We start from the raw sequence: 57,671 nt of genomic DNA, 5'->3' as shown, positions 1-57,671 counted from the left end.
ATACCAATGAAAAAGGTTTCTTCTCTCTCGATATACCTGCACAGGGTGGCGTATTGGTTATTTCCCATCTGGGATTCCGGACGAAAAAGGTCATCATCGGGGAAAAAACAACATTCGACATAAGCCTGACCAGGATAGAGGTTAACCTTGATGCTGTTGTAGTGGTCGGTTATGGCACCAGGGCCAAAGGTGCTATCACGGGCGCCATCTCAACTGTCAAGTCCGAAGTCTTTGAAAGCAGGCCTTTAAACAATAGTTATGACGCGTTGCAGGGTGCCATTCCAGGCTTAACGATCACCAAAGCAAGCGGGCAGCCGGGAAGCACTACCTATGGTTTCCAGGTCAGGGGGTTTTCTTCCGTGAATGGTAATGAGCCATTGGTCCTGCTTGATGGGATACCTGGCGACATCAATACGATCAATACCAACGACATTGCCGAAGTGACCGTTCTTAAAGATGCAGCAGCAGCTATTTATGGAGCAAGGGCAGCCAATGGCGTGATCCTTGTTACAACCAAACGCGGTCGGAAAGGCCCTCCTTCTGTGACCTATACTGCCAACGTGGGCTATAAGACACCCACCTACTTAAGAAAGATGCAAAACACCCTTGAGTTTGCTGAATTCATGGACGAAGGCTTGCGCAATGCCGGCATCAATGGCTTCCCGCAGGAAGTCTTCGACAAAATAAAGAACAATGCCGCACCAGATCCCACCGGATGGAACTATGGAGTTACTAACTATCCCGGTTTTTATGGTTATACCAACTGGAATAAAGTGGTGTACAAAAACGCCACGCAGCACATCCACAATATCAGCGTTTCCGGTGGCGGGGACAATAATAACTATCTTTTGTCTGTTGGCTATGTCCGTGATAATGGTGTTGTACGTTATGGGGTCAACAAATCCGATGGGTATAATCTCCGCCTGAACTATGATTTCAAATTGAGCAGCCGTTTGTCGGTTGAAACGAGATCGTACTTTGACAACCGGGCAGTAGTTACCCCAACCCTGTTAGGTAGTGCCCTCACCAATGTAACCAGGCAGTTTCCCTATCAACCTGTCTATAACCCGCTGGGGCAATTCTATGGCTATCAGGGCTACGAAGGTCCTGCCCAGTATTTGGAAGAAGGAGGGACCAGCTTGAGCAACCTGTCGAGATTTGGTTCAAATATCAAAATAGATTACACCATTATACCGGGTCTTAAACTAACGGGTCAGGCAGCAGTGAGACTGGATTACCAGAACCGCAGCACCACCAACCGGACGATCACCCGCTACAATTGGGCGGGCGGGATCCAGGACGTGCGTAATACGCCCAATTCCGCTAATTACGCCAATGATAAATCTTTGAACAAGCTATACCAGCTATACCTGGATTATACCAAAGATCTGGGAGGCGACCATCGTATAAACTTCATGGGAGGCGCTTCGTTGGAACAGACTAAACGGGAAGGCCAGTCCACCAACGGCTATAACTTTACAAGCAATGATATTTTTACCCTTAATCTGGCAGACAGGACCAAGGCGGCTTATGCTAACTTTTCCGGCTACCTGAACAACCAGGCGCTTGCCTCCTATTTCGGCAGGCTAAGCTATACTTTCAAAGAAAAGCTGGTAGTGGACTTTACCGCCCGTGCGGACGGAAGCTCCAAGTTCGCGCCGGAAAAACGCTGGAGCGCCGTATTCCCTTCCGGAGCTTTAGCCTATAACCTTTCAGAAGAAAATTTCATCAGGAACCTCAAGGTCTTCGACTTGCTGAAAGTGAGATTGTCTTACGGTAAAATGGGCAACCAGGAAATAGGTCAACTGGGTCTGTATGATTATATCCCGTTGGTGACCATTGGTGGCAACTATCCACTGGGCGCTCCCAATGCAGGATTAACCGGGGCTAATGCAAACCCGGCATCTTCAGACAGGACCTGGGAAACAATCGAAACCCGCAATATTGGTCTTGACCTCTCCGTCCTCAAATCGAGGCTGAGCTTCTCTTTTGATTACTACAACAAAATTAATAATGACATGCTGGTGAATGTCGCTGTTCCTGCGGTTTACGGCGCCACACCTCCCTCTACCAACCAGGGCAAGCTGGATACAAAAGGTTTTGAAATGATCGTTACCTGGAAAGACCAGGTTAAAGATTTCAGGTACAGTGTTACGCTGCAGTTGAGTGACAATAAGAACAAGCTTGTTGAATTGAAGAATACCGACAATTACGGAGAAGGCCTGAACCAGTTCAGGCAAGGTTTTCCTATCTACTCTTATTTCGGTTATGTATATGACGGCATTATCAAAACACAGAAACAACTGGATGATTACAAAAAACTGCAGGGCATTCCTTCCCGGATAAGCTTCGGGGATGTGATGTATAAAGATGTGGACGGCGACGGCAAGCTGACTGCATTTGGAGACAAAACCAAGGGGCTGGCAGGAGACATGGTTTACCTGGGTAACCTGATGCCGCGGTTCACTTATTCTGCGAACTTTAACGTAGGCTATAAGGCCTTTGATCTGCAACTGTTCCTGCAGGGCGTTGGTAAGCGTAATGTTATTTACGAAGGGGCTATCAGTCAGCCTAATACTTTTTTCTGGCCTTCGCTGCAATACTATTACGGCAAGACCTGGTCTCCTGACAGGCCCGATGCACCTTATCCCCGGTACCTCCCCGGCAACGTGGGATATGACGACGTAAAGAACTATAACTATCGCCCCTCCGCAATGACACTGCAAAATGTATCGTACCTGCGTGTAAAACTAATTACCCTCGGTTATACACTGCCCGCTTCAGTTACCAATGCCGTCAAAATAAAATCAGCGCGCATCTATTTCAGCGGACAGGACCTGTTTACCTTTTCAAAAGGCACGCTGGGCGGAAATTTTGATCCTGAGGACGGGTATCGGAATGAAGGGACCTATCCATTCAACAAAGTGTATTCATTGGGTTTAAACGTAAAATTCTAATCTACGCAACATGAAAAATAATTCTTTTTGCTGGAAAACGGTTTGGCCGGCGCCTGTTAACAGGTATAGGATGTACTGGCTGTTGCTCGCCGCCATTGCCTGGAGCGGTTGTAACAAAGACCTTAATCTGGTATCACAGGACAGTGTGACCGACGCTACATTCTGGAAAACAGGCAATGACTTCAAACTCGCCGCCAATAATTTGTACAATGGTTTAGACAGGTTTGGTACGGAAGATACCGAATCCGATATCGCTTTTAATGTTCCCAATACGGTCAGTAACGGATCTTACCAGCCTGCAGAAAATTCAGGTCAATGGAACGGCAGCTATGGTAATATCCGGTCTGCTAACAAGATCATTGAAAAAGGTGCCGGCTCCACTGACGCGGAAATAAAAAGATATGTCGCAGAAGCAAAATTCTTCCGGGCCTGGTATTATTGGAAACTGTTAAGAATTTATGGAGGTGTTCCCCTGATCGCCAAAGTACTTTCCACCGGCGACCCTGAACTGTTTACTCCCAGATCAAGTCGCAAGGAAACCGCCGACTTTATTCTCAAAGACCTGGAAGAGGCCAAAAACGATTTGCCGGCTCAGTCTGCCCTGCCGGCTGGTGATGTCGGCAGGATCACCCAGGGCGCCGCACTGGCATTGGCTTCCCGGGTGGCCCTTTTTGAAGGTACCTGGGAAAAGTTCAGGGGCGATGCCAGCGCGGACGCCTACCTGGACAGGGCCATTGCTGACTCTCGCGAATTAATCAACAGCAATGTTTATGAGCTCTACCAGGGGCGTGGCGCAGAAAGCTACCGTTACCTTTTTCTCGAAGCCGGAGACGATTCAAAAGAATCCATTTTAGACCGGCGGTATGCACGCAATATCCTGGGACACGACGCGCCTTACATGTATGATCAGGATGGTTATAATCCTACACGCAAGATGGTGGATATGTACCTGGATAAAAACGGGCTTCCTATTACTGTCCCCGGCACTGTATTTCAGGGGTACCAAACTTTTATCAGCGAATTCCAGGATAGGGACCCGCGCATGACAATGACCATGATCATTCCTGGCACTTTAACCAACCGCGTATTCAATCCGGTTAATAAAGTGGCCAATTGGCCCGACAAACCGCAACGAAATTTTAATACGGGCTATATACTTTATAAGTACATGTCGGAAGACCCCGTTGCCAATAACTCCGGACGTATGGGTGATGGAAGCCTGTTTGATTTCGATCGTCACCTCATTCGTTATGCGGAAGTTCTGCTGATCTATGCAGAAGCCTTGTACGAGAAAAATGGTATCATAACCGATAATGATCTTGATCTTTCTATCAATAAGCTCAGGGACCGGGTAAATATGCCCCATCTTACCAACAGTTTCATCACCGCGAACAGCCTCGATATGCGCACCGAGCTGCGCCGTGAACGCACGGTTGAACTAGCGCTGGAAGGTTTCAGGTACGATGATATCCGCCGGTGGAAAACTGCCGAAACCGAATTGCCGCAGGATGTAAAAGGCATAAAGATCACAGGTACCGACTGGGCCACAAAGGCGCCTTATAACGATCCCTCCTTTCTGTCGAGAGTGGATGCCAACGGTTTTTTGATTGCAGAAAAGGGGCGCAAGTTCGATCCGGCAAAGGATTATCTTCAACCCTTACCAACCAAAGAAGTTGCATTCTATGCTGCGAACGGCAAAAAGCTGGAACAAAACCCTAATTGGTAATCATCCCAAAAACAGGCAGGCAATCGTATGTTGCCTGTCTGTTTTATGTCAGCATTTCTTCATTACGATACAACCTATATGATCCTGATAAAAAGAGTATTCATCTGTTCCCTGACCATTACTTGTTTTTGTTTTCATGCTGCCGGGCAAAAAGAAATTAATAACAAAAAGACCCCGGAGCCCAAGATCGTTAATGTCGTTAATTTCATCAGGTTGCTGGAACCCCGGGACCCCAGGATAACCCAGGATGTTTTATACCAGACTGTAGTAAAACAGGTAGAGATCATGAAGAAATACCGGGTTCCCGGCACTTTCCTTTTGCAATACGATGCCCTTATAGACACCCGGTATCAAACGTTGTTGAAAAGCCTGCCTGCAGATTCTTTTGAAATAGGCGCCTGGTGGGAATTGCCCCAGCCCCTGGTTGAAAAGGCCGGACTTAGATGGCGCGGCCGCTATCCCTGGGACTGGCATGCAGACGTTGGTTTTTCTACCGGCTATACCCCGGCAGAACGCGAAAGGATTGCAGATGTTTACATGGAAGAATTCAAACGCATTTTCGGTTACTACCCCCGCTCGGTAGCCTCCTGGTTTATTGACGCGCACACCCTGAATTACCTATGGGAAAAGTATCATATCACTGCTTCAGCCAACTGTAAAGACCAATATGGAACAGATGGCTATACCCTATGGGGCGGTTATTGGAACCAGGCCTATTACCCCAGTAAGATCAATTCCTATATGCCCGCACAGCATGCAGAGAAACAAATACCTGTTCCGGTATTCCGCCTATTGGGAAGCGACCCTGTACGCCAGTATGACCAGGGCATCAATTCCCGGAGGCAGGGCGTTATAACGCTTGAACCCGTTTATGACCAGGCAGGTGGTAACGAAACCTGGGTTAACTGGTTCCTTACAACATTTGCCAACGACCCGGCCCTGGGCTTTAATTATACACAAGCCGGACAGGAAAATTCCTTTACCTGGAGTGGGATGGAGAAAGGTTTTGAGATCCAGATGCCCTTGCTGGCAAGTTTGCGGGAAGCAGGGAAGATAAGACTGGAGACAATGGAACAATCAGGTAAATGGTTCAAATCAAATTACCCCATAACGCCTCCCACTTCGTTTGCTGTTACCAAAGATATAAAAGGTAGCAACCGGAAGACCTTATGGTACAACAGCCGTTTTTACAGGATCAATATACTTTGGGAAGATAGCACTCTGCGCATCCGGGATATACACCTGTTCAATGAAGATTTTGAAGATATATATACGACAAAAACTGCCACCTCCAACGAATGCAGCTTTTTTACACTGCCTGTTGTGGACGGATATCTCTGGAGCAAGCCCGATCAGTTAGCAGGTATGCGTCTTATGGGTGTTACCAAGGGAAAGGAAGTGCTGCTCAAAGGCGACGACCCCTTTATTACCAACGTTGGTAAAGAAACCGTGTTTGTTTCCTGGCCACTCAAAGCAGGAGGAAAGCTTCAGATAGAGCTTAAAGAGAAAAACATCTACATCAGGTTGACAGGCAATGCTGCTGTCAATTGGTATTTTGACTTGAATGTGGCCCCTGGTGCCAAAATACCCTTTAACAGTATATCGCAGGAAAAACTGGCATGCAGCTTTGAAAATTTTGATTACCAGGTTACTGCCCTGTCAGGAAGATTTTCAAAGCCCGGAAACGGGGTTGTATTCAGGCTTAGCCCGAAAAGAAATACAGTAAGTTTATCAATGCAGGCCAGGCCTCAAAAATAGATTGAATACCAGGAGCCGTACCCAAAACTGGACAGTCAACTACGAAAAAGCGTTCGATCGAACGCTTTTTCAGTTTGTGGCCGGTATCCTTGTAATTGGGAACCCCAATACGCAAGAAAAAAGGCTGCCTGTTTAAGGCAACCTCATCATAACTTAAGGCCTATCGAAGTGGCTTCGCCAGGAATCGAACCTGGATCTGGAGCTTCGGAAACTCTTATACTATCCATTGTACTACGAAGCCAAATACACTATTTGATCAATCCGCCGACATTGCTTGCAAAGATTTTTACGGCAATGGCGAGCAAAATTACGCCAAAAAACTTTCTCACCGCCAACAATCCTCCCGGTCCCAAAAGTTTCGCAATATAGGTCAGGGATTTCAAAACAACGTAAACAATCACCAGGTTAATCAAAATACCGAAGAAAACCACCCATTTGCTGTAATTGGCCGGCAGGGAAATAATGGTGGTTAGCGTACCGGAACCCGCAATCAGCGGAAAAGCAATGGGTACAATGGTGCCGGATTTGGCATCCGCTTCACTTTTAAAAAATTCAATGCCCAGCACCATTTCCAGTCCCAGGATGAAGATCACGATAGCGCCGCCCACGGCAAAAGACCCCACATCCAATCCCAGCACTTGCAGGAACTTCTCGCCGACCAGCAGGAACAGGATCATCAGACCACCGGATACGAGCGTGGCCTTCCCTTCATCAATGCCGCCCATTTTCTGTTTCAGCGTAATGAGCAGGGGTATAGACCCCAAAATATCAATGATCGCAAATAAGGTGAAGGTAACAGTTATCAGGTCTTCCAGGCGAAAGTTCATAAGTGTCCGGTTTATGCTGGCAAATGATCGTACAAGGTACTATTTATAACTCGGCTTATGCTGCTCCTTACCGGTACTGATATTGGACAGCATTTCATAAACAAGGCCATTTTCCTGCCGGTCAATCTTTACCACACAGCCATAATGCAGTGAAAAAGCGGCGAAGGAATTGAGCAGGGAGGTACCAGTAATATGGGCCAGTATACTCCTGATCACGCCGCCATGGGTAACGATCGCCGCTTCCTGGCCGGTGGCTGCTACCGTATCAAAACAACGGGTCACCCGCTCATACAGGTGCACATAACTTTCGCCGCCCGGTATACACACATTCACATAATCACTCATCCAGGGGTCAATCACTTCCCGCGGAATATCATCCCAGTGCAGCAATTCCCATTCCCCGCAATTGATCTCTTTCAGGTCATGGTCCAGTTGAATACGATGTTCCGGGAATAAATGCGCTGCCAGCTTCCTGCACCGCTGCAGCGGACTGGAATAGACCTGTTGCAGATCGGGCGGAAGGTATTGACGGATAATGCCAGCCTCTTCTTCGAATTGCTCTGTAACGTCAATATCAGCCTGACCATAACAAATGCCCTTTTCAATCAGTGGTGTGGTATGGCGGATCACATAAATGCTCATGACGCAATAATACGGAAGAATCCAGAATCCAGAATTCAGAATAGGGACCCCCAATCAAATAATGTATCGCCAAACAATCAATACTCCAAGATAGAAGGTTAATTCGCTTACCTGTTGAATGGCGCCCAGGCAATCGCCGGTATAGCCGCCGATCCATTTTTTAAAGTAGCCGGCCAGGCGATAAGCGATCAGCACTACAGGAATGATTGCCAATGCAAAATGCCAGCTTAAGAAAGCAAAAGGCAGCAGGGCAAAAAGCGCGGCGATCAATAAAGTAACTATTGAAGGTTTGCTGCTGGTAACCGGTTTGGATTTGCTGCCATCCAGGTCGGTCACGTACTCAAAAAAATAAATGGTGAGCACGCCCATCAACCGGCTGATGGCGTGCGCTGCTACCAGCACCAGTAAAAAGTTCTTATAGTTGAGGAAGATATTGAGGGAGGGATCAATAAGATCGGGTGTAAACTTGGGCAGCTCTTTCAGCAGCAGGAATTTAGCTGCCAATATGCCAATAAGACCCGTAACACCATAGGTGCCCAGGCGACTGTCTTTCATGATGGCCAGTATTTTCTCTTTTGTCCAGCCGCCGCCAAAAGCATCACATACATCAGCAAAACCATCTTCGTGAAAAGCGCCGGTGGTGAAAATACCGGCAATAATGGAAGCCAGTATGGCGATATCCTCACTCACATATTTGTTGAATACCAGGAAGGTGAGGCCGCTGATGGCGGCAACGATCCAACCTATGAGTGGGAAGTACCTGGCCGACTTCTCCAGGTATTCGGGCGAGTGATCGGTAAACTTTGGCACCGGCAGGCGCGTCAGGAACATCAATGCCGTAAAGAATATGCGTATCTCTTTTTTCATATTACTCCTTATTCGACACGCCGGCCGATTCGAATGATGCCATTTCCTGCAGGAATTTAACGGCAGATTGTATTAAAGGAATGGCCAATGCCGCACCGGTACCTTCTCCCAGCCGCATACCAAGGTGCAGCATTGTTTTTGCCTGCAGGTGCTGCAACATCTTTTCATGCCCGCGCTCACCACTGGTGTGGGCAAAGAGACAATATGTCAACAGGGAGGGGTTGATCAGTTGCGCTATCAATAAAGCGGCCGAAGCAATGAACCCATCCACCACGATGACCATCTTCTGCTCTGCTGCTTCGAGGTAAGCGCCCGCCATCATAGCGATCTCAAAGCCGCCTGCTCTCGACAATAAAGCAACCGGCTGATCATGGAGCAGGTGCAACTGGTGTAAGGCATGCACCTGTTCCAGCGTGCTTATCTTGATTTCTAATTGTGCATCATTAACACCCGTGCCCCGGCCCACACAATCGGCTACCGGTATGCCGGTAACAGCGCTCATGAGCAGGGATGCCGAAGAGGTATTGCCAATACCCATTTCTCCAAAGCCAATGCAATTACAGCCTTTACCGGCAATGGTCTTTACAACAGCCTTTCCCTTTTCAATAGCTGCCAGGGCAGCCTGCTCACTCATGGCAGGCCCCTCGAGGTAATTGCCCGTACCGTATCCCATCTTAGCATCGAGAAAAACTTCGCCGCCCTTTACTTTAAGCTGCGAGGAAGGAGGAATGAGCTCATGGTTCACCCCGGCATCCACTACCTGTAAGGTAATATGGTGCTGGCGGCAAAACACATTGATAGCAGCGCCCCCATTCAGGAAGTTCAATACCATCTGGGCGGTGACTTCCTGCGGATAAGGATTCACCAGGCCGGTTTTGGCAATGCCGTGATCGCCTGCAAAAACAACAATATGCGGAAGGCTGATCACCGGCGAGATGGTTTCCTGTATCAATCCCACCCGCAGGGCAATCTCTTCCAGTATGCCCAGTGAGCCTGGTGGTTTTGTCTTGTTATTGATCTTATGTTGTAGCTGCTCCTGTAAGGAGGTGGTAATAGTATTTGTTGTCATGGCATTAATAAATCACAAAAGTAAAATCCATAGGTGGACGGTTGGTCCATGGGATTACAGGAATTATCAGTCGTTTGCGGCGCTTCGTAGCGCCTGTACACGATTTCTCCTTTGGTATAGGGAATGGGATGGTTGAATATAGGCCCGTCAAAGACAAACGAATGGTATTCCCCATTCTCGCCGCATACATCCACGTTGGCCGGCAGGTCGCGCACAAAGGATTCATCAATCAATCGCCCACAGAAGCTCTTGTCGAGGAACTTCTCATTCACACATACAATAATAGCCTTGAATCCCCCATCAAGAAACTCCCGCATCAGGTCCTGCGTAGGTATCTTCCATAAGGGGAACACACATTGCATATCCACGGTGGCCAGCTTTTGCTCCCGGTACACCTTCAGGTCTTCCAGGAAAATATCACCAAATACGGCTTTTGTATAGCCTGTTGCTTTCAGGGTGGTTACCTGTTGCAGCATGGCCTGCTCATATTCCTGCATGCCGGGTTGCTCCGGCAGTTCTATCGTATGCAGCGGCAGTCCAATAGAGGCTGCCTGTGCATTCAATAATTCCCTGCGCACACCGTGCATAGAAATGCGGTTATGCGCAGCATTTACACTGGTAAGCAGGCTGTCAATGCTGTAAAGGTCATCCTGCAGTATCTTATGCAGGCACAGGGAAGAGTCCTTGCCTCCGCTCCAGTTCATATATGCCTTGATCTTATCCATGTACATTCTTTATCTCCATCGGTATGCCACTCACCATGAACACTACTTTGTCGGCTACTGAAGCAATATATTGATTCACCCAACCCTGCAGGTCGGTAAACTTGCGGCCAATCTCCGTTTCGGCATGTACGCCCATACCGATCTCATTACTGATGATGATGAAAGTGCCTGCCTGTTGCTGCAACTGGTTAATCTCCTGCTTGCAGGCTGCCAGGCATTGGTCAATATCATACTTGTTATCAATAAAGAAATTAGTGAGCCAGAGGGTAACGCAATCTATAACGGCTACCTTATTGGTGAGGTCGAGCCGGCTGATGTGTTTTTCTTCTTCCACAGCCGTCCAGCGCTCATCACGGTCATCCTGGTGGCGTTTAATGCGTTGCTGGAAATCCTCATCCCACTTACGGGCAGTAGCCACGTATACCGGCGCCGGGCTCAGTTGTAGGGCCAGGTCCTGTGCATAACGGCTTTTACCGCTACGCGCCCCGCCGGTAATAAATACAATACGGGGGGAGGCATTACTTATTGGCATCCAGTGAATATTTCTCTGTAAACAAAACGGAACGTTGTTTCAGTTCCAGTAAGCAATTCCTGCACAGGCAATCGCTGTAGCGGCCTTCTATAAAAGTTTTCTCTTCCTCGGTAAATTGAATGCCGAAGCACTGGCATTGGAGCACATCGCCTACTTTGCATTCAAAGGCCTGCCGGCAGCGGGGACAGCTTTTTTGTTCATGCTTGCACATAGGCGTTTGTTTTAAAGAGGGAGGAACATTTGTGTTGCAGGTGGGCAGGTACGGTAAAGAGATCGGGGTGGAACATGGCCGCCAGTATTTCAATACCATCTGTGAGCGTGCCGGCACTGGGCTGGGTAAACAGGTCATAATCGGCGGTGTACACCGCCTCTTGCTGTACTGCTGCCAGTTGATTCCATTCTGCCTTGTTCGTGAGCAGGTGCAGTTCTTCGGCCGTACGTTCAATGGTAAAGCCGCAGGGTGCTATCACCAGCACTTCCGGGTTGTACCGCACGATCTTTTCCCAAGGCGTTACAATACTGTCGCCACCGGGATTGGACAACATATCAATGCCGCCCGCATAAGCTATCTGGTAGGGAATCCAGTGACCACAATTGTAAATGGGTTCTACCCATTCCATCACCATGACTCTTTTTGGGGGCGCTTTGTGGGCGCGTAAGGCATCTATAATGGCATCAATTCTTTTCTGTAAGGCAGCGAGATAGGAATAAGCTGCTTCTTCATGGCCCAGTGCTGCAGCAATGGTAATGGCCGTGCCAAACACATCCTGCAGGTTATTGGGGGTGAGCGGCAGCAGTTGGGGCTGCTTTTCCAGTTTGGACACGGCTGCTGCTGTGCAGGCCGTATCTATCTGGCATACTTCACATACATCCTGGGTGAAGATCACATCCGGTTGAATGGATTGCAGCAGTACCTCATCCACGTAATACAGGCTTTTGCCCTGCGCTTTGGAAGCCGAAAAGATGCGGTCTATTTCAATACTGCTGTAATGTTTCCCTTCCAGCACACAACGTACCACTTTGCTTTTTTCGGCCAGTGCCACGGAAGGGCATTCAAAGGTAATACCGTGCAACAGGTGTTGCAGGTTCATATCATAGATCATTTGTGTAGCGGCGGGGAGGAAGGAGCAGGCGACCATATCAGTATGATTATAGGATGAACAGAAATAGTCTTTTTAAACAGAAGAGGCAGGTTAAAAAAACGAGTGGCGAGCAGGGCTGTACAAAAGCCTCCACTTGCCACCCGTCCCGCCTCCCGGCGGGGCCATTAGTTATTAGCCTTGACAGGCTTCAAAAAGGTATACTTCTTCTGTGCCAGTTCAAATATGCCAAACATAACAGCACTGAAAAAAGCAGTGCCGCCCAGGAACCTCAGCTCATACGGAATGGCAGTAACGAGGCGGTTGAGGTAGAAAGGCAGCGTGAGCTTGTTCTCTACCACACAGGCGCCAATATCACTTACCAGCCAGTGAATGAGGGTCGCAGTGATAGTTGCCAGGATGATCCTTGTAATGGTTACCTTTTTCAGGATCAGCTTGCCGGCCACTGTCATCAGGGCGAAAGCCAGATAAGTCCAATACCAACCACTGTACAGCAAACCGGTCCGGAATTCTGCAAACAGGGTGAAAGACAATATCAGGTCACTGATAAACAGGGTGAGCAGGGGAAACAGGTAAGGTTTTACGTGGCCGCTGAAATAAGCAGCGCCAAATAAAGCCATCGCACCCAGCGGTGTAAAATAGGTCAATGGGCCCATATCAATAAAAGATAACAGGCGCAAAGTGGCTATCACTACAATAATGAGCAGTAATACTGCATTCCTCGGGCTAAATGTTGACAATGACATAAGTATAATTTATAAAAGGAACTTAAAATTATAAATTAATCCTGAATCCTCCCTGTATGTTAATACCTGGTGTATTATAACCATACACTTCTGTATAACTGGCATCGGTGAGGTTTTTGGCATCCACAAACAGCCTTACCTTATTATCCAGTAATTTATATTCTGCATAAGCATTCAGCAAAGTATAAGCTTTCAGGTTAACAGGGATAGTACCGTAAGGGGGCACTGATTCAAAGAACAGGTCGGTCCTTTTACCCAGACTTTGGGCGGCAATACTGATGTACAGTTGTTTGGTTGCCTGGTAACCAACGCTGGCCACTATAGTGCTCTTTGGCCTGCGCAGCAGGTTATAGTAGCTGGTATCTTTACCGCTGCGGGTTTGATAAATATTACCGGTTACATAAGTATAAGATGCCTTGATGCTCCACTTTTCATCCGGTGTTACGGTTACCTCCAGTTCAGCGCCTTTATCTTTCTGTTCGTCAATATTAATAGACTGGTTGCCTACATACGCGATCAGGTCCTTAATATCCCTGTAAAAACCGGTAGCTGTCAGTTGCAGTTTATGTTGCCATGTTTGTAACTGTACGCCTGCTTCAATATTGGTTGATTGTTCAGGCTTCAGTTTAGGATTGCTGCCATAAAAAGTGGGGCCGAATAACTCAAATACAGTGGGCGCTTTGAAGCCGCTTGATATATTGGCAAAGACTTTCACCTCCTGGTTGATCAGGTAGGAAGTATTGAAACTATAAGTAAAATGGCTGCCAAATTCTGAATGACGGTTATACCTTCCGCCCACTTCTACGTGAAGGCCATTATCGCTTTGTATAAAGAAAGAGAGATAAGGGCTGATGATGGATGTTTCGGGGTTCTTCTTTTCCAGGGTAGTATCCAGCAACTGGTAGCTTTGGTAGTTAACGCCTGCCAGCATTTTTACCTGGCCGTTCAATGCCTGGGTAAGGTATACATCGCCGCTATGGAATTTTCCACGGAAGAAAGAAGAGCCGAAACCTGTAACATAATTCCTTTTGGAATAGGAATAACCATAATTGGCCGTGATGGTGCCTTTGGGCAGGGCTATCGTAGCAATGGCGCCTGTATTATTCAGCAAAGAACGGAACGTATTGGTACCATCTGTAAAAGCATCTGCATCAAAATCGCCTTTGTAGTGGCTATACCTGTAGTAAGGCGCTATTTTTATCTTATCGTTTACCCGGAAGGCGAGATTAGCCTGTACACTTTGCCTGGTAAAACCATCTTTATCAAAAGCTGCTTTACCGGTAGTGTCTACAGCTTCTGAAATACCATCTGTATTGGTATAGCTATAGTTGATGTTGTAATCCACCACCTTGGTGTGGCCGCTCACACCTGCATCACCGGTAAAGGTGTTAAAGCTGCCATACGTAGCGCCGCCATTGAAGCCGATCGCTTTAGTGCCTTTTTTCTTTGTAATGATATTGATCACACCGGCTACCGCATCTGAACCATATAGGGTAGACTGGCTGCCTTTCAGTATTTCAATGTGGTCAATTTGTTCTACGGGAAACAGCCGGAGGTCAAATGCACCGCCCGATCCGGAGGGATCATTGACAGGAATACCATCCAGTAAGATCAATGTATAATCATTGGAAGCGCCCCGTAAGAAAATGGATTTGTCCTTACCGGGGTTGCTGTTGGCGCCATTGACAATGATGCCGGTTTGTTCTGTTAAAACCTGTGCGAGGCTTTTGCCGCTGCTGCGTTCAATTTGCTCACGGCCAATAACCGTCACTACTTTACCCGTTTCACTGAGTTTAACCGGGTATTTGGTAGCCGTGATGACTACCTGGTCCAGCGATTTAGCGTTTGTTGAGTCCTGTGCCTGCGTATACATGGCTGCCAGCAGGGCCGATAATGTGAGTAACCTTCTTGTCATGCTCATAGTTTGTTTGTGTGATGAACTATGAGCCTTCGGAAAAAATGAATACAAACAGAAATGAAATGTCTTCTGCAGTAAGACTGTTTCATCCCGGCTTTTCACCCGAAAGCTCGTCGATGTTATTGCTGATAACTGGCAGGTCTTCTGACTTGTTTCCCTGTTCAACACCTTCCCGTCCTCCTTATGGGACAGTGGTACGAAGAATGAACAGTTTTGCGAAACTTACAGCTACGGGGATAGCACCGGATTTACACCGGTTTCCCTTTTCATCCAGTCCCGTCTTGAACGGGAGCGGAAACCAATTACGCGGCAAATGTAAGGGTTTACCCTGGTTTTATGGGAGTTTCCTGGGAGATGCCTGGCAGGATTGTCCTGGTAAGATGCCTGGCTTTAAGTACCTACCATGTACCTATCAAGTACCTCCCATCCTAGGGTCATCTTAGGGTCATCCTAGGGTTTTCTTAGGGTTTTCCTGGGCTTTTTACCTGAAGATTACCCCAGGATAACCTCAGGAAAACCTAAAGAATACCCTATAATCGCAGGACCTTGATCGAAGGATGTTACTACCTTAACAGGAGAAATGAGCTAAAAAAGAGAGAGGTGGCATCTTTCGTCCCGCAAAGCAGGAGGAAAGATGTCACCTCTGAGTTTCTAAAGAATTACCTCTTAAATGGTTGATATCCAGGTTATCTGGCAGTAATAAATTGCAGGTTGATGCCGCCAAAATAGTTGGCGCCTGCTGCGGTATTGTAATACCGGTTGGCGGCGGCATTAATATCATTGCCCAGGCTATAGCGTACGTCGAACAGGTTGTCGGCGCCGGCAAAGATATCGGCAGCGATACCCTTGCACAGACGGGTGCGCCAGCCGATGCGTCCGCCACTAAGCTGGTAGGAAGAAGCGATTACTGTATTGGCATCATTCAGGGCAATGGGATCGCTGTAATACCAGGTGAGGTTGGCATACAATCCCGGCCGGGTACTTACATCCAGTCCGGCAGTGAGGGTATGGGGCGCCACACTGGGCAATTGCTTACGGGAGAAATCGGTAGCGCCCTGTTTAAAGTCCTTGTAGCGGAAATGGCTGTAAGTATGGCTTACCCATAAACGTGCATTGGATATAAAACCTTTCCTGCCCGGGATTAACTGGTAATAAGCCTGCGATTCAATACCCCTTTGTTTGGTAGAGCCTGCATTCACAAAATAATCGGCATTGCTACTATCGCGCCGTAGTACAATGGCATTTTGCAGGCGGTAAATAAAAGCATTCACCTCTACATACAGCCTTTGCTGCAGCCAACTGCTTTTGATACCGGCTTCATAATTCACGCCCTGTTCTGCATTCAGTCCGGTACTGATAACCGATGTGGAAGGCAATACTTCCTGTGTGGTGGGCGGGGAGAAACCTTTGGCTACACTGGCATATAATAATAACTCCGGGATGATCTTCTTGGAAACAGCCAGCCGTGGCGCCCATTCATTGCTATAGGTCCTTTTTACGGGAACGAAAGAGGGCACAGAAAGACGGGTAATGGTAATGGATGATTTGTTGAAGCTGATGCCTGCATCTACATTCCAGTCGCCGGGAAAGCGCAGGCTGGCTTGTGTGAACAGGGAGTAGATCCAGCTATCAATATCATCATCGGTCAGTAGGGTATCGGGACGGCCCTGTTTATTCTGAAAGGTTTTGGTATTAAAGAAACCACGTTGCGCTTCGGCTCCCCACGATACTTTAAGTTGCGTGCCATTCAGGTCATGCAACCAGTTAAAGAGCGTGCGGCCACCAAAATGGGGCTCTGATCTTTTTTCATAGTTGCGGAAGGTAGGGTTCCTGATCAGCGAAAAAGCGCCATATACCACAGAACTGTTATCGAGCCGGTCAGTTAGCTGGTACGTGTGCGTCAATCCTGCCAGGAATGTTTTCTGATAAATGGCTGTCTGTAAGGCATCGGCATTGGGGCGGGCGCCGCGGGGATTATTGTTGTATTCAGTGAGGGTGAGGCCGCCGGGCGTTTCATAGTACAGGTCGCCATACAGCACACTGGCCTGCAGGGTCTGGCGGTTATTTATTTTCAGCCTCGTTTCCCAGGTTGCTACATCACGCCGCATATTGGTATGATCGCGGTAGCCATCACTGGTTTGATGGGTATAGCCGAAAGTATTGCGGTTCTCTTCACTACCTACCCGCACCTGTGCATGCAGGTTGTGGAGGTTGTAACTGCCGTACAGGTAACCAACGTCCACGCCTTTTGTCCATTGATCGGGCTGGCTGTTGATCAATACCGCACCGCCGGTGCCTGCTCCATACAGGCTGCCGGCAGGGCCTTTGATCACTTCGATAGAATTTACATTGTAATAGCTGAGCTGGTTGAGGTAAGTGCTGCCGCCCGGATCGGTGAAGGGGATGCCATTCCAGTACACCTTCACGTTGCGCACCCCAAAGGGAGAGCGGATGGTGCTACCCCTTACATTGAGGCGGAAACTGCCAGGCGAACGTTCTTCCATGTGCACGCCGGGTGTGGTATTCAGGGCCGGGAGCAGGCTGGTATTGTTGAAGCGTTCAAGCTGTGATTTGCCGATGAAGTTGATGGCGCCTGAAACTTCTTTCAACTGGCGGTTTTGTTCATAGGCTTTGACAATGACAGGTTGTAATGCTTTGGCTGTATCATCAGAGGCTGTTTGTTGGGCATGCAGGCCATTGACCAAAAGGCTGGTCAACAGGATAAGCAGGATATGTTTCATTGGTGTAAAAATAAGAAAATAGCTACTTTTCTTTATCTTCCACGAATGAAGTCCAAACTAAGCTTGTTCGACCTCACCATGATCGTTATTGGACTGGTGATCGGAATGGGCATTTTCAGAACTGCTTCGAACTCGGCAAAGGATGCTTTAACCCCCGGTGTTTTCTTTACGGCCTGGATAGTAGGTGGCCTGGTGGCGCTTTGCGGCGCCCTCACCTATGCAGAGATTGGTTCAAGACACCCTGCTACCGGCGGCTATTACCGTATCTTCTCTTATGCTTATCACCCCTCCCTGGCTTTTTCCATCAACTGTATTATTCTTGTTTCCAATGCAGGCTCACTGTCGGGCGTGGCGCTCATCGGCGCCGGCTACATCAGTAAAGTAATGTTTGCCGGCCCGGTGTCGGACCTGACCAAAGTATTGATCGCCACAGTGGGCATTGTCATTTTTTATGGGGTGAACCTGCTGGGGCTTCGCATGAGTGCGAAGACCCAGAATATATTAATGGTAATTAAGATCAGTATGGTGGTGATGCTGATCGCGGCTTTGTTCTTCCCGGTCCTGTACCATGATAATACGGCAGCCATGGCTGCGCACCCCGAAGCTACCTGGGACCAGTATATAAAATCCTTCGGCATGAGCCTGGTGGCGGTGTCCTTCACGTATGGCGGGTACCAGCAAACCATCAATTTTGGCCATGAGGTGAATAATGCCTCGCGTAATATTCCCCGGGGTATTTTTATTGGCATTACGGCCATCATTATCCTGTACCTGGCAGTGAACTATAGTTATTATAAAATAGTTGGATTTGAAAACCTCAAGAATACCAATGAAATCGCCTCTGTAATAGCCTTCAAGTTACTGGGCCAGGAAGGCGCCAATGTATTTTCGGGCCTGTTATTCCTCTCTGTACTGGCCTATGTGAATGTGCAGTTGATGAGCAACCCCCGTGTCATGTTTGCCATGAGTGAAGATGGCGTATTGCCCGCTGTGTTTAAAAAGAAGTCGGCCAAAAAAGAAGTGGTGATCACTTCCCTGACCGTCTTTTCCATTGTTTGTATCATCGTATTGTTCTTTGCCAAGACCTTTGATGAGATATTAAGCTTTACCATTTTCCTGGATTGCTTTGGCATGGCGCTGTCGGCCGGTTCCATTTTTATGTTGCGCAAACGCACCAAGCACCTGAACGGAACGGGCATTTATTCCATGAAGTTGTACCCGCTGCAGCCCATCATTTTTATTGCTGCCTATATCTTTGTATGTATTAGCGTTGCTATTAATAAGCCTATGACCGCTTTGATTGGTATATCGGTACTGGCGGGCTTTATGTTGTTGTATTTTTTAACGCGGAAAAATAACCTATCGAAAACTGATACTTAGATGATGTCTGATTATGATCTGTCATATATCCTCAACGAGTTGGGGGAGGAAAGGGAGCAGTACTTCCGGGCCATAGCGCCGCCTATTATGCAAACCAGCAATTTCGCCTTCAAGAAGGTGGATGAGCTGCGTAAGGTTTTTGAAGATGAGTACAGTAATTACCTGTACAGCCGGGGACTGAACCCTACGATTGATATCCTGCGCAAGAAGCTGGCTGCACTGGACGGGGCAGAAGATTGCCTGGTATTCAACAGCGGCTCTTCGGCTATTTTCGCCTCCGTGTTTGCCAATATACAATCGGGCGACCATATCGTGTCTGTTAATAAGCCCTATACCTGGGCGCAAAAGATGTTTGACAATGTGCTGCCCCGCTTTGGTGTGGCCACGACGTATGTGGACGGCACACAGATTGAGAATTTTGAAAGGGCCATCCTGCCCAATACAAAGGTTATCTACCTGGAATCGCCCAATAGCTGGGATTTTGCCCTGCAGGACCTGCGGGCGGTGGCCGAGCTGGCCCGGGCGGAAGGTATTGTGACGATCTGCGACAATAGTTATTGCACCCCGCTTTACCAGCGGCCCATTGAAATGGGCATTGATATGGTGTTGCAGTCGGCTACCAAGTATATCGGCGGGCATAGTGATGTGGTGGCCGGGGTACTGACCGGCACCCGTACGATGATGAAAAAGATCTTCGACAATGAGCTGCTGAATATGGGCAATGGGGTATCTCCTTTCAATGCCTGGCTGCTGATCAGGGGCCTGCGCACCCTACCCCTGCGCCTGGAACATATTTCCCGCACCACCCGGAAGGTGATTGACTATTTTAAGCAACACCCTGCTGTAGAGGAAGTTATTTTCCCCCTGGATCCCAATTTCTCCCAATATGACCTGGCCAAAGCACAGATGGCAGGCGCCTGTGGCCTGCTGACAATTGTCATGAAAGCAGAAAAAATGGAGCAAATTGTAACCTTCTGTGAATCATTGCGACATATACTCATGGCAGTAAGCTGGGGTGGCCATGAAAGCCTGGCCATTCCGCGTTGCGCCTCCCTGCAGCCGGAAGACTTTAATGCTGCCGACAGGGAACACCGGATGATACGCTTTTATATCGGGCTGGAAGAGGCGGAATACCTGGTGGCCGATATAGAACAGGCTTTTGCTGCAATATAAAGGAAAGAGCTTTTGATTAGTTACACCTTTCCCTGGCGATGCCAACGAAAGGTGTCACCTCTCAACACTGATATTGCCGGTTTTAACTATTATTTTTTTATGCTTTGGGGGGCATGCTGTATTTTGTGTGGTTACAGTTGAGCGTTTGCAGTTTTTACTATTAGCCACCTCCTTCATTACAATCAGATTTGTTCTATGAAAAGGAAAATTCTATTACCTGTTTTACTGCAATTGGGATTTATTGGTACTGTATTTAGCCAGGACAAGTGGGACCTTCAGCGTTGCGTGGAATACGCCTGGGCCAATAATATTACTATTAAGCAAAGTAAGATACAGGCGGAGCTGGCCGAAGTGGACCTAAAGCAGAGTCAATGGAGTCAGTATCCGAGTCTGGATTTCAGTACCAGTACAGGTATGCAATGGGGCCGTTCTATTGACCGTACTACCAACACATACACCACTGTTTCCTCCCTATACCAGAGTTTTAGTGCAAGTGCCGGCATTACTGTTTTTAACTGGAACCGTATCAAAAATAATATACTGGCCAGCCGCTATGCCAATGATGCTGCCGGTATGGACGTGGAAAAAGCCAAGAATGATGTAGCCCTGAATGTGGCCACTTACTACCTGCAGGTATTACTGGCCCGCCAGCAAATGGATATTGCCAAAGTGCAGATGGCGCAGACGATGAGCCAGATACAATTTACCCGCAAGAAGGTGGAAGCAGGCGCTGTACCTGAATTGGATGCCCTTACCCTGGAAGGACAATATGCTACCGACAGTTCCAATTATATTACCGCGGTATCTAATGTGGACCAGGCAGTACTTACTTTAAAGATAGCCCTGAACCTGGATGCCGGTGCTGTTTTTGATATTACCAGCCCTCCTGTAGAGCAAATACCGGTAGAGCCTATTCTTCAGTTGCAGCCCCAAGCTGTTTTCGATATTGCTATGAAGAGTCAGCCGGCACAAAAGGCCAATGAATTAAGGATACAATCACTAGCTACTTCAGTAAAGTCCTCCAAGTCTTTACTGTATCCCACTATTTCGGTTGGCGGCAGCCTGGGGACAAACTTTAACAACCCTACCAAAAGCTATAGGCAATTTATAAATGGCGTCGATACTATTGCGCGTGCAGACGCGGGTTCTGTGCAATACCCTGTATATATACCCACGACTGGTACTGTATCGAGCAAAAAGTCTTTTAGCGAGATATGGGATGGCTGGGGAACGCAGATCAATGGTAACTTTGGCCAGGGTCTTGGCGTTACTTTATCAGTTCCCATCCTTAGCGGAGGGCAAGCCCGCTTCAATTACCAGCGGTCAAAGCTGAACCTGAAGAATGCGCAGGTTACCAAGGAACTGACCGATCAAACACTGAAGAACGATATTTATAAGGCCTATTACAGTGCCTCTGCTGCCATGCAAAAGTTCAATGCTTCCAAAACCTCTGTTGAGATCACACAAAAAACATATGATTTTGCGGTGAAAAGGTATGAACTGGGATTGCTCAATACTTTTGACCTGCTGACCAGCCAGAATAACCTGACGCGTGCCAAACTGGACAGGGCATCAGCACAATTTGATTATGTTTTCAAAATGAAAGTCCTGGAATTTTATAAAGGACAAGGGATCAAACTGTCAAACTAACTAAGTAGAAACAACCAATTTTCGCATTATGAAGAAGAGAAAAATATGGTGGCTTATTTTAGGCCTTGTTGTAGTGGTAATACTGCTGGTGGCCCTCAAATCGAAGGGCGTTATCGGCAAGGAGGAAGGCTTGAAGGTGTCAACAGAAAAAGTAACGAAACGAACGATTATTGAAACCGTTAATGCCAGCGGTAAGGTATATCCTGAAATTGAAGTGAAGATCAGTCCTGACATCTCCGGTGAGATCGTGGAATTAAAGTATGATGAGGGAGATAGTGTAAAGAAGGGCGCCGTGCTGGCGAGGATCTATGCCGATATTTATTCTACCCAGCGCAACCAGGCCGCTGCGGTGGTAGATCAGCAACAGGCAACGGTTGAGAACAGTAAAGCGCAACTGGAAAGTCTGCTATCGGCCCAGGAACTGGCGCAACGTACGTATGACCGCCAGAAGCAGTTATTGGCCGAAAAAGTGATCTCTGATGCTGAGTTTGAGCAGGCTCAAAATAACCTGCGTACTGCCAAAGCCAATTATAATGCCGCCCTGCAAAATATACGCAGCGGCCAGGCTTCCATTGCCAGCGCCCAGGCCAGCCTGGAAAGAGCCGATAAAGACCTTGGCCGTACGGCTGTAGTGGCTACTATGGATGGCGTGGTATCGCTGATGAATGTAAAGAAAGGCGAGCGCGTAGTAGGTAACTCTATGATGGCGGGTACCGAAATGATGCGCATTGCCGATATGAGTGTGATGGAAGTTCAGGTAGATGTGGGCGAAAATGATATTCCGAAGGTGAGCCTTGGCGATTCGGCGCTGATTGAAATTGATGCTTATAATAACCGGAAATTCAAAGGGCTGGTTACCAAGATTGCCGCCAGCAATACCACAGCCGGCAGTGCGGCGGCTACTTCTAGTTCAAATGATGTGACGAATTATAAGGTGCACATCCGCATTTTACCGGAATCGTATAAAGACCTGATAGATCCTTCCAAACCCAGGAAGTTCATCTTCAGGCCCGGTATGAATGCCAGCGCAGATATTCAAACCACCACCCGGCCGAATGTAATAGCGGCTGCTATGAATGCCGTGACTACGCGTGAAAAAGGGACCGATAAGGTAGCCAATAGCCAGAAGGATAAAAAAGAACCAGAGGAAGGCATGCAGGAACAGGCAAAAGCCGGTTTGTCAAGTGATCTTGATGAAGTGGTGTTTGTGCTGCAGGCCAATGGCACCGTAAAGAGGGTGAAGGTAAGGACCGGTATACAGGATATTGGTTATATTGAAGTGCTGGGCGGATTGAAAGAGGGTGATGAGATCGTGACGGCTCCTTATAATGTGATCAGCAAAACCCTTAAAGACGGGATGAAGGTGAAGGTGGTGCCGGCTGATAAGTTGTTTGAAGAGAAGAAATAACTATAGCGGTTAAGGTGAGTCGCCCTGCCGCGCTGCAAAGTGCCGTACTGCAGGGCGGCCCACCTTTAACCTAAAGGATACCCAAGGCTCAGGCGTTTTCGTCTGAGCCTTGTGCGTTTCGCCCGTTTTCTTACTTTTGAGCCAAATAATGATTCATGAGAGTTGGTGTTATCGGCAGCGGAAGCTGGGCAACAGCATTGGCAAAGATCCTTACCGACAATAAGAAGCCCATTCATTGGTATATACGTAAGGAGGCAATTATTAAGCACCTGCAACAGCGCCATCACAATCCCCATTACCTGCATTCTGTTTATTTCGATACTTCTTTATTAACCCTCAGCACAGATGTGGCAGCCGTAGTAGCCGCCAGTGATTGTATCCTGATAGCAGTACCCTCTGCTTATATCCTGGATACATTACAGCCCTTGGATAAGGCCGCCTTCAAAGGCAAAAAGATCATTTCTGCTGTAAAAGGCATTATACCACAGCATAACCTGTTGCTGAATGATTACCTGGCCAATGAGTATGATGTGCCCCAGGCGGATTATTTTACCGTCATGGGCCCCTGTCATGCGGAAGAAGTGGCGGCAGAGAAGTTGTCTTACCTGACTTTTTCGGGGGTGGATGTAACAATAACAGAAGAAATAGCGACTTATTTTACAACAGAGTATATCAATACGATCGTAAATAATGATGTGTATGGGGTACAATATGCCGCTATCCTGAAGAATATTTATGCGCTGGGTTCGGGTATTGCCCACGGACTGGAATATGGCGATAATTTTCTCAGTGTACTCATTGCCAATTGTGCCGATGAGATGGCTGGTTTTCTTAAAAAGGTAGGTATCCGGCACATTGAAGTAGGTATTCATGAAGAAGACCCTGTTACGCACCGTAAGGCGGCTAATTATTCGGCTTCGGTGTACCTGGGCGATCTGCTGGTGACCTGTTATTCCCTCTATAGCCGTAACCGCACTTTTGGCAATATGATCGGGAAAGGCTATTCGGTAAGGGCTACCCAGTTGGAAATGAATATGGTAGCCGAGGGGTACAACGCCTGTAAATGTATGTATGATATTAATCAAACGGTGCAGGCCGAAATGCCTATTGCTGCCGCTGTATACCGCATTTTATGGGAAAATGTTAAACCTGGTGATGGCTTTAAACAAATAGAGCAGGTACTGGTCTAAAAAGCGTAACTTACTATTATAATATGCCTTTCTCTTACTCATCATATGGCCCTGTAGTGATCCTCCTGATTATAGGAGTTCTCTCAGTTGTGGAACTGGTGAAATACCTGAGAAGCCATAAGCGGCAACATTAAACAAAAAGGTCGCCAGCAATACCATCTGCAAATAACTTCCCTTGTTTGGTTAATACGAGTCTTCCGTCTTCTTCCCGGAGTAATTGTTGTTCAATGAACCGGTGGCTATTCTTTTGTAATGTCCTGCTCATTTTCTCTCCGCTTAATTGCTGTACATGCTGCAGGTTAAGTCCTTCCATAGTGCGCAGGGAAGTCATGATGTATTCGTTGAGCCTTTGATCCGGTGTGAGCAGCTCCACTTCAAAAGGTACAGCGCCTTGTTTCAGGGATTGTATGTACAGGGCGTTGTTGGCAATATTCCATTGCCTGCCCTGTCCGTTGAAGGAATGGGCCGAAGGCCCGAGACCAAGGTATTTACTGCCCTGCCAGTAGGCGCTGTTGTGGCGGCTGCGGTGACCCGGCAACGCAAAGTTGGAGATCTCATAATGTTCATACCCTGCCGCCTCTGCCCAGTCCATCAGCAGCAGGAACTGCCTTGCCTGGTCATCGGGCTGTACATTGCTTATCTGGTGTTTTCGTATCATGGTGTCCAGCGCCGTTTTGGGCTCTACCGTCAATGCGTAACAGGACAGGTGTGGTATGCCCAGTTCCAATGCCTGCAGCACATTCCGGCGCCACCTTTCATCGGAGAGGGTAGGCGTTCCATAGATAAGATCAATGGTGATATTATCAAAATAGCTGATGGCCAGTTGCAGGTTGTCAATGGCCTGTGCCGCTGTATGCGCCCGGTTCATCCATTCCAGGTCTTCTTCAAAAAAGGATTGCACGCCTATGCTCAGCCGGTTAATGCCTGCCTGCTTCCAGTGGGTGAGCGTTCCGGCTGAAATATCATCCGGATTGGCTTCGAGGGTAATTTCAGCGTCACGGCTGATGGTAAAATAGCGGGTGAGGGCTTGCAGGATGCTTTGCAGCTCATCCATGCCCAGCAGTGAGGGGGTGCCTCCGCCGAAATAGATGGTTTCTACGGTTTCATTGCCCAGGTAGTTTCGCTGTAATTCAATTTCTTTCAATAAAGCGGCTAAAAAATCGTTTTTTAAACCCAATGAAGTAGAAAAATGGAAGTTACAGTAATGACATGCACGTTTGCAAAAGGGTATATGGATGTAGATGCCTGCCATTGCGTTCCGTATTTTTATCGGATATTACAGTTCAATTGTTGAAATGGATAATGACAAAGGTAGCAGTATATAAGAACATGTGCAGAAGGGCCGTTTTTGTCATCTTCTTCCTCCAGCCATTGCTGCTCCTGGCGCAATACCGGTTACAGATTATACCGGTAGACAAGGATTCTGCTTTTTTGCAGCGCCAGCTCCGGCTGCAAACCGACTTCAGGAATAGTGTGCTTTGCCTGGAATATGTCAATAGTATCCCTTCGCTGCTGCAGACCAAAGGCTACCCTGCCGCGTCGGTAGACAGTACTTTTTATGATACCCTGTCGGCTGTGATACACCTGTATGTAGGCGAGCCCCTGAAATGGACCCGGTTGAATACCGATTCTGTTGACAGGAAGATACTGGAGCAGGTAAACTGGGGCAATAAAAAGCAGGGCCTGCAAAAGCCGGTGGATTTTTACCAACTGCAAAGCCTGCAAGAGAAGATCCTGGATTACCTGGAGAATAATGGGTATCCCTTTGCCCGTATAAAGCTGGACAGTATCACCCTGGAAGGGGACAATGGTTTTCAGGCCTCCCTGAAGGTAGATAAAGGGCCCTTGTATAAGATTGACAGCGTCCAGAATAAGGGCAGTGCTAAATTGACTACCAATTACCTGCAGCATTACCTCAGCATTCCCAATGGCAGCCTTTTCAGAAAAGACCGGTTACAAACGGTCAGCAAAAAACTCAGTGAACTGCCTTTTGTACAGGAACAGCAACCCTGGGATTTAACGATGCTGGGCACAGGTTCTATCCTTAACCTTTACCTGGCCCCTAAGAAGAGCAGCCAGATCAATGTACTGGTCGGTTTCCTGCCTGCCAATGACCAGTTGGCCAATAATAAATTACTGGTAACGGGTGAAGCCACGATTAACCTGAAGAATTCCCTGGGCGCCGGCGAAACGATCGGGCTGAACTGGCAACAGGTACAGGTAAAATCGCCCCGGCTCAATTTAGCTTTTGCCTACCCTTACCTGTTTAATTCTCCTTTCGGGATCAATTTTGGTTTTGACCTGTTTAAGAAGGATTCTTCCTTTGTGAATATCAGCCTGCTGTTGGGCATACAATATGCGCTGGCCTCCAACCAAACAGGCAGTGTGTATATTCAAAACCTGAGCACGAACCTCCTGACAGTGGATACCTTACTGGTGAAAAACTCACGCCGCCTGCCTATAGAAGCCGATGTGCGTTCTGTGAATATTGGTATTAATTATGAATGGTTCAATACTGACTACCGCTACAATCCCCGCAGGGGCAATGAAATTATGATCAATGCTTCTGCCGGTACCAAGAAGATCAATAAGAACAGTGCTATTGTCAAGCTTCATGATGACAGTGATCCTTCTTTTGACTTTAACAGCCTGTATGATACGATGAACCTTAATGCCTACCAGTTTAAGGTAAAACTGGCGGCTGCTCATTATTTCCGTCTCACCAGGGCTTCCACGCTTAAAATGGCCGTCAGTGGCGGATGGTTCGAGAGCCCCACTATATTCAGGAATGAGTTGTTCCAGATCGGCGGTTACCGTCTGATGCGGGGTTTTGATGAAGAAAGCATTTTTGCTTCCCGCTATGCGGTGGGTACGGTTGAATACCGGTATTTACTGGGTCAGAATTCGTTTATGTTTGCCTTTACCGATTGGGGCTGGACGAAGAATACGGTCCCTTCTGTTAATCTCAGCAATACTTTCCTGGGGTTGGGCCTGGGGATGGCTTTTGAGACGAAAGCCGGTATTTTTAATATTTCTTACGCTGCCGGTAAACGTGATGACGCCAAATTCAACCTCCGGCAGTCCAAGATCCACCTGGGTTACGTAAATTATTTTTAAATAGCTAATAAGGTGAGTCGCCCTGCCGCGCAGCTTTTGCAGGGCTGCAGGGCGGCCCACCTTACACAATCTTTATTATTTGGATAATGAATTAATATACTTCATCGTTCTCCATTCCATTATTGCGGAATCTTAAATACTTTTGCACACCCAATCTGAGCTGGTGAAAAAAATTGTACTATTTGTTTTTTATTGTATCCTGTTATTTCAGTTTTCCTTTGCCCAAACCCAAAGTGATTCCACTTTGCGGCAGCCAGATACGGTAGTGCCTGACCCACAGGTGGCGCCGCCGGTTAAAAAAGATACTACTGTCCGCAGGGCGCCCATCCTTAAAAAGAAAGCAGATTCCAGTGTACAGGCAGTAAAACCTGCTACCGACAGTATAAAGCGCGCGGCAGATACGCTAATTCCGGCGCCTCCGGTATCCCCGCTGAGGGAGGAAGCCCGGCCGGCCGAAAATACCCTCCCGGCATTCCAGGCAGCTTTGCGCGATCATCCTTATTATCATTTTAAAGGCAAGCCCCGGGAGCTTTTCCTGAAAGACACCGGGGAAGGAAGGTCTGACAGTATGTTTTATTTTCTTTTCGGTCTCCTGTTCTATTTTGCTGTTGTGCGGGTGTTCTTCCGGAAGTATATGGACAATATTACGACCCTGTTTTTCCGCGCCACGATGCGGCAGCAGCAACTGCGGGAGCAATTGTCACAGGCGCCTTTGCCCTCTTTATTCCTGAATATACTTTTTGTTTGTGCTGTTGGTATGTTCCTGGCATTTGCATCCTTGTATTATGAGATTATGCCAGAGCGGAACCTGTGGCTGTTGTGGGGATATGGCTGCCTCCTGGTATTGGCCATATATATGGGCAAATTCATTTTCTTAAAGATCATCGGCTGGATTTTCAATGTGAGTAATGCAACCGATACTTATATCTTCATCATCTTTATGGTCAATAAGATGATCGGCATTTTCCTGGTGCCGGTAGTGGTGCTCATGGCCTTTCCTTATGAGCCTTTTTTACCGGTGGTAATGACGCTGACGTTTATTATATTGGCTTTATCCCTGGTGTACCGGTTCTTAATTGCTTATAAACCAATAAGGAATGAAATTAAAGTAAGCAGGTTCCATTTTTTTATTTACCTTTGCGCCTTCGAAATAGCACCCCTATTGCTGATTTACAAGGGGTTATTGATTTTTGTGGAAAGAAGTTATTAATTTTGCGAAATCCATACGGCACTAATATGGTTAAAAACGGGGCTAAAAACGTAGCAACTGATCCTAATTCGATTAGTGTGATTAAGAAAATATTAATCACCCAACCCAGACCAGAAACCGATAAATCACCGTACTTCGAGCTTGCCAGGAAGTACAGTGTGGAATTGGATTTTCATCCCTTCATCCGTGTTGATGGTATTCCCTCCAAAGAATTCCGCCGGCAAAAGATCGAGATTGCCCAATACTCAGCCGTCATTTTCACCAGCCGCAATGCTATTGACCACTTTTTCCGTATCTGTGAGGAGATGAAAGTAAGCGTATCACAGGATACCAAATACTTTTGTATCACAGAGGCCGTAGCCTTATATCTTCAGAAATTCATCCTTTACCGCAAACGCAAGGTGTTCTATGGCGCCGATGGCACCAACAAGAGCATGTTTGATGTGGTGAACAAGCATAAGGAAAACGAAAAGTTCTTATATCCCTGTTCCGAGAACCAGCAGGATAATGAGATCGTGAACTGGCTCAAGAGTAATAATTGCGGATTTGCCACGCCTTTTATGTACCGCACGATCAGCAATGATGTAAAGGAAGTGCTGGACAAGAATGAATATGATATTATCTGCTTCTTTACGCCCAGTGGTGTAAAAAGTCTTTTTGATAATTGTCCCCGGTTTAAACAGAATGGCACCCGTATTGGCGCCTTTGGCAGCAATACTTCCCGGGCCATTGAAGATGCCGGTCTTACATTGGACATTAAAGCTCCCCAACCCCAGGCGCCTTCTATGGTAGCTGCCCTGGAACAATACCTGGCCGGTATTTTGAAGAAAAAGTAGGAGATAGCTGCGTTCATTGCCTATCTTCCCTATTATGAAGTTTACCAATCGTCTTGCTCAGGAAAGCAGTCCGTATCTTTTACAGCATGCGCATAATCCTGTGGACTGGTACCCGTGGGGTGAAGAAGCCCTGAACCGGGCCAAAGCAGAGAATAAGCCCATCCTGGTCAGCATTGGCTATGCTGCCTGCCATTGGTGCCATGTGATGGAGAAAGAGAGTTTTGAAAACGAGGCTACGGCAGCGCTCATGAATGAGCACTTCATTAATATCAAGATTGACCGGGAGGAAAGGCCCGACCTGGACCATATTTATATGGATGCGGTACAAACGATGACCGGCAGCGGCGGATGGCCTTTAAATGTATTCCTCACTCCTTCCGGTAAGCCTTTTTATGGCGGTACTTATTTCCCTCCCAAAGCGGTCTTTAACCGGCCCTCCTGGCTGGATGTACTGGAGGGCGTATCGAATGCTTTCCGGGAAAAACGGGAAGAGATTGATGCCCAGGCCGAAAGCCTCACCCAGCACCTGCTGCGCTCCAATGAGTTTGGTATACAGCAAGCGGCTGGTCCGGACGCTGATTTTGCCGTTGCTTTCAGTAAGGAAAAGGCGCACCTGATGTTCGTCAATATTATGAAAACGGCCGACCAGGAGGAAGGAGGTTTTGGCCGGGCGCCCAAGTTCCCGCAAACATTCACGATCCGGTTCCTGCTTCACCATTATTATTATACCAAAAAGCAGGAGGCCTTACAGCAGGCCTGTCTCAGCCTTGATAAGATGATCCTGGGCGGCATTTATGATCAGTTGGGTGGGGGCTTTGCACGTTATGCTACTGACGGGGCCTGGCTGGTACCCCATTTTGAAAAGATGCTGTACGATAATGCCTTGCTGGTTATTGTGATGAGCGAGGCCTACCAGCTTACCCGGGATCCTTTGTATGAACGGGCCATCCGGCAAACACTTTTCTTCGTGGAGCGGGAAATGTTGTCGCCTGAGTATGGGTTTTATTCGGCCCTTGATGCCGACAGTGAAGGGGTGGAGGGCAAGTACTATGTATGGGATAAAGCCAGTATTGATGTTATCCTGGGCGATGAGGCGCCGCTGTTTTGCGCCTTTTATGATGTCACTGAACGGGGCAACTGGGAACATACGAATATCCTGCATATAAAAGTGGCTCCGGCTGAGTTTGCTGCGCAGCATCAGCTCACGATTGATGAGTTGTGGCGGCAAATGGACAGGTGCCGCGGGCTGCTTATGCAACACAGGAACCGGCGCATACGGCCCCTGCTGGACGATAAACAATTGCTGGGCTGGAATGCCCTGATGAATGAAGCTTATTGTAAAGCTGCCGCTGCCCTGGGCGATGATCATTACCGGGAGGTGGCTATCCGCAATATGGACTTCCTGTTCCAGGCTTTCGGGTTGCCGGACGGGTCTTTCCATCATACTTACAAGGAAGGGGTGGCCAAATACCCCGCTTTCCTGGACGATTATTCCTGTCTGATCCAGGCATTGTTGCAGTTGCAGGAGGTAACCGGTGATACCGCTTACTTGCAGAAAGCCCGTGCGCTCACCACCTGGGTTCTTGATAATTTCAGCGAACCTGATACAGGTTTTTTCTACTTCACACCAACCGGACAGCCCGATATTATCGTACGTAAAAAGGAAGTGTATGACGGAGCTGTTCCTTCGGGTAATGCGGTGATGGCCATGAATCTCTATTCCCTGGGTATTATTTTTGATATACCCGAATGGCATGAGCGCAGTGTAAGGATATGCTCCCTGCTTCACCAGGCTGTTAACCGGTATCCGGGCTCTTTCGGTGTATGGGCCACGATGATCCAGGCCCTCACTTATACCATACCGGAGATAGCAATTATTGGCGGGAATTTTGCAACGCTTCGCGAGGATGTCTTACGACGATTTGTGCCTGTTCATGTACTTCAGTCTGCTCCCTCTGAACCTTTAAGCCAGGATTTTCCCCTGTTAGCCCGAAAGCCTGATGCCTCCGGGACAATGATTTTTCTGTGCCGGGCATATTCTTGCCAACAGCCTGTAAATGAGGTAGATGCATTGATGCGGCTAATGGAAAATGTGTAAAACTTAATCTTTTTTGGATACAATAATCTGGTTTCCTGCACCGTTTATTCCTATGCTGGAGTTCTGTATTGCAGTTTTAAAAAATAAATTCTAAACTTGTGATGAAGTCGGTAAAACATTATTTTTGCCCAATACCCTTTAATATGATGAAAATGAAAAACCTATCCGCCTTTACAGCCATTGCGGCAATGTTTTCCATTGCCACTGGATGTGGGCTGGGAAAAAGTTCTAAAGGTTTGCCGAATGATGGCCAGCTTCATGGAGTATCTCCGGCAACCAAGTATAATCTCGCCAAGCCTCCTGGCATGGTGTATATACCACCTGGAACTTTCCACATGGGGCCCAGCGATGAAGACGTCAACTACGCTTACACTGCAAAGAACAAGCAGATATCCATCAATGGTTTCTGGATGGATGCCACCGAAATTACCAACAATGAATACCGTCAGTTTGTGCAATGGGTCCGTGACTCTATTGCTGCTGTAAGGTTGCAGTATGGTAAAGAGATAGATGGCGTATTTGTAATTGACTGGAAAAAAGCCAAAACCATTAAATGGAATGATAAGGCTACTGTTGAGAAGATCGACCAGATGATCCTGACCCCTGAGAACAGGGTTTTTGGCAGGAAAGAGATCGATCCCAACAAGCTTGAATACCACTCTGAAACATTCGACCTCAAGGAGGCCGCAAAAAGGGAGAATGTAGGCGTTTCCCGTTCCAAGTTTATCAAAAAGAAGGATGTAAAGATCTATCCTGATACACTGATCTGGATACGTGATTTCAGCTATTCTTATAATGAGCCTATGACCAAGCGTTATTTCTCGCACCCTGCCTTCGGGAATTACCCGGTAGTAGGTGTTAACTGGAAGCAGGCTACTGCTTTCTGCGAGTGGAGAACGCACTACCTCAATTCATTTCTCGAAAGTAAAAAGAGGCCTACTGAGTCGGATTTCCGCCTGCCTACAGAAGCTGAGTGGGAATACGCAGCCCGTGGTGGCCGTTCACAATCTATGTTCCCCTGGGGTAACTATTACCTGAGGAACCGGAAAGGTTGTCTGCTGGCCAACTTCAAACCTGGTCGTGGTAACTATCCTGAAGATGGCGGTTTCTATACCGTACGCGCTGACGGATACTGGCCCAACGATTTCGGTCTGTATTGCATGGCCGGTAACGTAGCCGAGTGGACTTCTTCCCTGTACTATGAAGGTGCTTACAACTTCCAACACGATATGAATCCGGATATCCGTTTTAATGCGGATGACGCTGATCCCCCCCGTATGAAACGCAAGGTGATTCGTGGCGGTAGCTGGAAAGATGTGGGTTATTACCTGCAAACCAGCACCCGTAGCTACGAGTACATGGACACTGCCAAGTCTTACATTGGTTTCCGTTGTGTAATTGACTTGCCTCCTATGCAGAGAAAATAAATTCCTGCTTACGAGTAATTTTCTGGCTGCTTAACCGTTATTGATGCCGGTGCAATGCACTGATATCATAACTGGATGGTATTGTTTTCACTATTTTAACCCTATAAAATCCGTTTTCTAACCATTTAAACAATTAAAATTATGGCTGGAGTTTCTAAATCTACCGAAAGAGTGGTGAATGTAGTAGTTTGTATGGGCGCTGCTATCGTAATCTTTGGCGCCTGGCAAAAAATTACTCACCAGGCACTTGCTGACTTCTTCTTAACAGCCGGCCTCATAACTGAAGCTGTTATTTTCGTGGTGTATGCAATATTACCCCCTCCCGGTTCCGAAATGCATGCAATTGCAGAAGCATTACCCAAACTGGCAGGTGGCGCATCATCAGCCGGAAACCCAGCTCTTGATAAGATGGATAAGATGCTGCAGGAAGCGGATATCACTCCGGCTAACCTGAGCAAATTGAGCGATGGCTTTAAAAAATTAGGTACTTCTGTTGATAAGATCGCTGAAGTGTCTGATGTAGTAAAAGCTACCAGCGATTATTCAAAGAAAACAACAGAAGCTGCCGCAGCACTGGAGTCTATGAAAAATGCCTATCAGGGAGCTACCGCTACCATTACGCATTTTAACCATGCTGCCGACAGTACTAAACAATTCCATGAGCAGGTTCAGGTATTAACCAAGAATTTAGGTTCCCTGAATGCTATCTATGAACTGGAGTTGCAGGATACCAATAACCACCTGAAGGCGATGAACACCTTCTACAGCAACCTGGCTGAGGCTTCTCAGACTATGAAAGGCAGCGTAGATGACGCCAAGAAAGCACATGAACAAATTGCCAAACTGGCTGGTAACTTAAGCAGCCTGAACACTGTTTACGGCAATATGCTCAATGCTATGCAAGGCCGCTAATGCAGGCTGGTCCATATCCTGTATCCATGAAACAGAGAAGCTCCGTTAAAAAGAATTGTTTAAACTGAAAAACCTAAATCTATGGGTTTACCCAAAGAGCCCCGGCAGAAGATGATCAACATGATGTACCTGGTGCTTACAGCCCTGCTGGCACTCAACGTATCATCAGAGATCCTGAACGCTTTTAAAGTCGTAAACGTCAGTATTGCGAATTCAAATGCCGTAATCACTGAAAAGAACGACGTTACCTATAAGTCTTTTGAAGAAAAGAAAAAAGACCCTCAGACAAGTGCGAAAGCGGCTGTCTGGGCGCCTAAAGCAGAATACGTAAAGAAGATATCTGCCGACCTGTACACCTACATCGAAAATCTGAAGCTGGAAATGAAAAAGAAATCCAAGCTGGAGATCAAAGATGGTGTTGAACACTACTCGGAAGATAACCTCGATGCGCCTACCGCATTGATGGATAAGGAAGGAAAGGGTAAAGAACTGTATGATAAGCTGGCTGCTTACAAGTCGCAGGTCATTGCTGTTCTGAAGCCTGAAGAGTTTGCTGACAACCCAAATTTCCAGGCACAAATGAAAAAGGATATTGAAGGTTTCCAGAAGTCAATTCCTATCAACATGAATGTGCCCAAGAGCCAAACCGGTAAGGAGTACAGCAATGATGCGAAAGGTTGGACTACCAACTATTTCCACATGACACCGACGGTAGCGGCTTTAACTATCCTGAGTAAGTTTCAGAATGATATCAAGAGTTCTGAATCACAAATGGTAGATTACCTGCATACCCAGATCGGTTCTGTAAAAGTAATATTCGACCAGTTCCAGGCTATTGCCCAGGCTAATACCAGCTATGCGATGCCTGGCGATAATATCGAGATCACTGCCGGCGTAGGAGCTTTCAGTGCTGCTGCCAAGCCTAAGATCACGATCAACGGCCAGCCTCAGACATTGACTCCTGAAGGTACTGCGGTATTTAAAACTACCGCCAGCGGTACCGGCGACCATGCAGTAGATGTTCGTATCGAATATGCAAAACCTGATGGCAGCATTGCAACTGTCAATAAGAAGGTTAATTACACGGTAGGTGTTCCTTCAGGCGCCTCTGTATTCCTTCAAAAGATGAACGTACTCTATGTTGGTGTTGATAACCCACTCACTATTTCCGGTGGTAGCGTAGGTAGCGAAAAAGTATCAGTAAGCTTTTCCGGTGGTGTGCCAGTAACCAAAGCAGGCGGTGATAATTATATCATTAAGCCAAAGAATCCCGGGGAAGCTAATATTATTGTAAATGCCGATGGTAAATCCTTTAAGTTCCCTATGCGGGTGAAACTCCTTCCTCCTCCTACAGGTTTCATAGGTGCGAAGAAAGGGGGCAGTATTTCCTCTGCGGAGCTGAAAGCGATCGGCGCTGTCATCGCGAAACTGGATTCTGATTTCCAGGCTGCTTACAAGGTAGTAAGCTATCAAATAGGTGCAGTAGGCGGTCCTATCCAGATCTATGCTATTGCGAATAATTCAGGCAATCGCTGGACTGGTGCTGCAGAAGCCTTGATTAGCCGTACAGGTCCCGGATCACGTGTATTCTTTGACCAGATTCAGGTGGTAGGCCCTGACGGACGTCAGGTGGAAATTCCCAGCATGATGTTCACGCTTAAATAATAACTTTTTAAACAAGGGATAATGAAGAACCGTATTATCAAATTGTGTTTGTTGCTCACTGTGATGGCGTTTGCCACTGCTGAAGCAGATGCGCAGGCCAAAAAGCCCAACAGGACCACCAAGAAACGTACTACCACTGCTAAAAAAGGTGGTACTACCAACAGGACCAACAATGCAGCCAACACTGCAGCCATTGCTCCTCCGGTGGATACTGTAAAGCCGGCCCCTCCTCCCACAGCGGAAATCAAGATTCCGACTATCAAGAGGTCATTGCGCAATGACAATGCCATTGAGCGGAACCTGGTAAAAGACCGGCTTCCCTTACCTTATGAGCACATTCGCGAGGATGATGCGGCCTATATGCAGCGTGTATGGAGAGAAATTGACGTACACGAGAAGATGAACCTGGCATTTGTATACAAAGCAGATGGTGACCAGGGTAACCAGCGGTTTATTAATATCCTGCTGAATGCTGTTAAAAATGACAGTATTACTGCCTTCTCTGCAGATGATGACCGGTTCACTACACCCATGACCTTCCAGCAGATCTCTGAACAACTGGTAGCCAAGCCGAGGATTATCCAGGTACCTGACCTGGTGGCAGACCCGTTGGGCGACAAGGGTATCATGCGGGATACAACCATCATCGAGGAATTCAATCCCGATAAGGTAGAAAGATATTGGATTAAAGAAGACGTTGTGTTCGATAGGGAATCATCGAGGATGCATACACGGATCTTAGGCATAGCCCCCCTGAAAACGATCAGCAATGATGACGGATCTTTCCGGGATGTTACCCCTGTTTTCTGGGTTTATTACCCCGATCTGAGGCCGGTATTTGCCAAGCATGAAGTGTATAATGGCAAAAACTATGGCGCCCGTATGAGCTGGGAAGAGCTGTTTGAAAGCCATATGTTTTCCAGTCGTATTATCAAGTCTACGATCAGCAATCCGAACGATGAGTTCATTAAATCCTACGTTAAAGATCCTATTCTCGCCCTGTTGGAGGGAGAAAATATCAAAGAAAGGATCTTTAATTATGAGCAGGATCTCTGGTCTTATTAAACTTAATAATAATACTTAAAAAAGGCACCGTAGTTTTACGGTGCCTTTTCTTTTATATTACAGGAACTACGTAACCCTTTATAAATGAGGGTACTTTTAGCCGAAAGCCGGGAATATTTTTTTTTAAAATACCCACTATCAGGTATTGTTTTGTGGGTATGATTCACTATTTTTACAATGGTTTTTCATAGGATATTGGATTTTAAAAACGGGGCTGGATTTCTATCCGGGCCCCTTTTTTTATTATAGCTGGTTGTTATATGTAGTTGGGGTTTTTACGCTACCAATTGCAGAAATCACTATTTCTTGTTGGGGATTATGCGCGGCTTAGAAATTCCAGACTGGATTTTTTACATCATGGTAAAAAAGAAAGGTCCATTTCTCTTCTTCCCCCTGTTTCCACCATTGTTGACGCAATTCCATACACTTTTTGCCATCATAGTCATATTTGGCTACAAAGCGGCTGCGCATTTGCTGTAGCTGAGGCGCATCATCACCCCCAAAAAACACCCTTTCACCGCCATCTACTATCCAGAATACCTGGTGCCAGGGACTGTGTGCGGCTGTTATCTCATATTTAATATACCCGTCAATAACACCATTGCCATCGAGCCAGGTTACCTGCGGAGAAGTGCGCAGCACTTCCAGTTCTTCGGGTATATAAGAAGGAAAGCCTTTTTGAAAAGCAAATTCAAATTCCTTTCGCTGGACGTAATAAGTAGCTTTGGGGAAGCTCAATTGGCCGGAGGAAATATCGGGACTGCTTACACCCCCTGCATGGTCCTTGTGCAGGTGGGTCATTAAGACTTTGGTCACCTCGGCCGGGTTGATGCCATTGTTGATGAGGTTTTCATGAAGCTGTAACCTGCCTGCAGGAGTGGTGAAACCCAGACCTGTATCCAACAGTAATACATCTTCCGGCGTAATGACTACAAAAGGTTGTACCTCTACCAGCAAACTGCCTGTGGGCCTTTGTTGCAGCTCATCTGTGGAGAGATCAAAGGGAACGAACAGCTTTGTTTTGTCGATCGTGAAAGTGCCTTCGCTGAGCGGAATGATTTTCATCCTGCAAATTTGCAGGTAATTTTTTTATCTCAGCACCATTTGCCGGTCGGCATCCAGGCGGATTAATATAAATAACATGGTAGAAAAGGTAAGTAAGGAAGTTCCTCCGTAGCTGATAAATGGCAAAGGAATACCAATTACAGGGGCCAGACCGATGGTCATGCAAACATTGATGGCAATGTGAAAGAAGAATACAGAGGCTACGCCATAGGCATAGCAACGGCTGAATACACTTCGCTGCCGCTCGGCAATGTTCACTATCCGCAACAGGAGGAAGAGGTAGATACCCAGCATGACCGTACAACCCAGGAACCCGAAACCTTCACCTATGGTACAAAATATGAAGTCGGTACCCTGTTCGGGCACAAAATCAAAGCGGGTTTGGGTGCCTTTCAATAAGCCCTTTCCGGAGAAGCCACCACTACCAATGGCAATTTTACTTTGGCGAACATTGTAGTCCGCATCTTTTTTGCTGGTGGCAGCAGGCTCATCTCCTTCCACTGTATTGAGCCTGGCATAGGGATTCTCTTTACCGATGAGTGAGAATATCCGTTCTACCTGGTGCTTTTGCAGCACTTTGGTAAAGAGGAAGGGCACCACAAATACAATGGTGATGATACTTAGCCCCCATATCATGGCTATGGAAAAGAGGAGTCTTCTTCTGCGTTTGATCTGCTTCCTTAACAGGTAGATCATGATGATGCCAATAGCTGAAAGCGCCAGCGCCAATATGATCTTGTCCACCAGCAGGGTGGCTACTACCAGCACGCCAATAGAAAATCCTGCAATGAGGTAGCCGGCGGGAAAACCTTCCCGGAACATAACCAGGAAGAAGGCCAGGAATACCAGGGCCAGCCCGGTTTCTTTTTGTGCGATGGTAATGGCCGCTGGTACCAGTATGATAGCGGAAGCAATGAGGTGGGAACGGGGCGTGGAAAAATCGGTCTCCACCCGGGAGAGGTATTTGGCCAGCGCCAGGTTCACAAACACTTTACACAGCTCTGCCGGTTGCAGGTTGAAACCGCCCAGCCGTATGATGGATTCGGTCCCTTTTACTTCAGTGTGAAAAGGGAATACAAGCAATAACAGGAAGATACCCACTGCATACCAGATGTTGGCGGTGGCTGTGAAGAATTTACTATCGGTAAGCAGGATGAAAAGTCCCAGTGTAAGAGAGCCAATGAAAAAGTAAAACTGCTTGCTATAGTTGGTTTTAAAACCAAGGAAGCTCTGGATCACATTATCTCCTTCATGGTACGTAACGGAGAATATGCTCAGCAGGCCAATGGCCACCAGGGCGAGGTAAAGCCAGATGAGTACCCAGTCAACACCTTTTGATATAGCAGGATTTCTTTGGCTCATACCGGTTTATTAAGCAAGGATATTTTTGGTGAATAATCTCGGATCGGGCAGTACCAGTGCATGCCTGGAAGATTTTCCTTCCTTAGACTTCGGGAAAGGAGGACGGGTACGTTCGTGCAGGAACTTCTTGATCATCGAACTGTCCTTATACCGCTTTAACCAACTGCCTGCCCTTGCAGAGTCTTCTATATACTGCAGGTACGGAATATAGGAAGGCAGGAGGCTGGAGTTGGCGATCCTGTCTACTTCTTTTTTCCTTTCAGCAGAGAGGCTGTCTTTTAGATATCTTTCCAGCATAAGACCTGCAATGGGCGCTGCCCAGGTATTACCATAACCACTGTTTTCCACTACTACGGCCAGTGCTATTTTAGGATCTTCCCGCGGAGCGAAACAAACGAATACAGAGTTATCTTCCAGTTTGATCCGCCTGCCCTGGATGACGCGGTATTTTTCGGCTGTACCTGTCTTCCCGCAAATGGTAATGCCGGGAACCTTTGCCCTGGAGGAAGTGCCTTCAATTACTTCCTGCATACCGCTGTGTACCGCTTCGTAAGCGTCGTCTGGTATCTGGGTCAATACTTCGTGTTTGACCTTGAATTTATTGAGGATGGTATCGGCTGCCGCCTGTCCGTCTATTTCGCTTACAAAATGCGGCGTATAGTAGTACCCTTTATTGGCGATGATGCAGATGGCGTTGGCCAACTGGAGGGGCGTTGCCTGCATCATATCCTGTCCGATACCCAGCGTAAGGTTGGTACAGGAATTCCAGGAGCCGCGGTATTCCCTGTTGTAACGCGTTGTATCGGGGATCAGCCCGATGTATTCACTGGCGAGGTCAACGCCGGTGCGTTGTCCCAATCCAAATGCATTCAGGTAATCCCGCCATTTTTCATATCCTTTTTTTACGCCCCTGTAGGCCGGGTTATCTACCGAATTCCTGTACACCTGTACAAAGTAGGAGTTGCAGGAATTGGCAATTGCCAGGCGCAGGTTGGCGGCATGGCCGGGATTACTGTGTGTACAGGCCGGTTTACCATGTCCGCATCCAAAGTACCTGCCTGTGCAGGGATAACCGTAGGATGGTGTGATCACGCCTTCGTCCAGTGCTATAAGTGCGCCGAGGGGCTTAAAGGTGGAGCCCGGCTCATAATATCCCTGTATGGCCCTGTTGAGCAGGGGACCGCCTACATCGAGGGTAAGCTGGCTATAGTTCTTTTGTTTATTGGGACCGGTGAGGCTGTTGGGGTCATAGTTGGGACCGGAAGCCATGGCGAGGATGCCGCCGGTTTTGGGATCTATCGCTACTACGGCGCCTACTTTGTTATTGATGAGCTGTTCGGCCAGTTGCTGCAGGTCCATGTCAATATAGGTGCGCAGGTTGCGTCCTGCAATAGCGGCGGTATCGAACCGGCCGTTTTCGTAGTTGCCAACGAGGCGGTTCCGGTTGTCTTTGATCATGTATTGCACTCCGCGCTGTCCCATCAATATATGTTCATAATAGGCTTCCAGTCCGCTGCGGCCTACATAATCGCCCATCCTGTAAAAACCGCCTGAGCGTTTGATGATGGGGGAGTCTGCTTCCGTAATGTAACCCAGTATATGCGCTGCTGCGTTGAAGGGATATACCCGCACAGGACGTTCCACGAGGGCAAAGCCGGGAAATTTCCAGATGTTCTCATCCAGCCGGGCATGCAGTTCGGGTGTGAGCAGGTCTTCAAAAATGGAGGGCCGGTAAGGGCCATTTTTAAAACGTGCTTCCAGTATTTTCTTTTTGTATTCGGCAGTATCTATTCCCAGAATTTCACAGAGGGCAAAGGTGTCGGTTTGTTTGGATTCATTGGGTGTTACCACCAGGTCGTACATGATGGTATTATTGAGGATAGCCCTGTTCTTACGGTCGAAGATAATACCGCGGTCGGGATATTTTACTTTGGGGAATACCGCATTGTCCATGGCCAACTGCTGGTATTTGCCGGAGATTACCTGCAGATTTAGTAATTGTACCAATATAATGAGGAATATTCCCAGGAAGATGAGCCGGATAATATTACTGCGGGATTGGTTAAATAGAGCCATAGGACAGCGTACATGAATCTTGTATCAATGTACAAATTAAGTGTGAGTGTAATGATTAATTTTTATTGTTTTAAGCAGTGTTGGTCCTGAATTTTTCTTTACGGTAGAAAAGTAGTTCAGTAATGAGTATTAACAATAAACTGATGCCGGTTGTTGCCAATACTTTTCCCAGGAAGTACCAGAAGGAACCAAACTGCAGCCATTCCAAAAATACGAGGTATGCATTGTGTAACAACGTTAAAATAAGGATGTAAGTGGCATAGGGCGCTAATCCCATACTGGTGATGGAGGGCGATTTATAGTTCTGCTCGGCGCCTTCCTGCGGGATGAGGATGTTTACCAGGAAGGGACGCAGGTAGGCAATCAGTACGCAGGGCGCTGCATGCAAACCGGGCGTGCTGGTGAAGAAGTCGAGGGTCATACCAAAGAGAAACCCTACCAGTGTTAAAGTGCCACGGGAAATGCGGAAAGGCAGCCACAGGATGTACAGGAAGTAGATGTAGGGAACAATGAAACGGTGTAATGGCGGTATCTGGAATAGCACATACACCTGGATGAATATGAATAAAGCGAAACGGATTATATTTTTAACAAGATCACTCATTGGTTTTAATGGCTTCCTCCAGTTTTTTTTGCTCTTCTTTTTGCAGGTTTTCTATCACGTTAACATGCTCTATATTATAAAAGTCGGTAGCGGCTTTTAATTTAAGGGTGTAGAAGTTGCTGGATTTGTCGTCCACTATTTCTGCCACAATGCCTATCAGGATGCCCTGTGGGAACCGGCTGGAATACTGGCTGGTTATGATGGAGTCGCCTTTATTTACGGGCATGCTTTTGGGCAGGTTGATCATGGTGAGGTAAGAGGCATTTTTCCCATCCCACAACACCTGGCCGGTTTCACCGCTTTTCTTGAGTTTGGCGCTCAAACGGCTCTGGCTGTGCAGCAGGCTCATGACTACAGCAAAGTTGCTGCTGGTAAAGATGACAGAGCCGGCAACACCGGAAGGGCTGATAACGCCCATATCTTTTTTTACACCCTGGTTCTCACCCCGGTGAATGGTAAAGTAGTTGTTCTGGAAGTTGACGGAGTTGTTGACCACTTTGGCTGCGCGGAACAGGTATTTCCGGGTTTGCCCCAGCGTGTCGCGGAAAAGGGAATCACTGACTACCTGTTTGGTGGTATCGGGTGTTTCGAAGTTCTGGAGCAACTGGTTGCGTAACTGCTCATTTTCCTTTACGAGTGCTTCGTTGGTCTTTTTGAGCTTGAAGTAGTATTCTACGTTGTTATATTTTTCATTGACACGGCCTGTTACCTCACTGGCTACGCCCATGAAAGCAGCTTCGTGGAAACGGTTGTAGTGAAACAGGATATATAATGCCACCATCTGCATCACCATGAAGAACAGGAAGTTAAAGTACCTTCTGATGAAGAGAAATATATTACGCACCTACTGTAAAGTTTTATAATTCGGTATTCTAAATTCAAAAAGCGTACCTGTGGGGAAGCACGATGCTGATTTTAGAATTTTTTATCGCATTACGAAGGGATAATGTTCATAATTCTTTAATGCCAGTCCGGTACCCCGTACAACACTCTTCAGCGGATCATCGGCCACATGCACCGGCAGTTTGATCTTTTGGCTAAGCCTTTTATCCAGTCCGCGCAGTAAGGCGCCACCACCGGTAAGGTATAAGCCACGGCGGTAGATATCGGCTGCCAGCTCGGGCGGCGTCATTTCAAGCGCTTTCAGGATGGCTTCTTCTATTTTAAAGATGCTTTTGTCCAGTGCTTCGGCGATTTCCTGGTAGCTTACCATGATCTGCTTGGGAATACCGGTTACCAGGTCACGGCCGTTAACAGGGATATCATCGGGTGGGTTGTCCAGGTCTTTCATGGCAGCGCCGATGTTGATCTTGATCTGCTCGGCAGTGCGCTCACCGATGAGCAGGCTATGGTAACGGCGCAGGGCTTCCATGATGTCGGCGGTGAATTCGTCACCGGCAATCCGGATACTCTGATCACAAACGATACCTGCCAGGGCTATTACGGTAATACCGGTAGTACCACCACCGATATCAATGATCATGTTACCAACGGGCTCTTCCACGTCAATACCTATACCCAGTGCCGCTGCCATCGGCTCGTGTAAGAGGTATACTTCTTTGGCGCCTGCCTGTTCCGCACTGTCACGTACAGCACGTTTTTCCACTTCCGTAATGCTGGAAGGGATGCAGATCATCATACGCCAACTGGGGGGGAATAAAGGTTTTTTGGGATAGATCATTTTGATCATTTCCCGTATCATTAGTTCTGCGGCATTGAAGTCGGCAATTACACCATCTTTCAGGGGACGAACGGTGCGGATGCTTTCATGGGTCTTCTCGTGCATCATTAATGCACGCTTTCCTACGGCCAGTACGGTTTTGGGGTTATTTCGATCCAGGGCAACGATGCTCGGTTCATTCACTACTACTTCGTCGTTATGGATAATGAGGGTATTGGCTGTACCCAGGTCTATGGCGATCTCCTGGGTAAAAAAGTTGAATAAGCCCATTTTAAAAGGTCAGATTTTTGGATATGAATATAATGCCTGCAAAATTGATGCAAATAATCCGAATTAACAAAGTGTAATCCCGCTGGAGGCGCGACCGGAACAGTATTTTTTCAACAAGTGTGAATTCTGTTTAGGGTACCTCACCCACTATGTTGGCAGAGATTGTGCATTTGACAATTGCGGTTGCCTGCTGTTGCACTAACGTGTGATATCACTGTTAATTGTTTTACAATGTTTATTTCGATAGATTTTTGTAGAGGCAATGAGGCAAAAAGGCATTAGCATTGAGGCAACAAGGCAGTGAGGGCTTCCCAATTTCTCGTTGCCTTGTTGCCTCAGTGCCTTTATGTCTTGTAAATACTTTCTTAAAGTACCTGCACGTTTTAAACCAAATGGGTTAATTTTATTCGAATTCATGCTATTTACCTAACCACCTATAAATGCTAACCTATGGCGGTTACCACCCAAGACAGTGAGTTGTTGGTGCAGTTCCGTAATCCTGCTACCAAAGAAAGTGCGTATACGTCCATTATCCGGAAATACCAGGAGAAGTTATACTGGCATGTTCGCCGGATGGTGATAGAACATGAAGATGCCAATGACGTATTGCAGAATGTGTTTATCCGCGTGTGGAATGCCCTGGAGAATTTCAGGGAGGACTCACAGCTTTATACCTGGCTTTACCGCATTGCCACGAATGAGTGCCTTACTTTCCTGGAGCAGCAGAAGAAACGCAGTGCTGTGCCCCTGGGAGATGTGGAGAGCGGGCTGGAAAACAAGATTAAGGCCGATAAGCATTTTGATGCTTCCAAGCTGGAATGGAAACTCCAGTTGGCTATTCAGCAACTACCTGAAAAACAGCGAATTGTATTTGGTTTGAGATATTATGATGAAATGCCCTATGAGGAGATGGCCAAAGTGCTGGAAACCTCGGAAGGAGCCCTGAAAGCCTCTTACCACCATGCTGTAAAAAAAATTGAGGATTATATACTAAATCATTAAACTTCCATTAACAATAACGGTCTCATATATTGCTCATGGATCACAGTGTCAACATATTAAACGAATTACAAGCTATCAGCCCGGAAGTGGCCCGGATCAACCGGCAGCTTCCTTACCAGGTTCCGGCCGGTTATTTTGACGGTCTGGCCGCCCGGGTAATGGAAAGGATCAGGGCTGAAGAAGCGGCATTACCACCTGTATTACAGGGGGTAACGACTAATCCGTTTACTGTTCCGGCGGGGTATTTTGATAACCTGGCCGATAGTATCCTGCAACGTGTAAAGGCTTCGGGCGATACGCTTACCCCACAGGAAGAGTTAGCTGCTCTTTCGCCCCTGCTAAGCAAGCTGGATAAAAAGCTTCCTTTTGAGGCTCCTGCTGGTTATTTCAGCGATCTTACAGAGAATGTGGTGTCGGGCGCTAAAGCCATTGATTTTGTCAATGAAGAGCTGGAAAACCTTCCGGCTGTATTGGCAGGGCTTAACGATAAACAGGTGTATGAAGTGCCTGCCGGTTATTTTGAACAATTGCCCGGCCAGGTATTGACGCAGGTGAAGCAAGCAGCAACGCCAGCCAGGGTCGTATCACTTTCTGTCGGTCGCAAGGTAATGCGCTATGCCGTAGCAGCAGTGATAGCCGGCGTAATGGCCATGACTGCCTGGTGGTTTACCGGTAGGCCTGGTACAGATCCGGTGACGCCTGTTGCCAGCACTGAGAAGTTACCTGTAAAAGAGTTGAATAGTATCCCGGAAGCAGAGCTGGAAAGCTACCTGGACAACCAGTCGGTAGCGTTGCCCGCAGAATTGCTGGCTGCCAACAGCCAACCCGAGATAGAGGCCGATGATATGCAGGACCTGTTGCAGAATGTATCGGATGCGGAAATTCAAAAATACCTTGAACAAAATATGCTCACCAGGCATGTTGCCACTAACTAATTTCTGATCATGAAAAAGTTACTTTTAATAATCACCCTTTTCCTGACCGTAGGGACTGCTGTAATAGCCCAGGAAGGCGACGACGACGACAAGAAGAATAATGGCGGTAAGATAGAGGCGCTCAAGATCGGCTACCTTACCCAAAAGCTGAACCTGTCTGCGGAAGAAGCGCAGAAGTTCTGGCCTATTTATAATAAGTATGCGGCTGAGATCCGTAAGGTACGGGGAGATGCCAGGCTGAATAAGGAGAAAGAAATTGATACGGAGGAGAAGTTACTCAGTATCCGTAAAAAGTATAATGGTGAATTTACGAAAGCGCTTTCGGCCGAAAAGGTGAACTCCTTTTTTAAGGCAGAGAAAGATTTCGGTGGTGTGCTTCAAAGGGAATTGATGGAACGCCGCCAGCAACGGCTGGATAACCGGAAGCGTCTTAATAATTGATCAAAGATCTCACTTAGGTGTTTTTTCATAGGTTAGCATGGCCTGCTCTTTTCAGAGCAGGCTTTTTTCGGCCCCTCCGGCTTGTGTAAAGTGATCACGGATAAGCTTTGCTTTGGAGGCGCCTACTGATTTTATCAACTCTTCTTCCGGCAGTTCCTTAATACGTTTTACCGATTTAAATTCTTTGAGCAGCTGGTCGGCTGTGTTTTTGCCGATGCCTTTTATTTGTTCCAGTTCATTTTTAAAGGTGCCTTTACTGCGTTTCTGGCGGTGGAAGGTGATGCCAAAGCGGTGTACTTCATCGCGGATACGGCGGATGAGCTTAAGACTTTCGCTGTTATAGGGAAGTTTTACTGATTCCTGATCGCCGGCAAAGAAGATCTCTTCCTCATTTTTGGCCAGGCCCACCAGGGTCATGGTGCCTTGCAGTCCCAACTCTTCAATGCTTTCCAGGGCAGCCCCTAACTGCCCTTTACCGCCATCAATGATGACCAGTTGCGGGAAGGATTGCTTTTCGTCCTGCAGCCTTTTATAACGGCGGTATACCACCTCTTTCATGGTGGCAAAGTCGTTGATGCCCTGTACTGTTTTTACATTGTAATGCCGGTAGTCTTTTTTGCTGGGCACTCCATCTTTAAAGCATACCATGGCCGAAACCGGGTAGCTGCCCTGGAAGTTGGAGTTATCAAAGCATTCAATGTGCACAGGCGCTTCGGGCAACTGCAGGTCTTCCTGTAACTGGTATAATACTTCTTTTCTTTCCCAATCGTCCTTTCCTTCCAGCCGGAGGATTTTTTTCCTTTTCAGTTCTTCCCGGAAGTAGTTAACGTTCTTTTCTGAGAGTTCGAGCAGTTTCTTTTTATCCCCTCCTTTCGGAATGGTGAGGATGACATTGGGCTCGGCATATTCCAGTTCAAAGGGCACAATGAGCTCTGAAGAAAGGCTGTTAAAGGTGGTACGTATCTGCCCGATAGCAAAGGATAGTACTTCCTCATCCGGCTCATCGAGATGGGTTTCCAACAGGGAAGTATGCGTTTGCACAATGGTGCCGTTCTGTACCATGAGGTAGTTCACATAGGCCTGATCGCCATCCCGTAGCAGGGAGAATACATCCACATTGGTAAGGCGGTTGGTGGTGATGATGGATTTGGCCTGGTATTGCTCCAGGTGGTCAATTTTTTTGCGGATGATCTCTGCCTTTTCAAAGGCCAGTTGTGCTGCCGCTGCTTTCATTTCCTCTTTGAAATGCTGTATAACCGGGCTGAGATTGCCTTTCAGGATGTTCCGTATCTGTTGCAGCCCTTCCCGGTAATCGGCTTCGGTTTGCAGCCCTTCACAAGGGCCTTTACAGTTGCCGAGGTGGTATTCGAGGCATACTTTGAATTTCTTTTTCTGGATGTTGTTGGCCGTAAGGTTGAGCTTACAGGTGCGCAGGGGGATGTTGTTACGGATGAAACTGATGAGCTCCCGTACCCGGCCTACCGAGGTAAAAGGCCCCAGGTACTCCGAGCCGTCGGCAATGACGGTACGGGTAAGGAAGATACGGGGGAAGGGCTCTTTTTTGATAACGATGTATGGATAGGTCTTATCGTCTTTGAGGTTGATGTTAAAACGTGGCTGGAACTGCTTGATGAGCGAGTTTTCCAGTAAAAAGGCGTCCTGCTCTGAATCTACAATGGTAAATTCAATGTGGTGGATACGCTGTACCAGCTCATGCGTTTTGTAGGAGGTAAAGGTTTTAACGAAGTAGGAACTAACCCTTTTGCGCAGGCTTTTGGCCTTGCCTACATAAAGGAGGGTATTCTGTGCATCGTAATATTTATAGATACCCGGATTGACCGGTATGGTATGTGCAATATTTTGGAACTCCTGTGCCGTCATATCTTATCTGCCACGCGGTAGGGCAGGGTGCAAATTAGTGAATCCGGGGTGAAACACGAATTGGCGCCAATTACACGAACCGAAACGATTAATCCCCAAAATGTTCCGGGTCCCAGATCAGCTTTTCTATGCTGGTGGAAGGGGCGCCTTGTTTGGGCTGGCGCATGGTGATGATGTAAAAGTATTGATTGGTCTTCCAGGTGAGTTTTTGCTGTATGAGGGTATCACCTGCTGTCCATTCCCTTTCGAGGTAGATACGGCTTACTTTATCGCCGGATCCCGAAGGCGTTATGTAGGCCACTACATTCCGCACGGAAACAGCGGGATCTTTGGGCGTATAGATGAATTGTATCTGTTCTGTAGACTGGTCCATGAAGGAGTTTTCTGTAAATGAACGGCGGAAGGAGGTGGTTTCCAGTTCGGGCAGCAGGAAGGCGCGGGCAGCCTCGTGAAGTGCCGGGGGGCGGATGAACACCGAGTCCTTTTTCCCATTGATGGTGGACTTTTTCAATATGCCGCCTGCAAAGGAGTCCACGTGCTGGAGGTCCTGGCGGATCAGGTCTGCTATGGGCAGGTAGGAGATGGCGGAATCGCTGACCCTGGCAGAGTCCTGCAGGGTGGTGGTGGTCTTACCGGGCTCGCCGGCTTTGTTTTTACAGGAAGACGTTATTATGAGCAGGATTACCAGGAATGCCAGAGGAAACTTCATATTGGAATGATAGATGAAAAATAAAAGCTGCTGTTGTGTTATAACGGCAGCTTTTGTTGATAATTGTGTATATGCCTTAGCGGATAGTTTTGGTTACAGCTATTTTAATACCATATTCCATCAGGTATTCGCGGATGGGATATTCACTGACATAGCTGGAGAATAGCTGGTAGCGGAATTGGGGGCCCACCTGCCATTTAAGATCGCCTGATTTGTAGGCGAGGAATATTTCTGCACCGGTATTAACATTCCATCTTTTTACGAGGGAAGGTTCTTTGGTATAGTTCTTATAGTCGGTAGTGATCAGGTAGGTTTGCCTGTTGATGAGGTAGGTAGGCTGCACGGTGCCGGCGGCGCCTATCTGGATCTTACCACTGCCCAGCAGGCGCAGCTCCAGGCCTACCGGTATGGATAGCTGGAAGTACTGGTTCTGGAGGTTTTCTGATACATCGCCTCCGAAGTTGCGGATGCGGGTATAGTTGGTAATGGAATCTGTGTTGTTGGCGCTGTTAAGGGCGATGGTAGCCCGGTCTGATGAATAGGACCCATAGGCCTGGATAGCATAACGGGAATAGTTGAACTGGGCGCCTGCCCTGATCTGCAGGCTCTTGTTGACTGCATACAGGAAGTGAGAGCCTAATTCAAAGCCCAGGGCTGGTTTATGATTGACCAGTTGATTGGGATCGCTGGCTACATTGCCAGCCATGGGAACGTTCTTGATATCAGAAGGGGCGGAGCCATTGGTGCCGCTCAACTTCCGGTAGTTCATAGTGGGTGCAAATGCCAACTGCCAGCTCAGGCGTTTGAGTTTAGGCACGGCAAGGTTGTATACGGCATATTGCTGCAACCAATCGATCCTTTCTTCATCTTCTGTTGCCGCTGCATCAGGAGGAGCTGTTTGTCCGGGATGTGCAGGTTTTTGTTCTGCATCCGGGGGCGCTACCGCCGACAAATCGTTGAAAACGATCAGCAGGTTGTTTTCAACAGACGGCTGCCCGTTTTTATTGTTGGCGGGAATAGCTGTGAGCTTATCGGCCAGTAATGTTTTGGGGGATGTGGCTTTGCCTGTATGGTCGGCTATTGCTGTTTCTTCAGCGGTTGTATTTTTACCTGCTTCCGTCAGCGGATCAATGCCTTCAATGGTTACGATGGTGGGCGCTATGCTGCCTGTTGTTTCGCTGGCGCTGAAGTTATCCGGATTGATAACGAATGAACGCGGGGTACTTGCCTGGCTGCTGCGCGCATCTCTCTGGTTCGTGTGGGCAGAGAATGGAATAACTACAGCCGGTTTGCCGGTATTATTATTGGCTGCCGTTGTATGCGAAGCCGGGTTATTGATGTTGGTAGCCGGTTTCCGGTTGCCTTCGGTGGGTGCTATTAACTGGAGGATGGCATAGTAGCTGATACCGGAGAGAAAAAGCAGGAAACTGAGCCAGTACCATTTGCGGCGGGTATGTAATGCACGGTGTACTCCTTTCCATACCTGATCGGAGGGATATATTTTGTATTGATCAGCTTTTTGCTTTATCAGCTCTTCAAACTCGTCATTGTAAAAACCGCGCTCCATAATCGTTGGTGTTTGTACGGGTAAGTGTTTTGCAAAGGATTGGTTTCATAGCAACAATCAGGTGTTCTCTTATCACTTATCACTGTCCCGCGGTCATTCCAAACCAGCTGATCTTTTCTTTTGGCTTTTGAATGATTCTCTTTTTAACCAGTATGTCTTCCAGCATCTGCCTTGCCCTTGTATATTGGGAGCGGCTGGTACTTTCTTCTATATCCAACATATCAGCGATCTCTTTGTGTGAATATCCCTCTACAGCATAGAGATTCAATACTGTCCGGTATCCTATCGGCAACAGGCGGATACATTCAACTACCTGTTTGGCCTGCACAATGGACGGGACTGATTCTTCCCGTACCTGCATCGTATTGGCGTGTATGATATCCACGCTTTCATTAAACTTCTTATTTTTCTTCAGGTGGTTGATGCAGGTATGAACAATGATACGGCGAATCCAACCTTCAAAAGCGCCTTTATTCTGGAAGGTATGTATCTGTGAGAATACCTTGATAAAACCTTCCTGCAACATATCCTCTGCATCTTCCCGGTTGTGGGCAAACCGGTAACAAACTGACAACATCTTTGGGCTATACCGTTGGTATAATTCCCGCTGGGCAGTCGTATTGTTTTGTAAACAGCCTTGTAAAATGGCTTCTTCGGTCATATAAACCGTTTGGTTGCCCTGTAATTTAGACAATTTCCAGCAGTAAAAGCTGCGTCCCGGGGAAAAATAATGCTGGCCTGATAAGGATTTGCAGTGGCACAAGTACCCATCCGCACGGGCACTAGCGGCATACTTGCGCCAGCAGCTAACTAAGAAGAAGGGGTAAAAATGACTAAGGGTTGGACTAAGGGTTTGGATACGGTAACCGGCGGAAGAAGTGGTTGAATTGGACAGATGGTGTATTGATAATCAAATAGAAACGGGATGGCGGATATTTCTGTCCGGCATCCCGTTTTTTAGTAAAATGCGCCTTTAATATAGGTATGGTATAGGGTTGGTATAGCGTATCTATAGAGTATGTATAGAGTATCTATAGCCTATCCACGGTTGATCCCGGGAGCACCTGGTTACTGCCTTCAGCTTATCCGATCAGCACCTCCCCGGTCATTTCGGCCGGGATGGGCAGGCCCATTTTGGTGAGGATGGTAGGGGCTAAATCGCCCAGTTTGCCGGCCTTTACGGTACCCTTCCAGTCTTTGTCAATGACGAATAAAGGCACCAGGTTGAGCGTATGGGCCGTATTAGGGGTGCCATCCTCATTGATCATGTAATCGGCATTGCCATGGTCGGCGGTGAGGAAAACGGTATAGCCATGCGCCAGGGCGGCAGTAACGACCCGCTCCACGCATTTATCTACTGTTTCCGCTGCTTTTATAGCCGCTTCCCAAATACCTGTATGGCCCACCATGTCGGCATTGGCATAATTGAGGCAAATGAAGTCGGCACTTTCTTTTTCTATTTCCGGAACAATGGCGTCTGTTAATTCAAAGGCGCTCATTTCCGGTTGCAGGTCGTAGGTGGCTACTTTGGGCGAAGGGACCATGATCCGGCGCTCGCCATCGAAAGGTACTTCCCGGCCACCACTGAAGAAGAAGGAAACGTGCGGGTATTTTTCTGTTTCGGCAATGCGGATCTGTGTCTTGCCATTTTTAGCCAGTATTTCCCCCAGGGTATTGTTCAGGTTATCATTTTCAAAAACAACCTGTACGTTTTTGAAGGTTTTGTCGTACTCCGTCATGGTAGTATAATGCAGGGACAGTTTCTTCATACCATGGTCGGGCATATCGGTTTGGGTGAGCACCTGTGTTATTTCCCGGCAACGGTCGGTGCGGAAGTTGAAGCAAATAGCTACATCGCCATCTTTGATGGTGATGAGGGGCTGCTGATTATCGCCTGTAATAACAGTAGGCTTTATGAACTCATCAGTAATGTTGTGCGCGTAAGATTGTTCAATGGCGGCGATGCCGTCGGTTGCTTTTTCGCCGGCGCCATTTACCAGCGCATCATACGCCAGCTTTACCCGCTCCCAGCGTTTGTCGCGGTCCATGGCATAATAGCGGCCACTTACGGTAGCGATCTTGCCGGTGGTTTTGTTGAGGTGTTCCTGCAGGTCTTTCAGGTAACCAAGGCCGCTTTTGGGGTCTGTATCGCGGCCATCAGTGAAGGCATGGATATAAACTTCTTTTAATCCTTTTTTGGCGCAAAGGGAAACGATGGCCTTCAGATGCAGTGTATGGGAGTGAACGCCGCCATCACTGACCAGTCCCAGCAAGTGCAGGGGTTTCTTATTATCCAGGGCATATTGTATGGAATTTAACAGTACCGGATTCTTATCAAAAGAACCGTCCCGTACGGCTACATTGATGCGCTGTAATTCCTGGTATACGATGCGTCCGGCGCCCAGGTTGAGGTGACCTACTTCACTGTTACCCATTTGTCCGTCGGGCAATCCTACTGCTTCGCCGCAGGTAACGAGTGTGGTGTTTGGGTATTTGGCATAAAGGGAGCTTACAAAGGGAACGTTGGCGTTTTGGATGGCGTCTGAAGTCTTTACTTTACCCAGGCCCCAACCATCCATGATGATTAAAATTGCTTTGGCGGATGACATATAACGATATGATTATGTTAGCTTTGTTGAAATAACCGGGGGCAAAGGTAAGTAATACACAGGGATTAGTATTTTTTCAACGGGTTCTTACTTTGGCATGTTTTTAGCCATTTCTAATGCGTAAATCGTTGCACTTATGATAAAACATCTGAGGCTGGCGACAATGGCCTTTTCGCTATTCCTGGTCTCATTCACTTCGTACTACTATTCAATCGATGATGTAGTAACTGCTATGCGCAGCGGCAATGCCAACCAATTGTCCAGGTATTTTGACAGCCGTGTGGACATTTCCCTGCCCGGAAAGAGTGATAATTACAGTAAAAGTCAGGCTGAAATGATCCTGAAAGACTTCTTTTCCACCAATAAGGTGAAGAATTTTCAGATTAAGCACCGGGGGGAGAATAAAGATGGATCCTTGTTTTGTGTAGGGACCTTACAAACAAGCAATGGCAATTACCGTACGAAATTCTTTATGAAGCAGAAGGGAGAGCAGCAGGTGGTACAGGAAATGGGCTTCGAACTGGTTGAATAAAGTCATTTATCCCTGAAAACACGTAAAGACCTATAGCAGGAATGTTATGGGTCTTTTCTTTTGCCTGGACCACGATACCGGCTGCGGGACTGCAAGTCCCGCAGAGCAGTTTAGTGGTCTGCTGCTTATCTTTGCGGCATGCTAACTTTTGATGAGCAATTAGATGTATTGATCAGGTCTGCGTTGGCGGAAGATATTGGTGATGGGGACCATTCTACTTTAAGCTGTATCCCTGCCGATGCCAGGGGGAAAGCCGTATTAAAGATCAAGCAGGATGGCATACTGGCCGGGATGGAGGTGGCCCAGGCCATTTTCCGGTATAAAGAACCCGCTGCTGTTTTCACTCCCTTTAAGAAAGATGGCGATGCCATGCAGTATGGTGAAACTGCCTTTGAGGTAACCGCTTCTATCCATACTATTTTGCAATGTGAGCGCCTGGTGCTGAATTGTATGCAACGTATGAGCGGCATTGCCACACTCACCCATCAATACAGTGACCGGATAAAAGGATACCGGACAAAGGTGCTGGATACCCGCAAAACCACTCCCAATTTCCGCCTGCTGGAAAAAGAAGCTGTCCGTATCGGCGGCGGACACAATCACCGCATGGGACTGTATGATATGATCATGCTGAAAGATAATCATATTGATTACTGTGGCGGCCTGGAGAAAGCGATCGAACTTTCCCGGCAATATGTAGAACAGGTAAACCCTGCCCTGAAGATTGAAGTGGAAACACGCAGCCTGGACGAGGTAAAAAGAGTAGTGGCATTTGGCAAGGTAGACCGTATTATGCTGGATAATTTTACACCGGAAGGATTGAAGGGCGCCTTACAGGTGATTAATGGGAAGATAGAAACAGAGGCAAGCGGCGGCATTAACCTTGACAATATTGAAGCGTATGCCAAAACAGGTGTAGACTATGTAAGTGTGGGGGCGCTGATACACCAGGCGAAGAGCCTGGACCTGAGTTTGAAGGCGGTGGTGTTGTGAGTGGTGAGTTGTGAATGGTGAGTGGCGTTTGCTTCGCAAGCAGATTTCACCCGCTTAGCCTGCTGATGAGGCAGGGGCATATGGCGGGTTCGAAATGACAAAATAAGGTAACATTACATGCTTGCAGAACATTGAAAAAGAGTAACGCGAATTAAAATAATGGACGATGAGTAAAAAGAATAAGCCCGACAGTAAAGGGTTTGTATATAGTACGGACCCCAATTTCCGGTTTGAAGAAGAGCCGCAGGAACAACATGCTACGTTGCCTCCTGCGCAGCAGTTACTGAAGGTGCGCCTGGACACCAAAAACCGTGGCGGTAAAGCAGTGACACTGGTACAGGGGTTTGTAGGTACAGATGAAGACCTGGAAGAGCTGGGCAAGAAGCTGAAGAATTTCTGCGGTACGGGTGGCGCCGTTAAAGACGGGGAGGTGATCATCCAGGGAGATCAGCGGGACAAGGTAATGCAGTGGCTGCAGAAGAATGGGTATACGAAAGCGAAAAAGTTATAAATGGTTCGTGTCCTCACGAACCATGGCGATAAATAATCACTATCAAAATCTATCCTTCAAAGTTGATCTCTTTGTGGCGGCCATCGCAGAAGGGCTTGTTGTTGGAGGAGCCACAGCGGCATAAGGCTATTTTGCCATTTTTTATTTCCTCGCGTCCATCGGGATATTTGATGATGCATTGTGTATTGATGAGGTAAGGACCTTTTGGACTCACTTCCACTTTTATGATGCTGCCCGCTTCTGCTACCGGGTCCTGGGCTGCTCCTGTTTCATTGAGGTAATAGCTCAATGCACCGCTGGGGCAATGTCGTACCTGTTGAATGATCTTCTCTGTGGCGGCGCCCTGTATGTTGACCCAGGGTCGTTTGGTGGGATCAAATACTTCCTTCAGCCCCTTCCAGCAAACTTTTGAATGGATGCATAGTTCAGGCTTCCAGACTACTGTTACTTCGTTGTTGGTGTATTCTTTTTGCATAACGTTTCCCCTATCTGAAAGTTACGACAATCCTTAAGAGTTACCGATAGTTATTCAGATAAAAAGAGTCCGCAACAGTATTCTTGTTGCGGACTCTCCTATTAGTTTGATTTACTGAATTATTGTCCCTGTGCGAGGCTGTATGCTTTCTTTTCGCCCCACATGTTCAGCAGTTCTGAAGAACAGATCTTGAAGTTGCCGCTGAGGCTTACGTATAAACCAAGGATGTCCTGCTGGCTGAGTGGCTCTCCATCGAGGGATTCAAACCGCACATTGTATACGTTTACCAGGTTGGTATATACGGAGCCTGTAGGCCATACCTGTGTTCCCCTGTTGCTGATGTTAACGAGCTTGAATTTAACACCTGCGTGGCGCTGGCATTTGGTGGCAATGGACTGAGGCTGCAGGTTGCTTTCAATGAACATGTCAACACCCACGATGTTTTCATTGCCGATCTCTTTAGACTCCATCATGGCATTCTCCTGCAGTTTGAACGGAGTAGGTGTGCCCGGCTGATTGGGGAATACCGCTTTGGGGTTGTGCGCCGGCTGTTTGCCGAAGTTGCTGATGATGGCATCTGCAAACTGGGTGGTATTGACAGATGCTTTTGACTTATCGCCAAAATCGCCGGTATGTACGCCGCTTTCTAGGGTATAGAGTAAGGCATTTTCGATGATACCAGCATTCTCTGTTAACCCCAGGTGCTGCAACATGGAGATGCCGCTTAGTAATAAGGCGGTAGGATTGGCTATGTTCTTTCCGGCAATATCGGGTGCAGTACCGTGTACAGCTTCAAAGATGGAGATGTGATCACCTACGTTGGCCGAAGGCGCAAATCCGAGACCTCCTACCAAACCGGCGCAGAGATCGGATACAATATCGCCCTGGAGGTTGGTGAGCACTACCACATCGAAGGTATCCGGACGGGTAACGAGTTTCATACAGAGGTCGTCTACAATGATGTCATCTGCCTTCAGTTCCGGATATTCTTTGGCTACTTCATAGAAGCATTCAAGGAAGAGGCCATCGGTGAGCTTCATGATGTTGGCTTTATGGCCGCAGGTGATACGTTTTGCTTTTTTCTGTTTGGCCATTTCAAAAGCGTAGCGGATAACCTGCAGGCTACCAGGCCTGGTGATGAAACGGCGGCTGAGGGCAACGTCGTGGGTGAGCATGTGCTCAATGCCGCCATAGGTATCTTCAATGTTTTCGCGAACAACTGTTATATCAATAGGAATGCCTGCTTTGGAGAAAACGGTATCCACACCGTGGAGGGTTTGAAATACCCTTTTGTTGGCAAAGGTGTTCCAGGTTTTACGGGCCGTAACGTTTACACTTTTTACCCCTTTGCCTTTGGGCGTTTCCATCGGTCCTTTGAAGAGCATGCCCAGGCTTTCAATGGTTTGCTGTGCTTCGGGGGTCATACCATTGGAAAAACCTTTATCAAATACCCATTTACCCATTTCAACGACTTCATACTCCAGGGGGACTTTATTGGCTTCGAATATCTTCAATACAGCTTCCATGATTTCCGGTCCGATACCGTCGCCTTTCGCAACTGCTATTTTCATAAGTGAATTATTTAATGTAAGTGGGTAAAATTGAAGAAAATGCTTAAAAGCGGGGCAAAATTAGCATCTACCCGCAATAAAAGCCATTAAATCTTGCCAATTACTACACCCAGCCTTTATTTTTGTTTACCTTTAAACGGGCAAACAGCTAGTAATGGTATCTAAAATCTCCGAAGGCATTGAGATCAGCGTAGAGACTTTCTACCAGCCGGATTATTCCAACCCGGTGTCGGGGGAGTATATGTTTGCCTATCGTATTACCATTGAGAATCATAATAATTTCCCCGTTAAGTTACACCGCCGCCACTGGTATATTGTAGACAGCAATGGCAGCAACCGCGAGGTGGAAGGGGAAGGTGTGGTAGGTGTTCAGCCCTCCCTGCAACCGGGCGAACGGTACCAGTATGTTAGTGGCTGCAACCTCCGCAGCGAGATGGGTAAGATGTACGGCACTTACCTGATGGAAAACCTGCACAGCAAGTCTACTTTCGATGTGAATATCCCCGTGTTTGAGATGATTGTTCCCTTCAAGATGAATTAGGAAAAGCTGCGAGCTTTGAGCTACGAGCTTCGAGCCGTTTGCTTCGATCATAAAAAAAGCCACGAACCTGGTAAGGCTCATGGCTTGAAGCTTATGATCAGTGGCTT

Annotated in this window: 48 protein-coding genes, 1 tRNA gene and 1 riboswitch (1 of these 50 only partly in view); of the genes, 23 read left to right on the top strand and 26 right to left on the bottom strand. The window is 47.4% G+C overall.

Translation table 11 applies throughout. From position 1 onward, the window contains the following. From HB364_RS02685 to HB364_RS02675, 3 genes are all read left to right on the top strand, one after another. Nucleotides 1–2,957, top strand: the 3' portion of a protein-coding gene (locus tag HB364_RS02685; RefSeq protein ID WP_167286351.1) for a TonB-dependent receptor. Its footprint begins 493 nt before the window's first position; only the last 2,957 of its 3,450 coding nucleotides appear in the window; its start codon lies off the left edge, out of view; its stop codon occupies nt 2,955–2,957. A gap of 10 nt (nt 2,958–2,967) precedes the next feature. Beyond that, a complete protein-coding gene (locus tag HB364_RS02680; RefSeq protein ID WP_167286350.1) occupies nt 2,968–4,683 on the top strand; it encodes a RagB/SusD family nutrient uptake outer membrane protein in 1,716 nt (571 codons plus the stop codon). Nucleotides 4,684–4,761: 78 nt separating this feature from the next. Next, nucleotides 4,762–6,441, top strand: a complete 1,680-nt coding sequence (locus HB364_RS02675; RefSeq protein WP_167286349.1) for a hypothetical protein — start codon at nt 4,762–4,764, stop codon at nt 6,439–6,441. Nucleotides 6,442–6,610: 169 nt separating this feature from the next. Here the strand turns inward: HB364_RS02675 and HB364_RS02670 are convergent. From HB364_RS02670 to HB364_RS02615, 12 genes are all read right to left on the bottom strand, one after another. Further along, a tRNA-Arg gene (locus HB364_RS02670) sits at nt 6,611–6,682 on the bottom strand. 7 nt (nt 6,683–6,689) lie between these two features. Then, nucleotides 6,690–7,268, bottom strand: a complete 579-nt coding sequence (locus tag HB364_RS02665) for a MarC family protein (protein ID WP_167286348.1) — start codon at nt 7,266–7,268, stop codon at nt 6,690–6,692. Between the two features lie 39 nt (nt 7,269–7,307). Further along, nucleotides 7,308–7,910 (bottom strand): alpha-ribazole phosphatase, encoded by a 603-nt coding sequence (gene cobC / locus HB364_RS02660; RefSeq protein ID WP_167286347.1) that lies wholly within the window; start codon nt 7,908–7,910, stop codon nt 7,308–7,310. 54 nt (nt 7,911–7,964) lie between these two features. Beyond that, nucleotides 7,965–8,777 (bottom strand): adenosylcobinamide-GDP ribazoletransferase, encoded by an 813-nt coding sequence (locus HB364_RS02655; protein ID WP_167286346.1) that lies wholly within the window; start codon nt 8,775–8,777, stop codon nt 7,965–7,967. Nucleotide 8,778: 1 nt separating this feature from the next. Next, nucleotides 8,779–9,846, bottom strand: a complete 1,068-nt coding sequence (cobT, locus tag HB364_RS02650; RefSeq protein WP_167286345.1) for a nicotinate-nucleotide--dimethylbenzimidazole phosphoribosyltransferase — start codon at nt 9,844–9,846, stop codon at nt 8,779–8,781. Continuing rightward, on the bottom strand, nt 9,843–10,571 hold the full coding sequence (locus HB364_RS02645; protein ID WP_246228290.1) for a Dph6-related ATP pyrophosphatase: 729 nt from the start codon (nt 10,569–10,571) through the stop codon (nt 9,843–9,845). The genes cobT and HB364_RS02645 overlap by 4 nt, the downstream gene beginning before the upstream one ends. Next, the gene (cobU, locus tag HB364_RS02640; protein ID WP_167286344.1) at nt 10,564–11,103 is read right to left on the bottom strand and encodes a bifunctional adenosylcobinamide kinase/adenosylcobinamide-phosphate guanylyltransferase; all 540 of its coding nucleotides are present in this window, start codon (nt 11,101–11,103) and stop codon (nt 10,564–10,566) included. Before cobU ends, HB364_RS02645 begins: the two co-directional genes overlap by 8 nt. Next, a complete protein-coding gene (locus HB364_RS02635) occupies nt 11,090–11,314 on the bottom strand; it encodes a cysteine-rich CWC family protein (RefSeq protein ID WP_167286343.1) in 225 nt (74 codons plus the stop codon). The genes cobU and HB364_RS02635 overlap by 14 nt, the downstream gene beginning before the upstream one ends. Then, nucleotides 11,301–12,242, bottom strand: a complete 942-nt coding sequence (locus tag HB364_RS02630; RefSeq protein WP_167286342.1) for an ABC transporter substrate-binding protein — start codon at nt 12,240–12,242, stop codon at nt 11,301–11,303. Before HB364_RS02630 ends, HB364_RS02635 begins: the two co-directional genes overlap by 14 nt. Before the next feature lie 128 nt (nt 12,243–12,370). Then, nucleotides 12,371–12,949 carry a DUF6580 family putative transport protein gene (locus HB364_RS02625; RefSeq protein ID WP_167286341.1) on the bottom strand — a complete coding sequence of 193 codons (579 nt, stop codon included), beginning with the start codon at nt 12,947–12,949 and terminating at the stop codon, nt 12,371–12,373. A 28-nt stretch (nt 12,950–12,977) separates the two neighbouring features. Continuing rightward, a complete protein-coding gene (locus HB364_RS02620) occupies nt 12,978–14,864 on the bottom strand; it encodes a TonB-dependent receptor plug domain-containing protein (RefSeq protein ID WP_167286340.1) in 1,887 nt (628 codons plus the stop codon). Between the two features lie 120 nt (nt 14,865–14,984). Further along, nucleotides 14,985–15,185, bottom strand: a riboswitch (cobalamin riboswitch). Nucleotides 15,186–15,553: 368 nt separating this feature from the next. Continuing rightward, nucleotides 15,554–17,608: a TonB-dependent receptor gene (locus tag HB364_RS02615; protein WP_167286339.1), complete on the bottom strand. Its 2,055-nt coding sequence runs from the start codon at nt 17,606–17,608 to the stop codon at nt 15,554–15,556. 45 nt (nt 17,609–17,653) lie between these two features. Between HB364_RS02615 and HB364_RS02610 the strand changes: the two genes are divergently transcribed. From HB364_RS02610 to HB364_RS02590, 5 genes are all read left to right on the top strand, one after another. Continuing rightward, on the top strand, nt 17,654–18,988 hold the full coding sequence (locus HB364_RS02610; protein ID WP_167286338.1) for an APC family permease: 1,335 nt from the start codon (nt 17,654–17,656) through the stop codon (nt 18,986–18,988). Further along, entirely contained in the window at nt 18,989–20,161 is a 1,173-nt protein-coding gene (locus HB364_RS02605) for a trans-sulfuration enzyme family protein (RefSeq protein WP_246228289.1), read from the top strand. A 195-nt stretch (nt 20,162–20,356) separates the two neighbouring features. Further along, on the top strand, nt 20,357–21,811 hold the full coding sequence (locus HB364_RS02600) for a TolC family protein (RefSeq protein WP_167286337.1): 1,455 nt from the start codon (nt 20,357–20,359) through the stop codon (nt 21,809–21,811). 28 nt (nt 21,812–21,839) lie between these two features. Beyond that, nucleotides 21,840–23,219 (top strand): efflux RND transporter periplasmic adaptor subunit, encoded by a 1,380-nt coding sequence (locus HB364_RS02595; protein WP_167286336.1) that lies wholly within the window; start codon nt 21,840–21,842, stop codon nt 23,217–23,219. A gap of 155 nt (nt 23,220–23,374) precedes the next feature. After that, entirely contained in the window at nt 23,375–24,409 is a 1,035-nt protein-coding gene (locus tag HB364_RS02590; RefSeq protein ID WP_167286335.1) for an NAD(P)H-dependent glycerol-3-phosphate dehydrogenase, read from the top strand. Between the two features lie 130 nt (nt 24,410–24,539). On the opposite strand, the gene hemW is transcribed toward HB364_RS02590, so the two are convergent. Then, nucleotides 24,540–25,661 carry a radical SAM family heme chaperone HemW gene (gene hemW, locus HB364_RS02585; RefSeq protein WP_167286334.1) on the bottom strand — a complete coding sequence of 374 codons (1,122 nt, stop codon included), beginning with the start codon at nt 25,659–25,661 and terminating at the stop codon, nt 24,540–24,542. Between the two features lie 50 nt (nt 25,662–25,711). On the opposite strand from hemW, the gene HB364_RS02580 reads away from it, so the two are divergent. From HB364_RS02580 to porN, 8 genes are all read left to right on the top strand, one after another. Beyond that, nucleotides 25,712–27,526 (top strand): autotransporter assembly complex protein TamA, encoded by a 1,815-nt coding sequence (locus HB364_RS02580; RefSeq protein ID WP_167286333.1) that lies wholly within the window; start codon nt 25,712–25,714, stop codon nt 27,524–27,526. A gap of 163 nt (nt 27,527–27,689) precedes the next feature. After that, nucleotides 27,690–28,736: a DUF4271 domain-containing protein gene (locus HB364_RS33460; protein ID WP_167286332.1), complete on the top strand. Its 1,047-nt coding sequence runs from the start codon at nt 27,690–27,692 to the stop codon at nt 28,734–28,736. A gap of 77 nt (nt 28,737–28,813) precedes the next feature. Further along, on the top strand, nt 28,814–29,572 hold the full coding sequence (locus tag HB364_RS02570) for a uroporphyrinogen-III synthase (protein ID WP_317170665.1): 759 nt from the start codon (nt 28,814–28,816) through the stop codon (nt 29,570–29,572). A gap of 34 nt (nt 29,573–29,606) precedes the next feature. Then, nucleotides 29,607–31,670, top strand: coding sequence for a thioredoxin domain-containing protein (locus HB364_RS02565; protein ID WP_167286330.1), 2,064 nt, complete (start codon nt 29,607–29,609; stop codon nt 31,668–31,670). 152 nt (nt 31,671–31,822) lie between these two features. Next, nucleotides 31,823–33,097 (top strand): T9SS ring complex lipoprotein PorK/GldK, encoded by a 1,275-nt coding sequence (gene porK, locus HB364_RS02560; RefSeq protein WP_246228287.1) that lies wholly within the window; start codon nt 31,823–31,825, stop codon nt 33,095–33,097. 141 nt (nt 33,098–33,238) lie between these two features. After that, nucleotides 33,239–34,009 (top strand): type IX secretion system motor protein PorL/GldL, encoded by a 771-nt coding sequence (gene porL / locus HB364_RS02555; protein ID WP_167286329.1) that lies wholly within the window; start codon nt 33,239–33,241, stop codon nt 34,007–34,009. A gap of 81 nt (nt 34,010–34,090) precedes the next feature. Beyond that, nucleotides 34,091–35,674, top strand: a complete 1,584-nt coding sequence (gene porM / locus HB364_RS02550; RefSeq protein ID WP_167286328.1) for a type IX secretion system motor protein PorM/GldM — start codon at nt 34,091–34,093, stop codon at nt 35,672–35,674. A gap of 21 nt (nt 35,675–35,695) precedes the next feature. Continuing rightward, entirely contained in the window at nt 35,696–36,739 is a 1,044-nt protein-coding gene (gene porN / locus HB364_RS02545; protein WP_167286327.1) for a type IX secretion system ring subunit PorN/GldN, read from the top strand. A gap of 327 nt (nt 36,740–37,066) precedes the next feature. On the opposite strand, the gene HB364_RS02540 is transcribed toward porN, so the two are convergent. From HB364_RS02540 to HB364_RS02515, 6 genes are all read right to left on the bottom strand, one after another. After that, nucleotides 37,067–37,804 (bottom strand): MBL fold metallo-hydrolase, encoded by a 738-nt coding sequence (locus tag HB364_RS02540; protein ID WP_167286326.1) that lies wholly within the window; start codon nt 37,802–37,804, stop codon nt 37,067–37,069. A 24-nt stretch (nt 37,805–37,828) separates the two neighbouring features. Continuing rightward, on the bottom strand, nt 37,829–39,166 hold the full coding sequence (gene rodA / locus HB364_RS02535; protein ID WP_167286325.1) for a rod shape-determining protein RodA: 1,338 nt from the start codon (nt 39,164–39,166) through the stop codon (nt 37,829–37,831). 9 nt (nt 39,167–39,175) lie between these two features. Continuing rightward, on the bottom strand, nt 39,176–41,242 hold the full coding sequence (gene mrdA / locus HB364_RS02530) for a penicillin-binding protein 2 (RefSeq protein ID WP_167286324.1): 2,067 nt from the start codon (nt 41,240–41,242) through the stop codon (nt 39,176–39,178). Nucleotides 41,243–41,312: 70 nt separating this feature from the next. Continuing rightward, on the bottom strand, nt 41,313–41,846 hold the full coding sequence (locus tag HB364_RS02525) for a rod shape-determining protein MreD (protein ID WP_167286323.1): 534 nt from the start codon (nt 41,844–41,846) through the stop codon (nt 41,313–41,315). Continuing rightward, nucleotides 41,839–42,690: a rod shape-determining protein MreC gene (gene mreC / locus HB364_RS02520; protein WP_167286322.1), complete on the bottom strand. Its 852-nt coding sequence runs from the start codon at nt 42,688–42,690 to the stop codon at nt 41,839–41,841. Before mreC ends, HB364_RS02525 begins: the two co-directional genes overlap by 8 nt. 81 nt (nt 42,691–42,771) lie before the next feature. Further along, the gene (locus HB364_RS02515; RefSeq protein WP_119053129.1) at nt 42,772–43,797 is read right to left on the bottom strand and encodes a rod shape-determining protein; all 1,026 of its coding nucleotides are present in this window, start codon (nt 43,795–43,797) and stop codon (nt 42,772–42,774) included. A gap of 450 nt (nt 43,798–44,247) precedes the next feature. On the opposite strand from HB364_RS02515, the gene HB364_RS02510 reads away from it, so the two are divergent. Genes HB364_RS02510 through HB364_RS02500 form a run of 3 tightly spaced genes read left to right on the top strand, consistent with a single transcriptional unit; the run spans nt 44,248 to nt 46,175 of the window. Then, the gene (locus tag HB364_RS02510; RefSeq protein ID WP_167286321.1) at nt 44,248–44,799 is read left to right on the top strand and encodes an RNA polymerase sigma factor; all 552 of its coding nucleotides are present in this window, start codon (nt 44,248–44,250) and stop codon (nt 44,797–44,799) included. Between the two features lie 35 nt (nt 44,800–44,834). Continuing rightward, on the top strand, nt 44,835–45,734 hold the full coding sequence (locus HB364_RS02505) for a hypothetical protein (protein ID WP_167286320.1): 900 nt from the start codon (nt 44,835–44,837) through the stop codon (nt 45,732–45,734). A gap of 9 nt (nt 45,735–45,743) precedes the next feature. Then, nucleotides 45,744–46,175 (top strand): hypothetical protein, encoded by a 432-nt coding sequence (locus tag HB364_RS02500; RefSeq protein WP_167286319.1) that lies wholly within the window; start codon nt 45,744–45,746, stop codon nt 46,173–46,175. 51 nt (nt 46,176–46,226) lie between these two features. On the opposite strand, the gene uvrC is transcribed toward HB364_RS02500, so the two are convergent. The 5 genes from uvrC to gpmI all read right to left on the bottom strand — a co-directional run bounded on the left by uvrC (nt 46,227) and on the right by gpmI (nt 52,941). Next, nucleotides 46,227–48,056, bottom strand: coding sequence for an excinuclease ABC subunit UvrC (uvrC, locus tag HB364_RS02495; protein WP_167286318.1), 1,830 nt, complete (start codon nt 48,054–48,056; stop codon nt 46,227–46,229). Nucleotides 48,057–48,144: 88 nt separating this feature from the next. Beyond that, complete coding sequence (locus HB364_RS02490; protein WP_167286317.1) at nt 48,145–48,765, bottom strand: hypothetical protein; 621 nt, start codon at nt 48,763–48,765, stop codon at nt 48,145–48,147. A 76-nt stretch (nt 48,766–48,841) separates the two neighbouring features. Beyond that, nucleotides 48,842–50,332 carry a hypothetical protein gene (locus HB364_RS02485; protein WP_167286316.1) on the bottom strand — a complete coding sequence of 497 codons (1,491 nt, stop codon included), beginning with the start codon at nt 50,330–50,332 and terminating at the stop codon, nt 48,842–48,844. A gap of 79 nt (nt 50,333–50,411) precedes the next feature. Beyond that, nucleotides 50,412–50,993 carry an RNA polymerase sigma factor gene (locus HB364_RS02480; protein WP_167286315.1) on the bottom strand — a complete coding sequence of 194 codons (582 nt, stop codon included), beginning with the start codon at nt 50,991–50,993 and terminating at the stop codon, nt 50,412–50,414. A gap of 421 nt (nt 50,994–51,414) precedes the next feature. Then, nucleotides 51,415–52,941: a 2,3-bisphosphoglycerate-independent phosphoglycerate mutase gene (gpmI, locus tag HB364_RS02475; protein ID WP_167286314.1), complete on the bottom strand. Its 1,527-nt coding sequence runs from the start codon at nt 52,939–52,941 to the stop codon at nt 51,415–51,417. 136 nt (nt 52,942–53,077) lie between these two features. On the opposite strand from gpmI, the gene HB364_RS02470 reads away from it, so the two are divergent. The 3 genes from HB364_RS02470 (at nt 53,078) to HB364_RS02460 (ending at nt 54,977) form a co-directional block, all read left to right on the top strand. Beyond that, a complete protein-coding gene (locus tag HB364_RS02470) occupies nt 53,078–53,473 on the top strand; it encodes a DUF4783 domain-containing protein (protein ID WP_167286313.1) in 396 nt (131 codons plus the stop codon). A 138-nt stretch (nt 53,474–53,611) separates the two neighbouring features. Beyond that, the gene (nadC, locus tag HB364_RS02465; RefSeq protein ID WP_167286312.1) at nt 53,612–54,466 is read left to right on the top strand and encodes a carboxylating nicotinate-nucleotide diphosphorylase; all 855 of its coding nucleotides are present in this window, start codon (nt 53,612–53,614) and stop codon (nt 54,464–54,466) included. A gap of 166 nt (nt 54,467–54,632) precedes the next feature. After that, a complete protein-coding gene (locus HB364_RS02460; protein WP_167286311.1) occupies nt 54,633–54,977 on the top strand; it encodes a translation initiation factor in 345 nt (114 codons plus the stop codon). Nucleotides 54,978–55,026: 49 nt separating this feature from the next. Here the strand turns inward: HB364_RS02460 and HB364_RS02455 are convergent, their stop codons facing one another. Both HB364_RS02455 and HB364_RS02450 read right to left on the bottom strand, forming a co-directional pair. Continuing rightward, nucleotides 55,027–55,452 carry a (4Fe-4S)-binding protein gene (locus HB364_RS02455; protein WP_167286310.1) on the bottom strand — a complete coding sequence of 142 codons (426 nt, stop codon included), beginning with the start codon at nt 55,450–55,452 and terminating at the stop codon, nt 55,027–55,029. A gap of 119 nt (nt 55,453–55,571) precedes the next feature. Then, nucleotides 55,572–57,023: an NADP-dependent isocitrate dehydrogenase gene (locus HB364_RS02450; protein WP_167286309.1), complete on the bottom strand. Its 1,452-nt coding sequence runs from the start codon at nt 57,021–57,023 to the stop codon at nt 55,572–55,574. Nucleotides 57,024–57,177: 154 nt separating this feature from the next. Here HB364_RS02450 and apaG point away from each other — a divergent pair, with 154 nt between their 5' ends. Continuing rightward, nucleotides 57,178–57,564: a Co2+/Mg2+ efflux protein ApaG gene (gene apaG, locus HB364_RS02445; RefSeq protein ID WP_167286308.1), complete on the top strand. Its 387-nt coding sequence runs from the start codon at nt 57,178–57,180 to the stop codon at nt 57,562–57,564. The last annotated feature ends 107 nt before the right edge of the window (nt 57,565–57,671 follow it).

Origin of the sequence: Paraflavitalea devenefica (assembly GCF_011759375.1) — a bacterium.
Taxonomy (GTDB): domain Bacteria; phylum Bacteroidota; class Bacteroidia; order Chitinophagales; family Chitinophagaceae; genus Paraflavitalea; species Paraflavitalea devenefica.
The sequence above is the reverse complement of the archived record's forward strand: the minus strand, read 5'-3'. Positions and strand labels throughout refer to the sequence as shown.

What these genes read in the sequence shown, in the direction of transcription:
- HB364_RS02625 (WP_167286341.1), bottom strand. Translation starts at nt 12,949, where the DNA reads ATGTCATTGTCAACATTTAGCCCGAGGAATGCAGTATTACTGCTCATT.
- HB364_RS02540 (WP_167286326.1), bottom strand. Translation starts at nt 37,804, where the DNA reads ATGAAAATCATTCCGCTCAGCGAAGGCACTTTCACGATCGACAAAACA.
- HB364_RS02655 (WP_167286346.1), bottom strand. Translation starts at nt 8,777, where the DNA reads ATGAAAAAAGAGATACGCATATTCTTTACGGCATTGATGTTCCTGACG.
- HB364_RS02460 (WP_167286311.1), top strand. Translation starts at nt 54,633, where the DNA reads ATGAGTAAAAAGAATAAGCCCGACAGTAAAGGGTTTGTATATAGTACG.
- HB364_RS02680 (WP_167286350.1), top strand. Translation starts at nt 2,968, where the DNA reads ATGAAAAATAATTCTTTTTGCTGGAAAACGGTTTGGCCGGCGCCTGTT.
- HB364_RS02455 (WP_167286310.1), bottom strand. Translation starts at nt 55,452, where the DNA reads ATGCAAAAAGAATACACCAACAACGAAGTAACAGTAGTCTGGAAGCCT.
- HB364_RS02510 (WP_167286321.1), top strand. Translation starts at nt 44,248, where the DNA reads ATGGCGGTTACCACCCAAGACAGTGAGTTGTTGGTGCAGTTCCGTAAT.
- HB364_RS02505 (WP_167286320.1), top strand. Translation starts at nt 44,835, where the DNA reads ATGGATCACAGTGTCAACATATTAAACGAATTACAAGCTATCAGCCCG.
- HB364_RS02490 (WP_167286317.1), bottom strand. Translation starts at nt 48,765, where the DNA reads ATGAAGTTTCCTCTGGCATTCCTGGTAATCCTGCTCATAATAACGTCT.
- gpmI (WP_167286314.1), bottom strand. Translation starts at nt 52,941, where the DNA reads ATGTCATCCGCCAAAGCAATTTTAATCATCATGGATGGTTGGGGCCTG.
- rodA (WP_167286325.1), bottom strand. Translation starts at nt 39,166, where the DNA reads ATGAGCCAAAGAAATCCTGCTATATCAAAAGGTGTTGACTGGGTACTC.
- HB364_RS02620 (WP_167286340.1), bottom strand. Translation starts at nt 14,864, where the DNA reads ATGACAAGAAGGTTACTCACATTATCGGCCCTGCTGGCAGCCATGTAT.
- HB364_RS02645 (WP_246228290.1), bottom strand. Translation starts at nt 10,571, where the DNA reads ATGGATAAGATCAAGGCATATATGAACTGGAGCGGAGGCAAGGACTCT.
- apaG (WP_167286308.1), top strand. Translation starts at nt 57,178, where the DNA reads ATGGTATCTAAAATCTCCGAAGGCATTGAGATCAGCGTAGAGACTTTC.
- nadC (WP_167286312.1), top strand. Translation starts at nt 53,612, where the DNA reads ATGCTAACTTTTGATGAGCAATTAGATGTATTGATCAGGTCTGCGTTG.
- HB364_RS02675 (WP_167286349.1), top strand. Translation starts at nt 4,762, where the DNA reads ATGATCCTGATAAAAAGAGTATTCATCTGTTCCCTGACCATTACTTGT.
- mrdA (WP_167286324.1), bottom strand. Translation starts at nt 41,242, where the DNA reads ATGGCTCTATTTAACCAATCCCGCAGTAATATTATCCGGCTCATCTTC.
- HB364_RS02480 (WP_167286315.1), bottom strand. Translation starts at nt 50,993, where the DNA reads ATGACCGAAGAAGCCATTTTACAAGGCTGTTTACAAAACAATACGACT.
- HB364_RS02610 (WP_167286338.1), top strand. Translation starts at nt 17,654, where the DNA reads ATGAAGTCCAAACTAAGCTTGTTCGACCTCACCATGATCGTTATTGGA.
- HB364_RS02565 (WP_167286330.1), top strand. Translation starts at nt 29,607, where the DNA reads ATGAAGTTTACCAATCGTCTTGCTCAGGAAAGCAGTCCGTATCTTTTA.
- hemW (WP_167286334.1), bottom strand. Translation starts at nt 25,661, where the DNA reads ATGGCAGGCATCTACATCCATATACCCTTTTGCAAACGTGCATGTCAT.
- HB364_RS02630 (WP_167286342.1), bottom strand. Translation starts at nt 12,242, where the DNA reads ATGGTCGCCTGCTCCTTCCTCCCCGCCGCTACACAAATGATCTATGAT.
- HB364_RS02525 (WP_167286323.1), bottom strand. Translation starts at nt 41,846, where the DNA reads ATGAGTGATCTTGTTAAAAATATAATCCGTTTCGCTTTATTCATATTC.
- cobU (WP_167286344.1), bottom strand. Translation starts at nt 11,103, where the DNA reads ATGCCAATAAGTAATGCCTCCCCCCGTATTGTATTTATTACCGGCGGG.
- HB364_RS02595 (WP_167286336.1), top strand. Translation starts at nt 21,840, where the DNA reads ATGAAGAAGAGAAAAATATGGTGGCTTATTTTAGGCCTTGTTGTAGTG.
- uvrC (WP_167286318.1), bottom strand. Translation starts at nt 48,056, where the DNA reads ATGACGGCACAGGAGTTCCAAAATATTGCACATACCATACCGGTCAAT.
- HB364_RS02580 (WP_167286333.1), top strand. Translation starts at nt 25,712, where the DNA reads ATGACAAAGGTAGCAGTATATAAGAACATGTGCAGAAGGGCCGTTTTT.
- HB364_RS02450 (WP_167286309.1), bottom strand. Translation starts at nt 57,023, where the DNA reads ATGAAAATAGCAGTTGCGAAAGGCGACGGTATCGGACCGGAAATCATG.
- HB364_RS02470 (WP_167286313.1), top strand. Translation starts at nt 53,078, where the DNA reads ATGATAAAACATCTGAGGCTGGCGACAATGGCCTTTTCGCTATTCCTG.
- HB364_RS02500 (WP_167286319.1), top strand. Translation starts at nt 45,744, where the DNA reads ATGAAAAAGTTACTTTTAATAATCACCCTTTTCCTGACCGTAGGGACT.
- porN (WP_167286327.1), top strand. Translation starts at nt 35,696, where the DNA reads ATGAAGAACCGTATTATCAAATTGTGTTTGTTGCTCACTGTGATGGCG.
- HB364_RS02615 (WP_167286339.1), bottom strand. Translation starts at nt 17,608, where the DNA reads ATGAAACATATCCTGCTTATCCTGTTGACCAGCCTTTTGGTCAATGGC.
- cobC (WP_167286347.1), bottom strand. Translation starts at nt 7,910, where the DNA reads ATGAGCATTTATGTGATCCGCCATACCACACCACTGATTGAAAAGGGC.
- porL (WP_167286329.1), top strand. Translation starts at nt 33,239, where the DNA reads ATGGCTGGAGTTTCTAAATCTACCGAAAGAGTGGTGAATGTAGTAGTT.
- porK (WP_246228287.1), top strand. Translation starts at nt 31,823, where the DNA reads ATGAAAAACCTATCCGCCTTTACAGCCATTGCGGCAATGTTTTCCATT.
- HB364_RS02590 (WP_167286335.1), top strand. Translation starts at nt 23,375, where the DNA reads ATGAGAGTTGGTGTTATCGGCAGCGGAAGCTGGGCAACAGCATTGGCA.
- porM (WP_167286328.1), top strand. Translation starts at nt 34,091, where the DNA reads ATGGGTTTACCCAAAGAGCCCCGGCAGAAGATGATCAACATGATGTAC.
- HB364_RS02485 (WP_167286316.1), bottom strand. Translation starts at nt 50,332, where the DNA reads ATGGAGCGCGGTTTTTACAATGACGAGTTTGAAGAGCTGATAAAGCAA.
- HB364_RS02635 (WP_167286343.1), bottom strand. Translation starts at nt 11,314, where the DNA reads ATGTGCAAGCATGAACAAAAAAGCTGTCCCCGCTGCCGGCAGGCCTTT.
- HB364_RS02665 (WP_167286348.1), bottom strand. Translation starts at nt 7,268, where the DNA reads ATGAACTTTCGCCTGGAAGACCTGATAACTGTTACCTTCACCTTATTT.
- HB364_RS02605 (WP_246228289.1), top strand. Translation starts at nt 18,989, where the DNA reads ATGATGTCTGATTATGATCTGTCATATATCCTCAACGAGTTGGGGGAG.
- cobT (WP_167286345.1), bottom strand. Translation starts at nt 9,846, where the DNA reads ATGACAACAAATACTATTACCACCTCCTTACAGGAGCAGCTACAACAT.
- HB364_RS02515 (WP_119053129.1), bottom strand. Translation starts at nt 43,797, where the DNA reads ATGGGCTTATTCAACTTTTTTACCCAGGAGATCGCCATAGACCTGGGT.
- HB364_RS02600 (WP_167286337.1), top strand. Translation starts at nt 20,357, where the DNA reads ATGAAAAGGAAAATTCTATTACCTGTTTTACTGCAATTGGGATTTATT.